At 67.4% G+C, this 57,671-nt stretch carries 44 protein-coding genes and 1 pseudogene (2 of these 45 running past the window's edge); 31 read left to right on the plus strand and 14 right to left on the minus strand.

Going from position 1 to position 57,671, the window contains the following annotated elements; translation table 11 throughout:
* Nucleotides 1-340, plus strand: partial view of a tRNA (adenosine(37)-N6)-threonylcarbamoyltransferase complex dimerization subunit type 1 TsaB gene (gene tsaB, locus AC3A3X_RS02840; RefSeq protein ID WP_487581540.1) — the final stretch only. It extends 383 nt beyond the left edge of the window; 340 of the gene's 723 nt are visible here — the last part of the coding sequence; its start codon lies beyond the left edge, outside the window; the stop codon is at nt 338-340.
* A 68-nt stretch (nt 341-408) separates the two neighbouring features.
* Here the strand turns inward: tsaB and AC3A3X_RS02845 are convergent, their stop codons facing one another.
* Nucleotides 409-1,302, minus strand: a complete 894-nt coding sequence (locus tag AC3A3X_RS02845; RefSeq protein ID WP_487581541.1) for an energy transducer TonB — start codon at nt 1,300-1,302, stop codon at nt 409-411.
* Nucleotides 1,299-2,249: a glutathione synthase gene (gene gshB, locus AC3A3X_RS02850; protein WP_487581542.1), complete on the minus strand. Its 951-nt coding sequence runs from the start codon at nt 2,247-2,249 to the stop codon at nt 1,299-1,301. The genes AC3A3X_RS02845 and gshB overlap by 4 nt, the downstream gene beginning before the upstream one ends.
* A gap of 395 nt (nt 2,250-2,644) precedes the next feature.
* On the opposite strand from gshB, the gene pilG reads away from it, so the two are divergent.
* The 8 genes and pseudogenes from pilG (at nt 2,645) to AC3A3X_RS02890 (ending at nt 15,558) form a co-directional block, all read left to right on the plus strand.
* Nucleotides 2,645-3,043, plus strand: coding sequence for a twitching motility response regulator PilG (gene pilG, locus AC3A3X_RS02855; RefSeq protein ID WP_115843698.1), 399 nt, complete (start codon nt 2,645-2,647; stop codon nt 3,041-3,043).
* A 19-nt stretch (nt 3,044-3,062) separates the two neighbouring features.
* On the plus strand, nt 3,063-3,428 hold the full coding sequence (locus tag AC3A3X_RS02860) for a response regulator transcription factor (protein ID WP_487581543.1): 366 nt from the start codon (nt 3,063-3,065) through the stop codon (nt 3,426-3,428).
* Nucleotides 3,429-3,436: 8 nt separating this feature from the next.
* Nucleotides 3,437-3,997: pseudogene (locus AC3A3X_RS02865) on the plus strand (chemotaxis protein CheW); the annotation flags it as partial.
* Between the two features lie 68 nt (nt 3,998-4,065).
* Nucleotides 4,066-6,090 (plus strand): methyl-accepting chemotaxis protein, encoded by a 2,025-nt coding sequence (locus AC3A3X_RS02870; protein ID WP_487581544.1) that lies wholly within the window; start codon nt 4,066-4,068, stop codon nt 6,088-6,090.
* Between the two features lie 118 nt (nt 6,091-6,208).
* Nucleotides 6,209-12,358, plus strand: coding sequence for an Hpt domain-containing protein (locus AC3A3X_RS02875; RefSeq protein WP_487581545.1), 6,150 nt, complete (start codon nt 6,209-6,211; stop codon nt 12,356-12,358).
* Entirely contained in the window at nt 12,351-13,916 is a 1,566-nt protein-coding gene (locus tag AC3A3X_RS02880) for a chemotaxis protein CheB (RefSeq protein ID WP_487581546.1), read from the plus strand. Before AC3A3X_RS02875 ends, AC3A3X_RS02880 begins: the two co-directional genes overlap by 8 nt.
* Before the next feature lie 23 nt (nt 13,917-13,939).
* Nucleotides 13,940-14,461, plus strand: coding sequence for a chemotaxis protein CheW (locus AC3A3X_RS02885; protein ID WP_487581547.1), 522 nt, complete (start codon nt 13,940-13,942; stop codon nt 14,459-14,461).
* 17 nt (nt 14,462-14,478) lie between these two features.
* Nucleotides 14,479-15,558, plus strand: a complete 1,080-nt coding sequence (locus tag AC3A3X_RS02890) for an acyltransferase family protein (RefSeq protein ID WP_487581625.1) — start codon at nt 14,479-14,481, stop codon at nt 15,556-15,558.
* Between the two features lie 123 nt (nt 15,559-15,681).
* On the opposite strand, the gene AC3A3X_RS02895 is transcribed toward AC3A3X_RS02890, so the two are convergent.
* Nucleotides 15,682-15,945 carry a hypothetical protein gene (locus AC3A3X_RS02895; protein WP_487581548.1) on the minus strand — a complete coding sequence of 88 codons (264 nt, stop codon included), beginning with the start codon at nt 15,943-15,945 and terminating at the stop codon, nt 15,682-15,684.
* Nucleotides 15,946-16,233: 288 nt separating this feature from the next.
* Between AC3A3X_RS02895 and AC3A3X_RS02900 the strand changes: the two genes are divergently transcribed.
* The 4 genes from AC3A3X_RS02900 to AC3A3X_RS02915 all read left to right on the plus strand — a co-directional run bounded on the left by AC3A3X_RS02900 (nt 16,234) and on the right by AC3A3X_RS02915 (nt 30,862).
* Entirely contained in the window at nt 16,234-17,955 is a 1,722-nt protein-coding gene (locus AC3A3X_RS02900; RefSeq protein WP_487581626.1) for a ShlB/FhaC/HecB family hemolysin secretion/activation protein, read from the plus strand.
* Nucleotides 17,956-18,049: 94 nt separating this feature from the next.
* The gene (locus AC3A3X_RS02905; RefSeq protein ID WP_487581549.1) at nt 18,050-29,701 is read left to right on the plus strand and encodes a two-partner secretion domain-containing protein; all 11,652 of its coding nucleotides are present in this window, start codon (nt 18,050-18,052) and stop codon (nt 29,699-29,701) included.
* Entirely contained in the window at nt 29,701-29,979 is a 279-nt protein-coding gene (locus AC3A3X_RS02910) for a hypothetical protein (RefSeq protein ID WP_487581550.1), read from the plus strand. Before AC3A3X_RS02905 ends, AC3A3X_RS02910 begins: the two co-directional genes overlap by 1 nt.
* Nucleotides 29,980-30,205: 226 nt before the next feature.
* Entirely contained in the window at nt 30,206-30,862 is a 657-nt protein-coding gene (locus AC3A3X_RS02915; protein WP_487581551.1) for a hypothetical protein, read from the plus strand.
* Between the two features lie 297 nt (nt 30,863-31,159).
* Here AC3A3X_RS02915 and AC3A3X_RS02920 read toward each other — a convergent pair whose 3' ends face one another.
* On the minus strand, nt 31,160-31,897 hold the full coding sequence (locus AC3A3X_RS02920; protein WP_487581552.1) for a 16S rRNA (uracil(1498)-N(3))-methyltransferase: 738 nt from the start codon (nt 31,895-31,897) through the stop codon (nt 31,160-31,162).
* Nucleotides 31,888-33,318, minus strand: coding sequence for an adenosylmethionine--8-amino-7-oxononanoate transaminase (gene bioA / locus AC3A3X_RS02925; RefSeq protein ID WP_487581553.1), 1,431 nt, complete (start codon nt 33,316-33,318; stop codon nt 31,888-31,890). Before bioA ends, AC3A3X_RS02920 begins: the two co-directional genes overlap by 10 nt.
* 68 nt (nt 33,319-33,386) lie before the next feature.
* On the opposite strand from bioA, the gene nudE reads away from it, so the two are divergent.
* From nudE to AC3A3X_RS02945, 4 genes are all read left to right on the plus strand, one after another.
* On the plus strand, nt 33,387-33,938 hold the full coding sequence (gene nudE, locus AC3A3X_RS02930) for an ADP compounds hydrolase NudE (protein WP_487581554.1): 552 nt from the start codon (nt 33,387-33,389) through the stop codon (nt 33,936-33,938).
* Nucleotides 33,935-34,732, plus strand: coding sequence for a 3'(2'),5'-bisphosphate nucleotidase CysQ (gene cysQ / locus AC3A3X_RS02935; RefSeq protein ID WP_487581555.1), 798 nt, complete (start codon nt 33,935-33,937; stop codon nt 34,730-34,732). The genes nudE and cysQ overlap by 4 nt, the downstream gene beginning before the upstream one ends.
* A gap of 5 nt (nt 34,733-34,737) precedes the next feature.
* Entirely contained in the window at nt 34,738-35,565 is an 828-nt protein-coding gene (gene mazG, locus AC3A3X_RS02940) for a nucleoside triphosphate pyrophosphohydrolase (protein ID WP_487581556.1), read from the plus strand.
* A 170-nt stretch (nt 35,566-35,735) separates the two neighbouring features.
* Nucleotides 35,736-36,038, plus strand: a complete 303-nt coding sequence (locus tag AC3A3X_RS02945; protein WP_487581557.1) for an Mpo1-like protein — start codon at nt 35,736-35,738, stop codon at nt 36,036-36,038.
* 31 nt (nt 36,039-36,069) lie between these two features.
* On the opposite strand, the gene AC3A3X_RS02950 is transcribed toward AC3A3X_RS02945, so the two are convergent.
* Complete coding sequence (locus AC3A3X_RS02950) at nt 36,070-36,411, minus strand: DMT family protein (RefSeq protein WP_487581558.1); 342 nt, start codon at nt 36,409-36,411, stop codon at nt 36,070-36,072.
* Between the two features lie 108 nt (nt 36,412-36,519).
* On the opposite strand from AC3A3X_RS02950, the gene AC3A3X_RS02955 reads away from it, so the two are divergent.
* From AC3A3X_RS02955 to AC3A3X_RS02980, 6 genes are all read left to right on the plus strand, one after another.
* The gene (locus AC3A3X_RS02955) at nt 36,520-37,236 is read left to right on the plus strand and encodes a response regulator transcription factor (protein WP_158733290.1); all 717 of its coding nucleotides are present in this window, start codon (nt 36,520-36,522) and stop codon (nt 37,234-37,236) included.
* A 12-nt stretch (nt 37,237-37,248) separates the two neighbouring features.
* The gene (locus tag AC3A3X_RS02960; protein ID WP_487581559.1) at nt 37,249-38,520 is read left to right on the plus strand and encodes a sensor histidine kinase; all 1,272 of its coding nucleotides are present in this window, start codon (nt 37,249-37,251) and stop codon (nt 38,518-38,520) included.
* Nucleotides 38,521-38,659: 139 nt separating this feature from the next.
* Nucleotides 38,660-40,243 carry an efflux RND transporter periplasmic adaptor subunit gene (locus AC3A3X_RS02965; protein WP_487581560.1) on the plus strand — a complete coding sequence of 528 codons (1,584 nt, stop codon included), beginning with the start codon at nt 38,660-38,662 and terminating at the stop codon, nt 40,241-40,243.
* Nucleotides 40,240-40,950: an ABC transporter ATP-binding protein gene (locus AC3A3X_RS02970; RefSeq protein WP_487581561.1), complete on the plus strand. Its 711-nt coding sequence runs from the start codon at nt 40,240-40,242 to the stop codon at nt 40,948-40,950. The genes AC3A3X_RS02965 and AC3A3X_RS02970 overlap by 4 nt, the downstream gene beginning before the upstream one ends.
* The gene (locus AC3A3X_RS02975) at nt 40,947-42,188 is read left to right on the plus strand and encodes an ABC transporter permease (RefSeq protein WP_487581562.1); all 1,242 of its coding nucleotides are present in this window, start codon (nt 40,947-40,949) and stop codon (nt 42,186-42,188) included. Before AC3A3X_RS02970 ends, AC3A3X_RS02975 begins: the two co-directional genes overlap by 4 nt.
* Nucleotides 42,189-42,637: 449 nt before the next feature.
* Nucleotides 42,638-43,636, plus strand: coding sequence for an isoaspartyl peptidase/L-asparaginase family protein (locus tag AC3A3X_RS02980; RefSeq protein ID WP_487581627.1), 999 nt, complete (start codon nt 42,638-42,640; stop codon nt 43,634-43,636).
* Nucleotides 43,637-43,693: 57 nt separating this feature from the next.
* On the opposite strand, the gene AC3A3X_RS02985 is transcribed toward AC3A3X_RS02980, so the two are convergent.
* Nucleotides 43,694-44,161, minus strand: coding sequence for a VOC family protein (locus AC3A3X_RS02985; RefSeq protein WP_487581563.1), 468 nt, complete (start codon nt 44,159-44,161; stop codon nt 43,694-43,696).
* A gap of 34 nt (nt 44,162-44,195) precedes the next feature.
* Nucleotides 44,196-44,498 carry an antibiotic biosynthesis monooxygenase gene (locus AC3A3X_RS02990; protein ID WP_158733285.1) on the minus strand — a complete coding sequence of 101 codons (303 nt, stop codon included), beginning with the start codon at nt 44,496-44,498 and terminating at the stop codon, nt 44,196-44,198.
* A gap of 321 nt (nt 44,499-44,819) precedes the next feature.
* On the opposite strand from AC3A3X_RS02990, the gene AC3A3X_RS02995 reads away from it, so the two are divergent.
* The 8 genes from AC3A3X_RS02995 to AC3A3X_RS03030 all read left to right on the plus strand — a co-directional run bounded on the left by AC3A3X_RS02995 (nt 44,820) and on the right by AC3A3X_RS03030 (nt 50,843).
* Nucleotides 44,820-45,200, plus strand: coding sequence for a diacylglycerol kinase (locus AC3A3X_RS02995; RefSeq protein WP_200606617.1), 381 nt, complete (start codon nt 44,820-44,822; stop codon nt 45,198-45,200).
* Nucleotides 45,201-45,275: 75 nt separating this feature from the next.
* The gene (locus AC3A3X_RS03000) at nt 45,276-46,013 is read left to right on the plus strand and encodes a TerC family protein (RefSeq protein ID WP_487581564.1); all 738 of its coding nucleotides are present in this window, start codon (nt 45,276-45,278) and stop codon (nt 46,011-46,013) included.
* Between the two features lie 452 nt (nt 46,014-46,465).
* Entirely contained in the window at nt 46,466-47,128 is a 663-nt protein-coding gene (locus AC3A3X_RS03005) for a LemA family protein (RefSeq protein ID WP_487581565.1), read from the plus strand.
* 45 nt (nt 47,129-47,173) lie between these two features.
* Complete coding sequence (locus AC3A3X_RS03010; protein WP_487581628.1) at nt 47,174-48,064, plus strand: TPM domain-containing protein; 891 nt, start codon at nt 47,174-47,176, stop codon at nt 48,062-48,064.
* 1 nt (nt 48,065) lies between these two features.
* Nucleotides 48,066-48,554 carry a TPM domain-containing protein gene (locus AC3A3X_RS03015; protein WP_487581566.1) on the plus strand — a complete coding sequence of 163 codons (489 nt, stop codon included), beginning with the start codon at nt 48,066-48,068 and terminating at the stop codon, nt 48,552-48,554.
* An 86-nt stretch (nt 48,555-48,640) separates the two neighbouring features.
* Nucleotides 48,641-49,519, plus strand: a complete 879-nt coding sequence (gene lgt, locus AC3A3X_RS03020; protein ID WP_487581567.1) for a prolipoprotein diacylglyceryl transferase — start codon at nt 48,641-48,643, stop codon at nt 49,517-49,519.
* 20 nt (nt 49,520-49,539) lie between these two features.
* Entirely contained in the window at nt 49,540-50,334 is a 795-nt protein-coding gene (locus AC3A3X_RS03025) for a thymidylate synthase (RefSeq protein ID WP_487581568.1), read from the plus strand.
* A 14-nt stretch (nt 50,335-50,348) separates the two neighbouring features.
* Nucleotides 50,349-50,843, plus strand: coding sequence for a dihydrofolate reductase (locus AC3A3X_RS03030; RefSeq protein ID WP_487581629.1), 495 nt, complete (start codon nt 50,349-50,351; stop codon nt 50,841-50,843).
* Between the two features lie 113 nt (nt 50,844-50,956).
* Here the strand turns inward: AC3A3X_RS03030 and AC3A3X_RS03035 are convergent, their stop codons facing one another.
* The 6 genes from AC3A3X_RS03035 to lptD form a co-directional block, all read right to left on the minus strand.
* The gene (locus AC3A3X_RS03035) at nt 50,957-51,982 is read right to left on the minus strand and encodes a symmetrical bis(5'-nucleosyl)-tetraphosphatase (RefSeq protein WP_487581569.1); all 1,026 of its coding nucleotides are present in this window, start codon (nt 51,980-51,982) and stop codon (nt 50,957-50,959) included.
* Nucleotides 51,983-51,998: 16 nt separating this feature from the next.
* The gene (gene apaG / locus AC3A3X_RS03040) at nt 51,999-52,382 is read right to left on the minus strand and encodes a Co2+/Mg2+ efflux protein ApaG (protein ID WP_158734096.1); all 384 of its coding nucleotides are present in this window, start codon (nt 52,380-52,382) and stop codon (nt 51,999-52,001) included.
* A 133-nt stretch (nt 52,383-52,515) separates the two neighbouring features.
* Nucleotides 52,516-53,340, minus strand: a complete 825-nt coding sequence (rsmA, locus tag AC3A3X_RS03045; RefSeq protein WP_487581570.1) for a 16S rRNA (adenine(1518)-N(6)/adenine(1519)-N(6))-dimethyltransferase RsmA — start codon at nt 53,338-53,340, stop codon at nt 52,516-52,518.
* Nucleotides 53,337-54,362 carry a 4-hydroxythreonine-4-phosphate dehydrogenase PdxA gene (gene pdxA / locus AC3A3X_RS03050; protein ID WP_487581571.1) on the minus strand — a complete coding sequence of 342 codons (1,026 nt, stop codon included), beginning with the start codon at nt 54,360-54,362 and terminating at the stop codon, nt 53,337-53,339. The genes rsmA and pdxA overlap by 4 nt, the downstream gene beginning before the upstream one ends.
* 11 nt (nt 54,363-54,373) lie before the next feature.
* Nucleotides 54,374-55,735: a peptidylprolyl isomerase gene (locus tag AC3A3X_RS03055; RefSeq protein WP_487581572.1), complete on the minus strand. Its 1,362-nt coding sequence runs from the start codon at nt 55,733-55,735 to the stop codon at nt 54,374-54,376.
* Nucleotides 55,732-57,671 carry the 3' portion of an LPS assembly protein LptD gene (gene lptD / locus AC3A3X_RS03060; RefSeq protein WP_487581573.1) on the minus strand. It continues 532 nt past the right edge of the window, so the window shows 1,940 of its 2,472 coding nt (coding positions 533-2,472); the start codon falls outside the window, past its right edge; the stop codon is at nt 55,732-55,734. Before lptD ends, AC3A3X_RS03055 begins: the two co-directional genes overlap by 4 nt.

The raw sequence follows: 57,671 nt of genomic DNA on the forward strand, positions 1-57,671 counted from the left end.
TTCGGCCGCGTTCGAGCTTCGTGACGGCGACGCGCATGCGCTGTCGGCAGAATCCGTGCGCGCGCCTGATCAGGTCGAACTGCCTGATGCGCCCGCTGGCTGGCTGGGTGTGGGCACCGGTTTCGCCGCGGCCGATGGCGCCCTGGTGCAGCGACTGGGCGATCGCATTGTCGCCTTCGATGCCACGCAGTTGCCGCACGCGGCCGATGTGGCGCGACTGGCCGCGCATGCGTTCGCGCGTGGCGAAGCGGTTGCGCCGGAGCGTGTCGAACCGGCCTACCTGCGCAACAACGTGGCGTTGACGATCCGCGAGCAGCAGGCTCTACGCGATTCGCGCTGAGCAGCGGGTAGGAGCGAGCTTGCTCGCGAAAGCCGCAACGTCAACCCGCATCGCGAGCAAGCTCGCTCCTATTCGTCGACCAGCGTGCCGCCGGGGAGGAAGTTCCACGTCCGCGTCACGTGCAGGATGTCCGGGTTTTCCTCGGTCCTGGGCAGCGGCGGGTAGGGCTCGGCCAGCCTGGCGATGCGCAGTGCCGAACCATCGAGCAGCGGTACGCCGCTGGACTTGACGATGTCGGCGCGCTCGATCGAGCCGTCGCGCCGGATTGCCACGCTGATCACGACCTGGCCGGCCAGGTGACGGCGACGGGCTTCATCGGGGTAATTGAGGTTGCCGACGCGTTCGACGCGGTCGACCCATTCGCGCAGGTAGCCGGCCCAGGTGTATTCCTGCGTGCTGGCCGAGACGAACTTGCGCGTCGGACGCTTGGCGTAACGCTCCGAACGCATGTGGATCTCGGCGGCCAGCCGCGCCATCGCGATGTCGTGTTCGATCTTTTCCTGGCCGTGCGGCAGAGTCCGCTCGCTCGGCGTGGGTGTCGTCCGCGCGGTTGCAGTGGTGGTTTCGCCGCGGCTGCTGGTGACCACGCGCGCCTGCGGCGCCGGCTGCGGCGCCGGCGACTGCGCGCGCAGCTCACGCGGTGCCAGGCCGGTGCTGGCCTGCGGCAGCGGGCCGGACTGCGCCTCGCGCGGGCGCGTGCTCTTGTCGTGCTCGCCGCCGCCCTGGTTGCTGGCCTGGGCAAGGAAGTCGGCCTGCTTCGGCGTCAGCGCCGAGGTGGTCTGGGTCAGGATCACGTCCAGCGTCGGCATCACCGGCGCGGCGTTCTCCAGCGTCCAGCCAAGGCCGAGCAGGAGGATGCCGTGGACCAGCAGCGACAGGACGAAAGTGGCGCTGACGCGGCCGTTGTCGGCATCGACGTAACCCTGCTGTGGAGCCGTGTGCGGAGCGACGACAGCGCTCATGCGGCCAGGCGGGCTTCGATCGCGTCGAACATCAGTCCGGCGATGTTGAGGCCGTACTGCGCGTCGAGCTCGCGGATGCAGGTCGGGCTGGTGACGTTGACCTCGGTGAGGTAGTCGCCGATCACGTCCAGGCCGACGAACAGCATGCCGCGCCGCTTCATCTCCGGCCCGACTTCGGCCGCGATCCAGCGGTCGCGGTCGCTCAGCGGACGGCCTTCGCCACGGCCGCCGGCGGCGAGGTTGCCGCGGAATTCGTCGCCCTGCGGAATGCGCGCCAGGCAGTAGTCCACCGGCACGCCGTCGACCAGCAGGATGCGCTTGTCGCCTTCGCTGATCTGCGGCAGGTAACGCTGCGCCATGGCCAGGCTGTGGCCGCCCTGGGTCAGCGTTTCCAGGATCACGTTGAGGTTGGCCTCGCCGGCGCGCGCGCGGAAGATCGAGCGCCCGCCCATGCCGTCGAGCGGCTTGAGCACGGCCTCGCCGTGCTCGCCGACGAAGGCCTTGAGCGCGGCGTTGTCGCGGCTCACCAGCGTCGGCGGACAGCACTGCGGGAACAGCAGCGCGGCCAGTTTCTCGTTGTAGTCGCGCAGGCCCTGCGGGTCGTTGACCACCATCGCACCGGCCTGCTGGGCCAGGCCGAGCACTTGGGTGTCGTGGATGTATTCGTTGTCGACCGGCGGGTCCTTGCGCATCAGCACGACCTGGCCCGGGCCGAAGGCGAGGGTGCTCCAGTCGCCCAGTTCGAACCAGCCGGCGGTGTCGTCGCGCACCCGCAACGGCGCCACCTTCGCCAGCGCCGTACCGTCGCGCACGGACAGTCCGCCGGGTTGCACGTAGTGCAGGCGATGGCCGCGGCGCTGCGCTTCCAGCAGCATGGCGAAGGTCGAGTCCTTGGCGATCTTGATCGACCCGATGGGGTCCATCACGACGACGATGTCGAGCGGCATGGCAGCACTGCGAGGAAGAATGCGGCAGATGGTAGCAGGCACAGCACGCACGTCCGGGGCCTCCGGCCAGCCTGGCCGCCGGCGCGTGCCACGGAGTTGGCCCGGGTGCCCGACCGCCCATCCGGACTGGTACGGGCGTCGCGGCTCGGCAGTCCGGTCGTCGGCAGCGGCGGGGAATTGGGGTATACGCATCGGGCGTGCCCGAAAGTCGCCCTGCCGGCCGGTCCCCCGACCCCCTGCTGATCGATCTGGAAGCGGTTCCCGGCCTGGCCGGGCCCGTGGCGCGTTCAGCATGCCCGCCGAAAAGTTTGCTTGACAGCTTCGGCGCGGCTTGGAATAAAGACAGCTGGCGAAGTGCCCGCAGACGCGCGGCATTCGCACGGGGGAAATCGAAAATGCTAGACGAGGTCCGCAACGGCAGCCTCGGCGGTCTGAAGGTCATGGTGATCGACGATTCCAAGACCATCCGCCGAACCGCCGAAACGCTGCTGAAACGAGAAGGCTGTGAGGTGGTCACCGCCACCGACGGCTTCGAGGCGTTGGCGAAGATCGCCGACCAGCAGCCGCAAATCATCTTCGTGGACATCATGATGCCGCGCCTGGACGGCTATCAGACCTGCGCCCTGATCAAGAACAACCATCTGTTCAAGGGCACGCCGGTCATCATGCTGTCATCGAAGGACGGGCTGTTCGACAAGGCGCGCGGGCGCATCGTCGGCTCCGAGCAGTACCTCACCAAACCATTCACCCGCGAAGAACTGCTCGACGCGATCCGCACGCACGTAAACGCCTGACCGGGGGGTAAGGCAACAAATGGCACGTATTCTTCTGATCGAGGACTCGCCGACCGACACGGCGGTCCTTACCCAGCTTCTTGAGCGCAATGGCCACCAGGTGCTGGCCTCGGGCAATGCCGAAGACGGCATTGAAACCTGCAAGCGCGAGAAGCCCGACCTGGTGATGATGGACGTCGTGCTTCCGGGCATGAACGGCTTCCAGGCCACCCGCGCGCTGTCGCGCGACGCCGCCACCAGCGCCATCCCGGTGCTCATCGTCAGCACCAAGGGCATGGACACCGACAAGGCCTGGGGCATGCGCCAGGGGGCCCGCGACTACATCGTCAAGCCGCCGCGCGAAGACGAGCTGATCGCCCGTATCAACGCATTGCTGGGTGCCTGACGCAGATGTTGCATTCGCCGTTCGATGTGCTGGTCGATTACGAGCGCCGCAGCCTGGCGCACGTGGTCGGTCTGCCCGAGCAGCTCGACGCGCCGGGCCTGTGGCGCGGCGTCGGTTACCGCATTGGTGACCGACGCCTGGCCTCCGGCTTCGGCGAGGTGCTGGAAATCCTTCCGCTGCCGCAGGTCACCCCGGTGCCCGGCGCGCAGCCGTGGCTGCTGGGCCTGGCCAACGTCCGCGGCAGCCTGCTGCCGATCGTCGACCTCAAGCAGTTCCTGGAAGGCCAGCGCACGGTGCTGCACGAAAGCCAGCGCATCCTGCTGGTGCGCCAGCCCGGCGGCGACGTCGCCGTGCTGATCGACGAGCTCTACGGCCAGCGCAGCTTCCTGGAGCAGCAACTGGTCGAGGTCGAGGTCGAGCCGGAGGCCGAAGAGGGTTCCGACGCAGCACTCGCCACCGGCCGCTACAGCCATTTCATCGAGCGCGCCTACCGCCTCGACAACCACACGTGGGGCATCTTCAGCCTGGACAGGCTGGCCCGCACGCCCGAGTTCCGCCAAGCGGCCTCTGAAATGCCGCGCACTGACATGTCGCGGTCCGAGCACCGCTCCAGCAGCAACAATACCGAGGTCGAATCATGAGTGTCACTGCGATTGATAGCGCTGCCGGCAAGGGCCGTAGCCTTGGCGTCAACACCTGGCTGGTCGTGCTGGGCATATCGGTGCTCATCTTCGGCCTCAACACCGGTTATGCGACGTGGAAGGCGGCCCGACTCGGTGGCGCCAGCTCCTCGGCCTCGGACCTGCAGGTGAACTCGCAGAAGCTGGCCGTGCAGGGCTCGGAGGCGGTCAGCGGTGACGCCGCGGCCTTCACTGCGTTCAAGGAAACCCGCGCCCAGATCGTCCAGGACGTGGAGCAGCTCAACACCAACTTCGGCGAAACCGCCGGCGTTGCCGGTCCGATCAAGACCGTCGGCGACACCTGGGGCCCGCTCGGCAAGAGCGCCGACCAGGTGATCTCGAGCGAAACCGCGGTGCTGGCCCTGGCCGGCAACGCCGACAGCTTCACCAGCCGCGTGCCGCAGCTGCAGGCGCGCCTGGACGAACTGGTGCGCGCGATGTCGGCATCGGGTTCGCCGTCCTCGCAGGTCTACATCGCCCTGCGCCAGGTGGTGCTGTCGGGCAAGATGAACGAACGCATCACCCAGATCCGCGCTGGCGGCAGTGGCGCTGCGCTGGCGGGTGAGGCCCTGGGCCGCGACGCCGCCGTGTTCGGCAACGTCCTGACCGGCCTGCGCAAGGGCGACGCCGCCTTCGGCGTGACCCCGCTGGGCAACCAGAACGCACTGGCCGCGCTGGCCCAGGCCGAGACGCTGTGGCTGGAAATGAAGAAGGACCTGGACGCGATCCTGTCCAGCTCGCAGAACCTGTTCCGCGCGCAGTCGGCAGCCGAAGCGATCACCGGCGGCTCCAACAAGCTGCTGGCCGACAGCCAGAACCTGTTCCGCGCCTTCACCGCGTTCGGTTCGCTCAAGGACACCAGCATCGCCGGCAACCTGTGGATCTCGATCCTGTCCGGTGCCGGCGCCCTGCTCGCCATCGTCTTCCTGGTGTTCTCGCTCAACAGCCAGCAGAAGAAGCGCTACCTGACCACCAAGGAACTCAACGACCGCAACCAGGAGGCGATCATGCGCCTGCTGGACGAAATGGGTTCGCTCGCAGAAGGCGATCTGACCGTAAAGGCCACCGTCACCGAGGACATGACCGGCGCGATCGCCGACTCGATCAACTTCGCCGTCGAGCAGCTGCGCAGCCTGGTGCAGACGATTACCGACACCTCGGTGCAGGTCGCCGCCAGCGCCCAGGAAACGCAGGCCACCGCCATGCACCTGGCCGAGGCCGCCGAGCACCAGGCGCAGGAAATCAACTCCGCTTCCAGCCGTATCAGTGAAATCGCGGCCTCGATCAACCAGGTGTCGCGCAACTCGGCCGAATCGGCGGACGTGGCGCAGCGCTCGGTGCAGATCGCGACCAAGGGTGCGGGCGTGGTGCGCCAGACGATCGCCGGCATGGACTCGATCCGCGACCAGATCCAGGAAACCTCGAAGCGAATCAAGCGACTGGGTGAAAGCTCGCAGGAAATCGGCTCGATCGTGGAACTGATCAACGACATCTCCGAGCAGACCAACATCCTGGCGCTGAACGCGGCCATCCAGGCGGCTTCGGCCGGTGAAGCGGGCCGCGGCTTCGCGGTCGTGGCCGACGAAGTGCAGCGACTGGCAGAACGCGCATCGAACGCGACCAAGCGAATCGAAACGCTGGTGCAGACCATTCAGTCCGACACCAACGAAGCGGTCAGCTCGATGGAGCAGACGACCTCGGAAGTGGTCGCCGGTGCACGACTGGCCGAGGACGCGGGTACCGCGCTGGGCGAGATCGAAAAGGTGTCGTCGGACCTGTCCAACCTCATTCAGGGCATCTCGACCGCCGCGCAGCAGCAGTCCAGCGCGGCATCGAACATCACCGCGACGATGAACACCATCCAGTCGATTACCGCGCAGACCTCGCAGGGTGCGAACCAGACGGCGGCGTCGATTGGAAACCTCGCGCAACTGGCAGCCGACCTGCGTCGCTCCGTTGCCGACTTCAAGCTGCCGGCCTGACAAGGACGAGGTCGATGAACAGGTTCAAATGTGGCCACCGGAGCGTGCTCGGTAAGGGCATGCCCGTCCAGGACATGGGCCACGGTACGCGCCGGTTCACCGCTGCGTGGGGTGAACGATGACGGTGATGCGCGAAGCAATCGACACGACCACGCTGGGCTGGATCAAGCCGGAGCTGGACGAGACCCTGCGCCTGGCGCAGCAGGAAATCGAGGCCTATGCCGAGAATCCTGCCGACACCAGCCGCATGCGCTACTGCGCCGACCAACTGCACCAGGTGCACGGCACCTTGCGCATGGTCGAGCTGTACGCGCCGGCGATGGTCGCCGAGGAAATGGAACGGCTGGCACTGGCGTTGCAGCAGGGCAAGGTCGCCGATCGCGACGAGGCCTGCGCGGCGCTGATGCGCGGCGTGGTGCTGTTGCCCGACTACCTGGAGCGCCTGCAGGGCGGCCACCGCGATATCCCGATCGTGCTGCTGCCGCTGCTCAACGAACTGCGCGCCACGCGCGGCGAAGCCGGCCTCAACGAGAGCGTGCTGTTCGCGCCCGACCTGGACCGTCCGCTGCCGGCGAACCTGGCCGGCGCGCCGACCCAGCGCAGCGCGCCTTCGCACAGCTCGGCCGGTCACCTGGCCGCGCTGCGCGATGCCCTGGCGACCTGGCCGGAAGACGGCAACCCCGCCCATCCGGACAAGCTCGCCGGTGCGGTCGACGGGCTGCTGTCGGAAGTCGTGCTGGAACCGGTGCGGCGCATGCTGTGGGTGGCCTCCTCGGTCGCCGGCGCCCTGCGTGACGGCGCCCTGCCGGCCACGCGCGCGCTGCGCCAGGCCTTCGGCGGCGTCGAGCGCGAAGCGCGCCTGATGCTGGCCGACGACGGTTTCGCCGCGCCGCGCTCCGAGCCCGCCGCCGAGCCGACCCGCCAGCTGCTTTACCACGTCGCCCACAGCGACGGCCGCCATCCGGCGCTGGACGACCTGCGCCACACCTTCGAACTCGCATCGCACCTGCCCAGCGAGTCGGAACTCGAACATGCCCGCGGCAGCCTCAGCGGCCGCAACCGCGCGCTGCTCGATACCGTGGCCGCGGCGATCAAGGAAGACCTGCTGCGGGTCAAGGACGCCCTCGACCTGCACCTGCGCACCGGCCAGACCGATGTCGCCAGCCTGCATCCGCAGGTGGAAGCACTGACCCGCGTCAGCGACACGCTCGGCATGATGGGCCTGGGCGTTGCCCGCACGGTCGTGCTGCAGCAGCGCGATGCGATGCACGAAATCGTCAGCGGACGCCGTCCGGCCGACGAGGGCGCACTGCTCGACGTCGCCGGCGCACTGCTTTACGTCGATGCCTCGCTCGACGACCAGGTCTCGCGCCTGGGCCTGCCGGACGAGCAGGCCGACGACGACCTGCTTGCCGGTGAAGCCCGCAAGGTCCTCGACGTGGTCGTGCGCGAGGCCATCGCCAACTTCGGCGACGCCCGCCAGGCCTTCGTGGCCTTCGTCGAAACCAACTGGGACCACGCCGAACTGGCCGAAGTCCCGCGCGTGCTGGACGAAGTCGGCGGCGCGCTGCGCATGCTCGAACTGGTGCAGCCGGCCGACTACCTGACCGGCGTCAAGCGCTACACCGAGGTCGAGCTGATCGGCCGCAAGCGCGTGCCCAACGGCCAGCAGCTCGACACCCTGGCCGACGCCCTGGCGAGCCTGGAGTACTACCTGGAGGCACTGCGCGAGCAGCGCCCGAACCGCAACAACATCCTCGACATCACCCGCCAGAGCCTGGAATCGCTGCGCTACTGGCCGCTGCCGGAATTCGACATCGCCGCGACGATGGCGCCGTCCTCGCCGATCACGCGCGAGGAACTGGCCAACGTCCCGGACTTCGAACTGTCCGACACGATCACGCTGGGCACGGTGACGATGCCGGCATCGGCGGAACAGGCCGCAGCGGCCGCGTCGGCCACCGGGGCTGCCGCACCGGTCGTTGCTGCGCCGGCACCCGCGCCGGCACCGGTGGCGACGACGGCGCAGGCCATCGCCGCCGGTGGCTTCGAGCACAGCGACGACATCGACGACGAGATCCGCGAGGTGTTCCTCGAGGAGCTCGACGAGGAGATCCGTCATCTGGGCGACCTGCTGCCGGTCTGGCACGAATCGCCGGACGACAGCGAACGCCTGCGCCCGATCCGTCGCGTGTTCCACACGCTCAAGGGCAGCGGCCGCCTGGTCGGCGCCAAGACCCTGGGCGAATTCAGCTGGAAGATCGAGAACCTGCTCAACCGCGTGCTCGACGGCACCCGTCCCGCCAGCCCGGCGGTGATGGGCCTGGTCGGCCACGCCTACACCGCGCTGCCGCAGCTGCATGCCGCACTGCGCAACGAAGGCGTCATCTCCGCCGACCTGGCCGGGATGGAAGCGCATGCCGACCGCCTCGCCGAAGGCAACGAGACGCTGTACACGCCGGCCGCAGCCACTGCGGTCGCCGCCGTCGCGGTCGATGAGCCGGTGGTGGCCGAAGAACTCGCGCTGGAAGCGGTCAACCTCGACATGCTGGTGGCGGACGAGGAAGCAGAGCCCGTCTTCGCCATCGAAGAGACGATCGAGGCACCGGCAGTCGCAGTCGAGATCGAGCCGGGCACGCCCGCCTCGGTCGACGCGGTGCTGCTGGAGATCCTCGACACCGAGGTCAGCGGCCACCTGGTCACGATCGAACAGTGGCTGGCCGCGGCCAACCACGGCCCGCGCCTGGTCGATGACGGCCTGCAGCGTTCGTTCCACACGCTCAACGGCGCCTTCGCGATGACCGAAGTGCCGGTGATCACCGAGATCACCGGGCCGACCGAGATCTACGTCAAGCGCCTGCTTGCTTCCGGCCAGCCGGCCAGCAGCGATGGCGTTGCGGCGATGGCCGAGGTGGCCAATGCGATCCGTCGCACCCTGGCCACGCTGAAGACCCCGTATCCGCGCGTGCCCGCGTTCGAAGGACTCGCCGCGCGCATGCGTGCGCTGCGCGACGGTCTGCCGGACGCGCGCCAGTCGATGCCGGCCAGCATCGAGCCGACGGATACCGCCATCGCCATGGACGACGGCGACGAGGCCCTGCTGACGGCGTTCGACCTGAGCGAGTTCACCGATCTGGCCGGCGACGCCGGTCCGGATTTCCTCGCCGGGGCTTCGCAGACCGAACGCGTGGAAGCCGAACTGGCTGAAGCGCGCCGCATCGAAGCCGAGCGCCTGGCGATCGAACAGGCCAACGCCCAGCGCATCGAGATCGAGAGCGTGCAGGCTGAGCGCTTCGCCATGGAGCAGACCGAGGCCGAACGCCTTGCCCAGCTCCAGCGCGAGCAGGACGCGCGCCTGGAAGCCGAGCGTGCGGAGATTGCGCGCCTGGAAGCGGAGCGTCTGGAAACGGCGTTGCTCGAAAGCTCGCGTCTGGAGAACGAGCGGCTCGAGGCAGAGCGCCTCGAAGCAGAACGCATCGAAGCCGAGCGTGCCGAGGCCGAGCGCCTTGAAGCAGAGCGCGCCGAAGCCGAGCGCGCCGAAGCCGAGCGTCTCGAAATCGAGCGTCTGGCCGCAGAGCGCGCCGAAGCGGAACGCCTCGAAGCCGAGCGTCTCGAGGCCGAGCGCCTTGCCGAGGAAGAGCGCGAGTACAAGCGCCTCGAATCCGAGTACGCCGAGGCCGAGCGTGTCGCCCGCGAACAGCAGGCCGCCGCAATCGAAGCCACTGCCTCGGTGGGCCTGGCCGCGTTCGCCGATGCCGGCGCCCCGGGCGCCAACGAGTCGGACAACGATCAGCCCGAGCACGAGCCGGTCGCGCACGAGCCACGCGTCGTCGATGCCCAGGAACCGGCCGTCGCCGCGCTGATCGCGCACGCGCTGGCCGCCAGCGACGATCCGGACGAAGCGCTCGACCTGAGCGGGCTGGACCCGGAACTGGTCGACATCTTCGTCGAGGAAGCCAGCGACCTGCTCGACCACTCCGACGGCCTGCTCGCGCAGCTGCGCCAGGCGCCGGGTGACCGCGAGCCGGTGGTCGGCCTGCAGCGCGACCTGCACACCATCAAGGGTGGCGCGCGCATGGCCGGCATCATGGCCGTGGGCGAACTCGGCCACGCCATGGAATCGTTGCTGGAAGCCGTGGCGGAACAGCGCTGCGAGCTCGGCCGCGATGGCGTGCCGCTGCTCGAGCACGGCTTCGACCGCCTCCACGCCATGGTCACCCGTGTCGGCGAGCGCCGCGCGATTGCCATGCCGGAAGCGCTGATCGCGCAGTTCGACGCGCGTGCCCACGGTCAGGCCTACGTGCCCGCCGCGCAGGACGAGGCCGTCAAGGCGGCCCCGGTCGTGGTGGAAGCACCGCAGCACGTCGAACTCAAGCCGCTGTCGGCGCCGATCAGCGATGCTCCGGCCACCGACGAAGACGACATCGGCGTGCGCGCTCCGCAGGAGCAGGTGCGCATCCGCGCCGACCTGCTCGATCGCCTCGTCAACTACGCCGGTGAGGTCGCGATCTACCGCGCCCGACTGGAGCAGCAGCTCGGTGCGTTCCGCGGCGCCATCGCGGAAATGGCAGCAACCAACACGCGTATGCGTGACCAGCTGCGTCGCCTGGAAATCGAAACCGAAGCGCAGATCGTCGCCCGCTACCAGCGCGAAGGCGACCTGGCCGAGCAGGCGTTCGATCCGCTCGAGCTCGACCGCTTCTCCAACCTGCAGCAGCTGTCGCGTGCGCTGGCCGAGTCGGCCGCCGACCAGACCAGCCTGCAGACCACGCTGGACGATCTGACCCGTCAGTACGAAACCCTGCTGCTGCAGCAGTCGCGCGTGAGCTCGGAACTGCAGGAAGGCCTCATGCGCACGCGCATGGTGCCGTTCGACGGCCTGCTGCCGCGCCTGCGCCGCGTGGTCCGCCAGGCCTCGGGCGAACTGGGCAAGAACGTCCAGCTCAAACTCGACGGCACCCAGGGCGAACTCGACCGCAACGTCCTCGAGCGCATGACCGCGCCGCTGGAACACTTGCTGCGCAACGCGGTCGCGCACGGCCTGGAAACGCCGGACAAGCGCCGCAAGGCGCACAAGCCGGAAGAGGGCACGATCCGCATCGCGGTCCGCCGCGAAGGTTCGGAAGTGGTGCTGGAAGTCGGCGACGACGGTGCCGGCCTCGACCGCGCCGCGATCCGCCGCCGTGGCGAAGAGCGTGGCCTGGTCCGCGCCGACGCGGTGCTGTCCGATGCCGCCCTCGACGCGCTGATCCTGGAACCGGGCTTCTCCACCGCCGATGCCGTCAGCCGCCTGTCCGGCCGCGGCGTCGGCATGGACGTGGTCGCCAGCGAAGTGCGCCAGCTCGGCGGCACGCTCGACATCCATTCGGTCCCGGGCAAAGGCGTCAAATTCACCCTGCGCCTGCCGCAGACGCTTGCAGTCACCCAGGCCGTGTTCGTCCGCATCGGCGAGACCACCTTCGCCGTGCCGATCGCCTCGGTCCGCGGCGTCGGCCGCATCGCCCGCGACCGCCTCGACATGGCCGACGCGACCTACCGCTACGGCGGCGAGGACTACACCGTCCACGATCTGGGCGCGCTGGTCGGCCACGGCACCGCCAAGGCCGAAGGCCATCTGCAGATGCCGCTGCTGCTGATCCGCTCCGGCGACCTGCGCGCGGCGGTCTGCGTCGACCAGGTCGTGGGCAACCGCGAAATCGTGGTGAAGGCCGTCGGTCCGCAGGTCGCTTCGGTGCCGGGCATCTTCGGCGCGACCATCATGGGTGACGGCCGCGTGGTCGTGATCCTCGACGTCGCCCCGCTGGTGCGCCGCCAGATGCTGCTGCCGCGCGATCACGTGCCGGTGGTCGCCGCGCCGGTCGAACAGCGTCACGTGCCGCTGGTGATGGTGGTCGACGATTCGGTGACGATGCGCAAGGTCACCGGCCGCGTGCTGGAACGCCACAACTTCGAGGTCCTGACCGCGAAGGACGGCATCGACGCCCTGGAGCGCATGGTCGACCGCGTGCCGGACCTGATGCTGCTCGACATCGAAATGCCGCGCATGGACGGCTACGAGCTGGCCACTGCGATGAAGGGCGATTCGCGCCTGCGCGGTGTGCCGATCGTGATGATCACCTCGCGTACCGGCGACAAGCATCGCCAGCGCGCGTTCGAGATCGGCGTGGAGCGTTACCTCGGCAAGCCGTACCAGGAGCCGGAACTGATCCGCAACGTGTACGAACTGCTCGGCATCAATCCGCAGGGGGCATCGCGCGGCCATGAGTGAGTCATCGCGTCGCGCGGTACTGCTGGCGCGACCGGGCGCGGCGTGTGAACGCCTGCGTTCGGCGCTCTCCGATGCCGGCGCGCAGCTGGTGCTGGAAGCCGATCCGACCACGCTCGATCCGTCCGCGCTCGGACTGGCGGCGCCGCAGGTGATCGTCGTCGCGCTCGACGCGGTCACCGAGGACGCCATCGAGCGGTTCGACCCCGTGCTGGCCGATCCCGCGGTGGAAGTGATCTACGAAGAGGCGGCGCTGGCCGCCACGCGCGAGGGCTGGGACCTGGCGCGCTGGAGCCGACATCTGTCGGCCAAGCTGCAGGGGCATGGCGATGTGCTCCCGCCCGGACATGAGCCTGAAGGCGAAGGCGAGGGTGTCGGAGATGCCTTCGTGGCGCCGGCTCCTGCAGCCGTTGCAGCACCGGTTGCGGTCGCGGCAAAACCCGAATCCGTTCCGCCGCCGGTAGTGGTGGCTGTACCGGCACCGGCACCGGCACCGGTCGAGACGATGGTCCTGAGCCCGTTCGACCCGGTGGCCGCGGAGCTCGACTACGCGCCGCCGATCGCCGTGGCGGGCACGCCATCGCTGATGGCGGCACAGACCCTCGATGTCATCGAGATGCCGTTGCTGGACGAGCCAGGCATGGTTTCGACCGACGACGATGCGCTGGTGATCGAGCCGTTCGAATCCAGTTTTGACTACGAGATCGCTCCGGCGGCCGAACCCATCGTGGTCGAACTGCTCGACGACGGCGTGCTCGAGCTGCCGAGCGCGGCGCCGACGCAACGGGCCGGTGCGGCGGAGCCAGTCCTGCTGTTCGAGGCCAGTCGCTCGCTCGACATCGCCAGTGACGACATCGCGCCGGTCGCCCCGACTACTGCCGCGGCTGCGCCGCTGGCTCCTGACTGGTCGTTTGCCGACGAGAACGCCGGCGCTGTCGCCAGCGCCGACACGCGCGCGTCCAACAACCTCTTCCAGCGCGACCTGGGCGACCTGGAAACCCGCATCTCCGCGCTGGAACTGGTCGAAGACCGGCCCACCGTGCACAACAACGGCGCAGTGCTGGTTCTGGCCGGCATTGGCGGACCCGATGCGGTGCGCCAGCTTCTCGGCGCGCTGCCCGATTCCTTCCCGCGCCCGGTCATGGTGCAGCAGCGTCTCGATGGCGGCCGTTATGACCGGCTTGTCGCGCAGATGCAGCGCGCCACGCCGTTGCAGGTAAGGCTCGCCGAGCCGGGCCTGCTGGCGATGGCCGGAACGATCTACATCCTGCCGGCGGAGATCGGCATTGCGGTCAACGAGTCCGGCATTCGTTTCACCGAAGGCGAGGGCGACGTCATCTCCGCGCTGCCGTCGGCCGACTCGGCGGTGCTGCTGCTCAGCGGCAGCGACCCGGCCCGTGTGGATGTCGTGATGAACCACTCCTGGGCGGGCGCGCTGGTGGCCGGACAGGCGCCAGACGGCTGCTACGACGCTGCGGCCTCGACCGCACTGATCGCACGCGGTGGCGTCGCCGGGCAACCGGTCGAACTGGCCGAGCGCCTGATCGCGCGTTGGCGTTGAACGGGCAGTCCAGGAACCTACAGATGCCGAATCGAAACCACTCCAATAGTTCTGCCGGCAAGCATGCGGCGACGGTGCCCGCTGTCGAAAACGACATCCGCGGCGTGCTGATCCAGGTCGCTGGTGGCCGCTTGCTGTTGCCCAACGCGACGATCGCCGAAGTGCTGTCGTACGCGGAACCCGAGCCGCTGGCCGATGTGCCGGACTGGTTGCTGGGCCGCATGCGCTGGCGCGGCTGGCAGCTGCCGCTGGTGGCGTTCGCGCGACTGGCCGGTCTGGCCGATGAACGCGGCGGACTGGGCAGCAAGGTCGTGGTGTTGCGCGCACTGGGCGGCAATCCGCGCGCGCCTTACTTCGCCATGCTGACGCAGGGCTTCCCGCGCCTGGTGACCGTGTCGCGCGACACCCTGGTGGTCGTCGACGACACCAACGCGCTGCCCAACGGCGTGCAGGCGCGCGTGCTGCTCAACGAAGACGCCGCCTTCCTGCCCGACCTGGAATCGATCGAGGCGCAGGTCAGCGCGGTGCTGGTGCAGGCGGCTTGAGCGCAACACCGGCGGCGATGCCGGCGCGGTTCGCGTCGGTCGATGCACTTCGCGGGATCACGGTCGCCGCGATGCTGCTGGTCAACAACCCGGGCGACTGGAGCCACGTCTACGCGCCGCTGCTGCACGCGCACTGGCATGGCTGCACGCCGACCGACCTGATCTTCCCGATGTTCCTGTTCATCGTCGGCGTGTCGATCACGCTGGCGCTGGTGCCGCGCCTGGAACGTGGCGATGCACCTGCCGCGCTGACGCGGACGGTGCTGATCCGTGCCGCGCGCATCGTCGGCCTCGGCCTGTTGTTGCACCTGTGCGCGCTGTGGGCGTTCGACCTGGCGCACTACCGGGTGATGGGAGTCCTGCAGCGGATCGGCCTGTGCTTCGCCGCCGCGGGCCTGCTGGCGCTGCATGCGCGGCCACGCACGCAATGGCTGATGCTCGCGGCGCTGCTGGTCGGCTATGGCGCACTGCTCGCCGCCGGCGGCAGCTACGAACCCTTTGTGAATCTCGCCAGCCGCATCGATCATGCGCTGCTGGGCGTCCACGTCTACGTGCTCGATTCGGCTGGGCTCGATCCGGCCAGCGGCCGCGGCCACGATCCCGAAGGTGTGGTCAGCACGATGGGCGCGCTGGCGACGACGGTGCTCGGCATGCGCGCCGGTGACTGGCTGCGGCGTGGCGATTCGCGTGCGCTGTGGCTGGCCGGCGCGATCGTGATGGCGCTGGGCCTGGCCTGGTCGTGGTGGCAGCCGTTCAACAAGAACCTGTGGACGCCGTCGCACGTGCTGTGGACCGGCGGCATCGCGTGCTGGGTGCTGGCGGTCGTGCACTGGCTGGTCGATCGCAAAGGGCTGCCGGCGCTGGGGCGTGCATTCGGGGTAAACGCGATCGCAGCCTATGCGGGCTCGGCGTTCATGCTTTATGCGCTGGTCGCGGGCGGTTGGCTGGAGCCGTTGTATCGGGTCGGCTTCGCGGACTGGATGACGCCGCGGTTTGGTCCGTACGTGCCGTCGCTGGCGTTTGCGATTGCATTCGTGGCGGTGTGGTGGGTAGTGGTGCGCGTGCTCGATGCGCGACGGATCTACTTCAAGATCTGATCGGTACCTCGTCGGCCCCCTCACCGTCATCCCGGCGAACGCCGGGATCCAGGCCCGCACCCCATCAGCATCGTCACCCGGCGAACGCCGGAACCCATTTTGACTTTGCCGTTGCTCTTGGCCTTACGCGAAGCAACAACAACAGCTTCCGCCACTGAGGTGGCGATCCGCCGCCGGCTGGGAGTAGTGCCGACGCACGCGCAAGTGCCACTTCGTACGCATGAGAAAGAACGCCCCCTCGCAGTGGAAGCGGTACAGGCGCTCGTCGAGGTAGGCACGATCCATCACATAGATCGCCCCTGGCTCGGGCGCCGGTTCGTCGAGCATATGCACATCGTGCTGGCGCAACTCGGAAAAGCTGATCACCGTGGGGATGGCGCCCCGCATGTCCAGTAGCGTATGCAGCTTTGGACCGCCACGACCAGAATGCATGGTAGGCGCCCACGGGAATACTGACAGGCAGGCAGTAAGTCCTAGCTGTGGTTGCTTACATGATGTCTCAATGTTCTTTTCGGATTTACCTCATAGAGGTTCTTCTCCTCGTCGCCTAGCATGTCCCGTGGACAAGTTCGCGCCGGTGGTGTGATTCCCGTCGTTGGGGCTATAGCTTTTCCCCGGGTAGGGTGTTTTCGCCTGTTCGGTGTTGTGATTTGGATTGAATGGAACAGGGATGCTATGGAAGTGGGCAGTCGGGGTGCGCGGCACAGTTGCGGCGGTCAACGCTGGATCGGAGTGCTGTTAGCGCTTGCGCCGCTGTCTCTGGCAATGGCGCAGGTGGTAGACAACGCTGACGAAGAGCGTCGACAGCAGGAACGCGAGCGCGTACTACGCGAGCAGCAGGAGCAGCGTCCGGACGTGCGGCTGGAAGGGCCGGCCGTGGCCGCCTTTGAGATGCTGCCGGCCGAAGAGTCTCCGTGCTTTCGTATCGACAGCATCCGTCTCGACGGCGATGGCGCCAGGATGTTTCGCTGGGCGTTGAAGGCGGCGGATCCGAAGCGCGACCCTGCCACTGGCCGATGCCTGGGCACGCAGGGCATCAATATCGTGATGAAGCGCGTGCAGAACGCCATCATCGCGCGTGGTTACGTCACCACGCGGGTGCTGGCCGCTCCGCAGGACCTGAAAAATAGCAGCACCCTTACCCTTACAGTGGTGCCAGGGCGTGTTCGTGCGATCCGTTTCGCCGATGGCACAGACCCGCGGGCCGTGTATCGCAATGCCGTTCCGGCCAGGCCGGGGGACCTGTTGAATCTTCGCGACGTGGAGCAGGCGCTTGAGAATTTTCAGCGCATTCCGACGGTTGCCGCGGACATCCAGATCGTGCCGGCCGAGGAGGAGGGAGCGGCCGCCGGCGAAAGCGATCTGGTGATTGCTTGGCAGCAACGCGCCGTGCAACGTGTCGGCCTGACCCTTGATGACGCGGGGTCGGATGCCACGGGCAAACTGCAGGCCGGCATGACGGTATCGCTGGACAACCTGACCAGTGGCAACGACCTGTTCTACGTGAACTACGGCCACGACGTGTTTAACATCGCCGGCCTGGGTTCGGAATCGTGGACGGCTCATTGGGACGCACCATGGGCCTATTGGTTGCTGGGAGCGACTGCCAGCGGCTACGACTACCACCAGACCGTGGCCGGTGCGTTTACCAACGTCGAGTTTAGCGGCACGAGCAACAACGTCGACATGCGCCTGTCGCGCATGCTCTTCCGCAACGCCACCACCAAGTTCAGTGGCTTCGCGCGTGCCTGGATGCGCGACTCGAAGAACTACGTCGACGGCACCGAAGCGGAGGTGCAGCGCCGCCGTACCGGTGGTTGGGAGGCCGGCCTCACTTACCGCCAGTTCGTGGGGAATCTGACCCTCGATGGCAGCGTGGCCTACCGACGGGGCACCGGTGCGTTCGACGCGCAGCACGCGCCGGAAGAGCTGTTCGACGAGGGCACCTCGCGGATGAAGGTGATCACCGCCGATGCACAGCTGGCGGTGCCGTTCCAACTGGGCAACCAGCGTCTGCGTTACACCGGCAGCTGGCGTGTGCAGTGGAACCGCACGCCGCTGGTGCCACAGGACCGCTTCGCGATTGGTGGCCGCTACACGGTGCGTGGGTATGACGGCGTCGTGTCGCTGACCGGCGATCGTGGCTGGCTGGCGCGCAACGACCTGGGACTCACCCTTGGCGGTGGTCAAGAGCTGTACGTCGGTGCCGATTACGGCCACGTTGGCGGACGGACCGAGCGGGAATTGAGCGATCACCTGGCCGGCGCGGTCATCGGCCTGCGCGGCGGCTGGAAGGGCGGCTACTGGGATCTGTTTGTCGGTGCGCCGATCGACAAGCCCGATGGCTATCCGACCGCCTACGCCACCACCGGTTTCAGTCTGGGCTGGTCGTTCTGACATTGCCCGACGCAAGGTAGTACTCGTGTGAGGCGTGATACGACGCCGCACAGATCAACAAGCAGGAAGAACGAACAAGAAGGGAAGGCACGCCGTGAATCGCATCTACCGTCTGGTGTTCAATCGCGAGCTGGGAGTGGTCCAGGTCGCTTCGGAACTCACTTCGTCTTCGCAGAACGGCGCAGGCAGCGCAGAGGGCGTGCGCACGGCGCTGCTGCCGGCTTTGCGGTTTGCGGTGTATGTGGCTCTTGGGTTCGTGACGACGCTGCCGGCATTCGCACAGGCGGCACAGGGCGAAGGCCGCATCGTGTCGGATCCCTCAGCCGGAGCGAATCGGCCGACAGTACTCGATGCGGGCAATGGCGTGCCGGTCATCAACATCGCCACGCCTTCGGCGCAAGGGGTTTCTCGCAATATTTATGGTCAGTTCGATGTGGGCAGCCAGGGCGCGATCCTCAATAACGCCCGCAGCGGGGCCGATTCGCAACTGGCGGGCGCCGTGGCCGGCAATCCGTATCTGGCGCGCGGCGAAGCACGCGTCATCCTGAACGAGGTCAACGGACCTGCCAGCCAGCTCAACGGCTACGTCGAAGTGGCCGGCCGGCGAGCGGAAGTCATCATCGCCAACCCGGCCGGCATCACCTGCGCGGGCTGTGGCTTCATCAACGCCAGCACGGCGACGTTGACGACCGGAAAACCGGTGTTCAACGGCGGTGCACTCGACCACTACCGCGTCGAAGGCGGCACGGTGCGAATCGAAGGTGCGGGCCTGGACGCCGCGACCACCGACTACACCCGCATCCTGGCGCGGGCGATGGAAGTCAACGGTGGGCTCTGGGCGAATGATCTGGACGTGCGACTCGGCGCGAGCACGGTCAATGCCACCAACCCGGGCCAGACGACGCCAATCGCCGGGCAGGGCGTGGCGCCGCAGTTCGCGCTGGACGTCGGCTCGCTGGGCGGCATGTACGCCAACAAGATCTTCCTGGTTTCGAATGAACGCGGCTTGGGTGTTCGAAATGCCGGCACGCTGGGTGCGCAGGCGGGCGACCTGATCGTCACGGTAGACGGTCGCCTGGAGAACGCCAGTGTTGGCGCCTTGCAGTCGAAGCAGAATGCTCAGGTTACCGTCAGCGGCGGCGTGGCCAACGCGGGCACGATCGCGGCGGCGCGTGAACTCGTGGTCACCACGCCCGCGGACGTCGACAACAACGGCGGACAGATCAATGCGCGCCGGGTCGAGGTCAATGCGCAGTCGCTGAGCAATCGCGGCGGCGCGATCGAGCAGGCGGGCCTGCAGGCGTTGGCGTTGAACGCCAGCACGCTGACGAACCGCGACAGCGGTCGTATTGGTGTGGCGAATCCTGTCGCGGGCGGCGGCGAAAATGGCGGCTCCACTGGCGGCGGTAGCGGCGGCGATGGCGGATCGACGGGCGGTGGCGAGGCTGGATCCGATGGCGGCACGTTGCCCGACCTGACTCCACTGGCCGACGGTGCCCTCAACATCGCCGGCCACCTGTCCAATGACGGGGGCAAGATCAATGCTGGCGGAGGGGTTGCCCTGAGCACTGGCAATGGCCTGGACAACAGCGGAGGCCACCTCGGCTTGCGCTCGTTGACGATGACGCAGGGCGACCTGGCTAACGCGGGCGGTACGCTCGACATCACCGGGGCCGCCACGCTACACACAACCTCCATCGACAACACCGCCGGTGCCTTGAATGTCGGCGGTGCGCTGGACGTGCACACGCTGGCGTTCCACAACGTGGGCGGCACGCTCAACCACAGCGGCTCCACCGCCACCGTGCAGGTGGACGGGACGCTCGACAATGCCACGGGCACCATTGCCAGCAATGCCTCGGCGCTGAGCCTGGCCGCAGGCGTGCTGGTCAACGAAGACGGCCTGATCGAGCACACCGGTGCGGATGGTCTGCACCTGCAGGCCGGTACGGTGTCCGGTGCCGGCGGCACGATCACGACCGCCGGGGCAGCGACGCTGCGTGCCGGCCAGGTCGACCATCGTGGCGCCTTGCTGGGCGCGGCGCAGTTGGCGCTGGCGGCCGATGGCTTCGACAACCGCGGTGGCACGATTGTGACCACCGGCGCGGGTGCGAACACGTTGAGCGTGCGCGGCACGTTCGACAATGGCGACGACGGCATCATCGAAAGCAAGGGTGACCTGACGATCAACGCCGACACCTTTGGCAATGCCGGCGGTGCGGTGCGACAGGCCGACACCGGCACGCTGGCCATCGCCGCGACCACGTTGAACGGCAGCGGTGGCAGCCTGGCCAGTAACGGCGCGCTGACGATCGCGGGCACGACCACCGATCTGCGCGGTGGCACTACCTCCGCGCAGCACGTGGTGGTCGACACGGGCACGCTGATCACGGCCGGCGGCGAATTGACCGCGACAGGTGCCGATGCCTTGTCGCTGAGGGCCCGCGACAGCCTCGACAACAGCGCAGGCCGCATAGCCACCAATGGCGTGCTGGCCATCGCCGCCGGCGCTCTCGTCAACGTCGACGGCACGATCAGTGCCGCGGGCACGCAGGCCTCGACGGTCGCTGTCGTCGGCACGCTCGACGATACCCGCGGGGTGCTGACGACGGCCGGTGCTCTGGACGTGCAGGCCGGCACGCTGATCAACCGTGACACCGCCGACATCGACGGTGGCGGCATTCAGGCCCAGGTGCTGACCGTCCAGGCCGATCGCGTCGACAACACCGCCGGGCGCCTCAGTGCCAATGACGCCGTCACGGCGGCAGCCGCGACGCTGGACAATGCCGCCGGCTCGATCACCGCTGCCAACGCACTGACCGTCGATGCGGCCCGCTTGAACGGCGCGGGCGGCACACTGGGCACCAATGGCGCGTTGACGCTGACCGGCGAGGCCACGGACCTGCGCGGTGGCACCACATTCGCGGACAGCATGCGCATCGACACCGGTACGCTGACCACGGCCGGCGGCGCGCTGATCGCCACCGGCACCGGTCCGCTGGCGATCGCCGCCCGCGACGCCGTGGACAACACGGCCGGCACCATCACCAGCAACGGCAGTCTGCAGTTGCAGGCCGGTACGCTGCTCAACGCCGACGGGACGCTGACGGCAGTCGGCGCGGACGCCTCGACGCTTGCCGTGGCAGACACATTGGATAACACGCGCGGTACCCTTTCCAGCAACGGCGCGCTGGATCTGGCGGCGGGTACGCTGATCAACCGCGACACCGGCAACATCGACGGGGCTGGCTTGCGCGCCCAGGCGCTCACGGTCCGCGCCGATCGCATCGACAACGCCAGCGGGCAGATCGGCGCCAACAACACCGTTGCGATCACGACCGCCGCGCTCGACAACACGGCCGGCTCGATCACCGCCGCCAATGAGCTGACCATTGATGCGGCGACCTTGAACGGCGCCGGCGGCACTCTGGGTTCCAACGGCGCGCTGTCGGTGAAGGGCGATGTCACCAGCCTGCGCGGAGGCAACACATTCGGCGAGACCGTGCGCATCGGCACCGGTACGTTGATCACGGCCGGCGGCTCGCTGCTCGCCACCGGCACTGCTCCGCTGGTGATCACCGCACGCGATCGTCTGGACAACACGGCCGGAACCGTCGCCAGCAACGGCACCTTGGACATCGAGGCCGGTGCCCTGGTCAACGCCGACGGCACGATCAGCGCTTCCGGCGCGGGCGACTCGAAGCTCGACGTGGCCGGGACGCTGAACAACAGCGCCGGTCTGATCGCCACGACCGGCGCGCTGTCCCTGGCGGCCGATCAATTGATCAATGGCGACACGAAGGCCGCCAACGGCGCCGCGCCGAAGGGCGTGTGGGCGCAGCGTCTGGAAGTCCAGGCGGCGCGCGTGGACAACTCGAATGGTGCGCTGGGTGCCAACGACACCGCGGTGGTGACGGCTGACACGCTCGACAACACCGGCGGTGCCATCACGGCCACCAATGCACTGACTGTCGATGCGGTGACGTTGAACGGTGCCGGCGGCACGCTGGGCAGCAACGGCACGCTGATGCTCGCCGGCGAGACCACCGACCTGCGCGGCGGCGGCACCTCGGCGCAGCACATCACAATCGACACCGGCGATCTGACCACCGCCGGCGGCACGCTGACCGCCTCCGGCACCGACCCACTGTCCGTCACCGCGCGCGACATCTGGGACAACACCGGCGGCACCGTCGCGAGTAACGGCGCGCTGCAGGCCGACGTAGGCAAGTTGACCAGCACAGACGGTGTGCTGCAAGCGGCAGGTACCGGTGCCACCGACGTGCGCGTGGCCGGCACGTTCGACAACACCCGCGGCGCCCTGATTGCGGCTGGCGCCACCACCGTGCATGCGGACGAGGTCCTCAACGTCGGCGGCGCCGTGCAGTCGGCCAGTGAACAGACCCTCACCGTCACCGCCGACGGCCGCCTGTCCAACGACGGCGGCACCCTTGCCGGCAATGGCGCCATCGACCTGTCCGCGCAGTCGATGAGCAACGCCGACGGTGTCGTGCAGACGCAGCGGTCGATCACCGCCAATGTGGCCGACACGCTGGACAACCATGGCGGCACCTTCGCCTCCGGCGACGTGCTCACGGTGACGACAAACACGCTGATCAACCGCGACACGTTCGATCCGGCGGTCACCGATCCAGCGCAGCAGAAGGGTCTGCTCGGTCGCCAGATCGCAGTGGATGTGGGCGCGCTCGACAACACCCGGGGCCAGATCCAGTCCAACGCCGCGTTCACACTGACCGGCACGGATCTGATCAATGTGGGGGGCTCCATTGCCGGCGGCGAAGTGGTCACGGTGAGCGGCACGACGCTCGACAACACGCGCGGGACCCTGATCCAGCGCGGGGAGGCCGGTGCGCTGACCGTCACGATCGCGCAGGGTTTGAACAACACCGGCGACGGCCTGATCGGCGCCGAAGGCACGGCCGATGTGCAGGCCGGAACGCGTCTGGACAACAGCGGCGGCACCGTGTTCGCCCGGCACGGCCTGGCGGTCGGCAGCGACGGCGACGTGCTCAACCGCGATGGCGGTTTGCTGCAGAGCAACGGTGACCTCACGGTCGGCGCCGGCGGCTCCTTCGACAACACCGACGGCATCGTCGATGCAACCGGACGCGGTTCCCTGTCCGCGGCCCACATCGACAATACCCGTGGTCAGGTGTTGGCCGGTGGAGACACTGCTGTGCCGGCGCTGTCCGTGGGCACCTCCACCCTGATCAACCAGGGCGGCACGCTAGGCAGCCGCACCGGCGATGTCGTGGTCGCGGCCGACACGATCGACAACCGCGCCAATGGCTTGCTGGTCGCCAAGCGCGACCTCACGCTCCACACGGCGTCGGTGAACAATGCCGCCGGCACCGTATATGCCGTCAACGATCTGCGCTACGAGAACGCCGGCGGAACGCTCGACAACACCGGCGGCAAGTTCGGCTCGGGTGCTACGACTTGGTTGAACCTGGCCGGCCTGGTCAATGCCGGCAACGGCAAGATCGACGCCGGCACGCTGTGGTTGACACTGCCGGTGCTGGACACCACCGGCGGCGAGATCAGCGCCGATGTACTGAACACGAACATCGGTGCGCTGACCGGCTCGGGCCGCCTGTTCGGCCGGCAAGGCCTGAGCCTGGCGTTCAACGGCGACTTTACCTACGCCAACGGCCTGCGCCTGGAGAGCGACGGCACGTTGAGCCTGACGGTCGCGGGCACGTTCACCAACCAGGGCACGTGGCAGACCACGAGCATGCTGGTCATCAACGCCGGCAACGTGATCAATGAAGGCGCGCTCAACGCCAGCAATGCATCCGGCACGGGCGAGACGCACGTCACCGCCAGCGGCACGATCGACAACCGCACCGGCGCGACCATCGAAGGCGACTCGGTCGCGCTGATCGCCGCGAACGTCACCAACACCGGCGACATCGTCGGTGACCGCATCACCATCGACGCCGACACCCTGACCAATGGCCGCGACTTGGGCACGGGCCAGCCGGCGCGCGCATACGGCGAGGGTTTCATCGGTGCCTCCGAAACGCTGGACCTGCGCATAGGCCAGAGTCTGCGTAACCTCGATGGCGAGATCTTCAGCCTGGGTGATCTGAGCATCACCGGCCGCGGTGGCGTTGGCACGCGTGTTGGAACGGTGGAAAACCTGTCCGGCCGCATCCAGGCCGAAGGCGATCTGCTGGTCGTGGCTAACGTTCTGCGCAATGAGCGCCGCGTGCTGGACTTCGTGCAGCGTCCGCTGACCCCGGCCGAGCAAGCCGCCCTGACGTTGGAGACCTTCGGCGAGGACGCACTGACCTACGATGAAGGCTGGAGCGAGCTGAAGGAGCGCTACTGCGCCGAAACCCCGAGTCAGCGCTGCGTGCACTTCCGCGTGGACGACTACGCCGAACGCGTTACGCCCACGGAGGGCTTGTTCGTCAACACGGCCACGGCCACGCCGGTAGCACAGTTGCTATCGGGTGGCGGCATGACACTGGAGGCGAACTCGGTCCGCAACCGGTTTGCGACCATTGCTTCGCGCCAGAATCTGACGATCAACGGCCAGGCTCAAGCCGGAAGCAGCGGCGAGGGTGCAGCGGGCGTCAGCAACGAAAGCGTGTCGGGTCAGCAGACGTACACGGCGACCGCCGAATACAACGTGGGTTATCAGACTTGCCCGCGCCGCGCCGAGGTCGATTGCCAGTACGAAGACTACGGCGGCCGGGGCACGCTCAACTTCGGCACCGTAACGCGCACCTATTCGCCGGAAGAAGGCCGCGCGACGATCAGCGCCGGCCAGGGCCTGACGATCACCACCGGCGGCGACGTCAACAACACGGTGGTCAGCGCGGCCGATCCGCGGTCGGGCCTCACCGTGGGCGAACAGGGTGGGCCCGGCAGCACCGGTCTAGGCGGTGCCACGGGTGTCAGCCAGAGCGGCGTGGGCGGCGTAGACGCGACATCCGGCACGCAGTTCGCGGGTGCCAGCGGCCCCGGTGCCCGCAACGGCACCCGCGTGAAAACCAGCGGTGCGCTGCAGCTGGCGCTGACCGACTACGTCAACGGATCCGACAACCCGGCCAATGCCGCCGCGCAGGTGATCGGCACGCCGGAGCGTCCGTTGCCGGGACTGGTGCCGCCGGACAACGGAATGTACGACACGAGCCGTGACCCAAACGCGCCGTTCCTGGTGACCACGGCGCCGCGCTTCGCGTCGAAGGGCAACTGGACGAGCTCGAACTACCTGCTCGGTCTGTTGGGCGCGCAGGACACGCACAAGCGCCTGGGCGACGGCTACTACGAGCAGATGCTGGTCATGGACCAGATCCTGCAGCTGACCGGCCGGCGCAACCTGGGCGGTGGTCTGGACGGCCTGGCGCAGTACCAGCGCCTGATGGACGGCGCCGCCGCCGAGGCCGCGCGCTTGGGTCTGGGCCTGGGCGCGCCGCTGACCAGCACGCAGATCGCCTCGCTGTCCCAGGACATCGTCTGGCTGGTCGAGATGGAGGTCGATGGCCAGCGCGTGCTGGTGCCGGTGGTGTACCTGTCGAGTGCGACCGCTGAGCGCCTGCGCAACGACGGCGCCCTGATGGCGGGCGACACGGTCGATATCCAGACCCCGACCAGGATCACCAACGACGGCACCATCGTCGGCAACCGCGGCACCTGGCTGAGCGCGGACAGCCTGATCAACAACGGCGCGATCCGGGCGGACAACGGTCGCCTCGACATCCTGACCCGCGGCGACACCACCAACTATGGCCGCATGGCCGGCCACAGCGTGGTCATCGATGCCGGCGGCAGTGTGCTGAACCAGCCCACGTTCGACGGGCTGGCTTGGCGCGGCGGCGCGATCGAGGCCGGCCCGGGCGGGCTGCAGGTCGTGGCCGCGCTGGACGTGACCAACCGCGGCAAGATCGCCAGTGTGGGCAATGCCGGCATCAGCGCCGGTCGGGATGTGATCCAAGCTGCCCAGCTGAGCAGCGACGGCAATATGGTGGTGAGCGCCGGCCGCGACGCCCGCTTTGCCGGCAAGAGCACGACCAGCGCCGGAGGCTACCTGTTCATCGACGCCGACCGCAACGTTGTCGGCGAGACCGCGACCGATACCCTGGCGGGTACGTCCACTGTCAGTGTCCGCGGCGGCACGAGTCGCGTCACGGTCCGCGACGAAACCGTCACCGGTGCCACGTTCACGGCCGGCGACCAGCTGGCCATGGTGTCCCGTACGGGCAACATCGACCTGACCGCCGCGAACGTGCGCAGCGAGAACGGCGGCGTAGCGCTCGCGGCCGAGCAGGGCGACGTGAACCTGCGCGCCGCCGAGGAAGAGCACCACCTGGTCGAGGACACCTACCGCAAGAAGAAGGGCACGTTCAGCAGCACCACGACCCGTACGCACCTGGAGGTGCACGACACCGTGTCGGTGGGCACCACGGTCAGCGGCAAGACCGTCGACGTGCTGGGCAACAACGTCCTGGTCCACGGCAGCACGGTCGTGTCGGATCAAGGCACGTCGCTGGTCGGTCGTAACAATGTGTCCGTTGTTGCGGCGCAGAACACCCACGAGGAAAGCTACAGCAGCAGCAAGAAGAAGAGCGGCATGTTCAGCGACGGCGGTGTCGGCTTCACTGTCGGCACCTCGAAGATGCAGCAGACCGCCGATGTACGTGAGGTTACCCACACCGGCAGCGTCATTGGCGCGGTCGATGGCGAGGTGAGCATCTACGCCGGCAACCGCTACCAGCAGACCGGTAGCGATGTCATCGGCATGGACGGGGTGTCGATCAGCGGAAAGACCGTCACCATCGAGCATGCGGTGGACACGCTTGACGTGCATGAGACGCAGAAGGCCAAGTCCGGCGGCTTGCACGTCAGTATCAAGGGTGGTGCGGCCGATGCGGCGGCGCAGGCTTACGGCAGCGTGAAGCGGGCCGGTGAGGTCGAGGATGACCGCTTGCAGGGCCTGTACGCCGCGAAGGCCGCACAATCGTTGTTCGGCACCCAAGGGCAGGAAGCCTTCGGAGATGCCGCCGACATGATGAAGAAAGGCGGCCCGAGCAAGGACAACAACGGCGGCATGAGCCTGCGCATCGGCATCGGTGCCAGTTCCAGCAAGGCCGAGAGCGACCAACACTCGACAACGGCTCACGGCAGCACGGTCAGCAGCCGCGGAAACACCACCATCGTCGCGCGCGAAGGGGATATGGCGATTGTCGGCAGTGCCGTCGAGGGTGTGAATACCACGGTCGCGGCGGCCAGGAACCTGTACCTGCTCAGTGCCGAGGAAGGCAACGCGCTGAGGGAGAAGAGCAAGGCGTCCAGCGGCGAAATCGGCGTCACCATCGGCAGCGAAGCCGGCATCGGCGTCTATGTCAGTGCCTCAGCATCGAAGAGCAAGGGTCAGGGCGACGGTACCACTCACGCCGAGACGATCATCCGCGGCAGCGACACCACCCGCTTCGCCAGCGGCGGCGACACCATCGGCAAGGGCGCGCAGATCATCGGGGATACCGTCATCGGCCGCGTCGGCGGCGACATGCTCCTGCAGAGCCAGCAGGACACCAACGACTACAAGCGCAAGGACCAGTCCGCGGGTGTGGATGCTGCGGTAGGTATTGGCGGCGGCAGCGTCAATGTGAGCTACAGCCAAAGCAAGCTGGACTCCAACTACACCAGCGTCGAGAAGCAGGCCGGCATCCAGGCCGGCAAGGGTGGCGTGGACCTGTATGTCGAAGGCCACCTGCAGCTCGATGCCGCCGCTATCGCCAGCACGGCCGATCCGTCGAAGAACCGTATTGACGTCGGCAGCCTGGGCTGGAGCGATCTGCAGAACGAAGCAGACTACAAGGCACAGAGCATCAGCGTGAGCGGTGGCGGCGGTACGAGTGGCGGCAGCTTCAGCGGCGGCTACGCCAATACCAGCGACAAGAGCAGCAGTACGACCAAGGCCGGTATCGCCGACGGTGCTCTTACCGTGCGTGACGGCAGCGGTGGCGACATCGCCCGCGGCGCAACCGAGCTGCAGCAGGATGGCCTGAAGCCGATCTTCGATGCGCAGAAGGTGGCCGAAACGCTCGAAACCCAGCAGGTAGCCGGTGAGGTCGGCTTCACCGCGGTGGGCGACTTCTCAAAGTCTCAGCAGAAGAAGGCCGCCGCCGACCGAGAAGTGGCGCGACAGAACGGCGATCAGGCCGCAATGGACGAGGCACAGGCGCGCCTCGATAGCTGGAGCGATGGAGGTGCCAACAAGACGCTGCTGCACGGCATGGCCGGCGCAGCGGTGGCGGCGCTAGGCGGCGGCGATATCCTCGGTGGCGCGTTGGGCGCCGCTGCAGCTGAGAAAGCCAAGGGGGCCATGAGCGATTACTTGATCGCCAACGGCGTGGAACGCGGCAGCACCGCGTACGAGACCCTGATGGGCCTCGGAAGCACTGCGTTGGGTGGAGCGGTCGGCGGCAAGACCGGTGCGAGCACGGCGTTGGCGGGCGACGTGTTCAACAGACAACTTCACCAGGACGAGATTGATCGCGTCCGCGACCTGGCCAACGGTGATCCGCAGCGGGAAGTGCAACTGCTGGCCGCGGCTTGCGCGCTCGTCCAATGTTCGGCCGGAATTCCGCGCGATGATCCCACCTATGCGACTTGGGCGGCACTGGAAGCCGAGGGTAACAAGCCGGCCTACCAAGAGGACCGGGATTGGTTGAATGCACAGGCGGTGGTGACCCAGCGTAGCTACATGGGGCAAACGAATTGGCTGGAAACCAATCAGTTGTTCCAGTACAACGACGACCCGCTGTACGTGTTCAATGACGCCAATGCCGATTGGGCTTCGCGCAATCGCCTAGGCACTCGAAGCCTGGGTGGCCTGCAGATGTTCGGCGGTGCAGTGGAAGCAGCCGGTGGCCTGTTCGTTGGCACGACGTGCGCGACCGGCCTGGGCTGTGCGGCGGCGGGATACCTCGTGTTTGCCGGCGCCGACAATGCTTCCACGGGCTGGCAGACCATGGTGAGCGGTCACCCTTCGTCTACGCTGGGTGCGCAAGCGCTGGAGGCAACGTTGGGCTTGTCGCCACAGGCGGCCGAGCTGGTTTACAGCTTGACCCAGGTGACCCCAGCGGCCGCGGAAGCTTACGCTGCAAATCGCATTGTGAACGCAGAAATTGCAGCAAACCAGCTTTCAAGGCTGTCCTACACACCAATCGATGAGTTCGGTGCGCAAGGCGTACAGATTACGCCTGAGGTGATGAAGAGTCCGCAAGCCCAGAGCGTGGTCAATGAGTACTTGGCGGCCGGAGCATCGCCGAGAGACGCAAGCGCCTATGCCGCTAACCTGATTCAGACCGGCAAGGGCCTCCCAGAAGCCATGGCAACTGCGCCGGACACCGAGCTTATCAAGCTTGTGCCCAAGACAGCATCGGGCGGAGATAAGGTCACTCCCTACTCCCCATTCTTTGTTACCAAAGAAGAGTTCAATCGCCTCTCGGGAATGTCGTCGACTCAGATTGTGGACTACCTTGGCTTACCTGCTGAGCAGGGCGTTCGAGGATCCCAGCTTGGTTTCGATGTCTATTCAATGACGCCGAAGCCTGGTCAGAACCCCGTTGTATTCACCAGCGAAGTCGCCCCAGTTCGGCAGGGCGCATACACGGCGTCTGGTGGGGGAAGGCAGGTTGTTGTGCCTAACCGATCCCAGTGGACAGATCCAAATGCAAACAAGATCGGTGAGATCAAGGGAGGGATGTGATGGATGTCGTTAACCTCAGAAAGTATGCAGTATTGCTTGAGGAGTCCCTCCGACTGGAAGTTGGCAATGGAAAGGATGTGGACTTTCTGACCACTTATCGTCCATTGCTGAAGGCTATCGACGACGCGAAAGAAGGGGCGATAGATGCCCCTCGCGAGCTGGGCGGCCTCTCATATTGGCTGCTTGATTCAAACATTAGGGATTATCCGACGCTATCGGATCGGCTTTCAGGATTCATGCTTTTACTCCGTGGATTGGAGTTGCCCGAGGGTAGCTAGGCGAAGGCCAAATTGCATGAATAAAAGAGATTGGAATAGTTTCGTTGCTGCAGTTGAATCGCCCAAGGTTTTGTAGACATCTCGAGACCATGAAAAATGGCCAGATTGGAGGTGTCCAGTTGGCCTTCATGAAGTTGGTGCCTTGCGCTCCGTGGGTGATACCTAACCTCGGCGGATTCAACTTTGAATTTTTTAATTAGTGACTCCTCGTGGAGTGAGAGACAACATGCTCAATGCAAAGCAGGCTTTGTTCCTGGTCTCACTGCTGTGCGCTGCCACAGCGGTACTAGCCAAGGACGTGATAAGTACCAAGATCCCAGCCGATACGAAGATCAACCCATTGGTGATCGTGGCAGATTCCAATCTCGGCGCATGTGAGCGTCCGGAGCCCGGCAAGAGGGACCGCCGCTACCCAAACGACCCGCTCTACCAACGCTGCATGGCATTTCCGACCGTTCTGGCTGAGCAGCTAATGGAGCGCGGCTTCGATGTGAAGCTCGAATTCTTCAATCCTACCGAGCCAATGAGCCGCTCGGGCTATTTCACCGCTTACCAGAACTGGCGCGCAGAGGCGACCAAGCAGTATCCCGACCGCTATGTCCTTTACTACTACGGCATGTTCGAGGATCGAAGCAGCTCGTTCGTGTTGCTGAGTGTCGACGGCCCGGGTGCTGACAAGCGCGAGAGCTTGGGGACGATAAGCCTGGATCAGAGGTACTTGATCAGCACGAACTCCATGAAGTACGCGACCGTTGTCAACAAGCGCCCGCTTCCTGAAACGACGGCCATTGTTGCCAATACGCTGGAAGCGCGTTGTCCGACAATGGGTTTCTTGAAAGGTTGTTCGGATCGTGTGCCGCTGACTGAACGCGAGAGCAAGTGACGACGGCAACGACGGGGATGGCTGTGGCCGGTATCCGGCGAGCGCGTGCTGGTGCCGGTGGTGTACCTGTTGAAGAGCCCCACCTGTGGCATCTTGGATCGCACCAAGAACCCAAGACTCCGCCGCAAGTACGAGAAGGCAACGTCTCGCCACTGACGACGGCTTGAATGCAATGACCCAGCGACGTTGCATCTGCTCGTCGTCCCGGCAAACGCCGGGACCCTGGCCCTCATCCCTTCAGCTCCACCGTCATCCCCGCGAAGGCGGGATCCATGGACGTCGCCTTCGCCCGGCGCCCTACTGCAAATCCCCAAACCGCGCCTGCAGCGCCGCAATCGCCGCCAGCCCCGCGCTTTCCGTGCGAAGAATGCGCGGCCCCAGCCGCAACCCCTGGAACCGCGCGGCGCGCAACTGCTCGCGATCCAACGGGGACCAACCACCTTCCGGGCCGATCGCCAGGTACAACGGTTCGCCGCTATCCGGCGACAGGCTCGAGAACGCCAACTCGCCCTCCGGATCGAGGATCAGGCGCAGGCCGCCGGCGGGCAGGGCCGCCAGCGTCGCAGCCAGCGTCACCGGCGCGGACACCGCCGGAACCACCGCGCGGCCACTTTGCTCGCAGGCCGAGGACACCACGCTGCGCCAATGCGCCAGCCGTTTCTCCGCGCGCGCTTCGTCCAGCTTCACTTCGCTGCGCTGCGACCACAGCGGATGAAACGCGGCGGCGCCCAGTTCGGTCGCCTTCTGCAGGATCAGGTCCATCTTCTCGCCGCGTGCCACGCCCTGCAGCAGCACCAACTGCAGCGGCGATTCGCGCAGCACCGGGCTGGAGGCATCGATCGCCACCTTCAGTTCACGTTTGCCCAAGGCCACGATCCGCGCTGCGTAGTCATGGCCATCGCCATTGAACAGCACGCAGCCATCGCCCACGCCCAGGCGCAGCACGCGCCCCAGGTGGGCTGCCGCACTCTCGGGCAGGACGACTTCGCTGCCGGCAGCCAGTGGCTGGTCGACGTGGACGCGGGTCAGGCGCATGCGGTGGCCTCGTCTATGGCTGCGCGGGTGGTGTCGGCGAGCAGCTGCAAGGCTCCTTCGTCGACGCAGTAGGGCGGCATCCAGTACAGCACGTCGCCCAGCGGACGCAGCAGTACGCCGCGCTCCAGTGCCGCGCGGTAGGCACGCAGGCCGATACGCATCGCAGGATCGAAGCTGGCGCGACGGTCGCCGCCCGGGGTCAGCTCGAAGGCGACGATCATGCCGGCCTGGCGGACATCGGCGACGTGACGGTGCTCGGCCAGCGGCGCCGCCAGCGCGGCCATGCGCGCGGCGGTGCCGCGGTTGCGGTTGAGGATGTCGTCGCTGTCGAAAATGTCGAGGCTGGCCAGCGCCGCCGCGCACGCCAGCGGATTGCCGGTGTAGCTGTGCGAATGCAGGAACGCCTTCTCGCGCGAGTCGTCGAGGAAGCCGTCGTAGATGGACTGCGTCGCCAGTACCGCCGCCAGCGGCAGCGCGCCCCCGGTCAGGCCCTTGGACAGGCACAGCAGGTCCGGTTGCACGCCGCTGCGCTCGCTGGCGAACAGCGTGCCGGTGCGACCAAAGCCGACGGCGATCTCGTCGCAGATCAGGAACACGCCGTGCGCATCGCACAATTCGCGTGCCAGCTTCAGGTACACCGGGTCGTGCATGCGCATGCCGCCGGCGCACTGCACGCGTGGCTCCAGGATCAGCGCGCAGACTTCGTTGCCGTGGCGCTCAAGCAGTTCGCGCAGCCCGTCGGCGGCGCGGCGCGCATGCTCGGCCGGCGTCTCGCCGGCTTCGCACAGGTAGGCATCGGGCGACGGTGCGAACAGGGCTTGCGCCAGCAACGGTGCATACACGCGGCGATACAGCGGGATATCGCCGACCGCGAGCGCGCCCAGGGTCTCGCCGTGGTAACCGTTGTCGAGTGCGATGAACTTGGTCCGGCCCTCGATGCCGCGATTGCGGAACCAGTGGAAGGCCATCTTCAGGGCGACCTCGACGCCGGCCGAACCGTTGTCGGCGTAGAAGACCTTGCCGAGCGGTTCGCGGCCGACTTCGCGCGGCGCGATGGCGAGCAACCGCTCGGCCAGCTCGACCGCGGGCGCATGCGAGCAGCCGGCCAGGATCACGTGCTCGAGCGTCATCGCCTGTTGCGCGATGGCGGCGGCGATGCGCGGTTCGGCGTGGCCGAACAGGTTGGTCCACCAGCTGCTGATGGCGTCGAGATAGCGGCGGCCGTCGCGGCCCACCAGCCAGGCACCTTCGCCACGCGCGATCGGCAGCAGCGGGAGGGTGTGGGGATGCTCGCGCATCTGCGTGCACGGGTGCCACAGCACCGCCAGGTCGCGGGCGCGCCAGCGGTCGGCTTCGCCTTCGCCACCTGCCGGGACACCGGCCTCTGCTAGCATCGCCTCATCGTGAGTGTTCTTCTGCATCCCACCATTATCCCGCCTGGCGGCGCGCGGTGCAGCGCAGCCGCCGGGGCCTGCCATGGAACCTGGCCATGAGCCGCCGGCTGCCCACCATCCACAGCATCACCGAGCATGACGCCGGCCCGTACCGGCTCGAACGACTCGATCTGGAGTTCGCCAACGGCGAGCGCCGCCACTATGAGCGCCTGCACGGACGCGGCCACGGCGCGGTGGTGGTGGTGCCCCTGCTCGATGACGACACCGTGCTGCTGGTGCGCGAATACGCCGCCGGCATGCACCGCTACGAGCTGGGGCTGGTCAAGGGCCGGATCGACGCCGGCGAGACGCCGGTGCAGGCGGCCGACCGCGAGCTCAAGGAGGAAGCCGGCTACGGCGCACGCTCGCTCAACGTGCTGCGCTCGCTGACGCTGGCCCCGACCTACATGAGCCACGAGGCGCACCTGGTGCTGGCGCGCGACCTGTACCCGGAACGCCTGCCCGGTGACGAGCCCGAGGAGCTCGAAGTGGTGCCGTGGAAGCTCGACGACCTCCACCAGCTGATCCTGCGCGAGGACTTTTCCGAAGGCCGCAGCATCGCCGCCCTTTTCATCGCCCGCGAATGGCTGAGGACGCACCAGACATGATCTCTCCCGAGTTGCGCGAAGGCGTGATCGCCCTGGCACACGATGCCGCCGCCGCGATCCTGGGCATCTACGACAGCGATTTCGCCGTGCAGCACAAGGACGACGATTCGCCGCTGACCGCCGCCGACCTGGCCGCGCACCGTTGCATCGTCGACGGCCTGGCTCGGCTGACGCCGGACATCCCGGTGCTGTCGGAGGAATCCGCGCACGAGGTTCCGACTGCACAACGACGGCAGTGGCAGCGGTCGTGGATGGTCGACCCGCTCGATGGCACCCGTGAGTTCGTCAAGCGCAATGGCGAGTTCACCGTCAACATCGCGCTGATCGAAGACGGCGTGGCCGTGTTCGGCGTGGTGCAGGCACCGGTAACCGGCGTGCTCTGGCACGGCGGGGCCACGCTCGGCGCCTTCCGTCGCGAAGGCAGTCGCGACGAGGCGGTGCGCGTGCGTGCGCCGGCCACATCGCCACTGCGCGTGGCGGCCAGCCGTTCGCACCGTGACACCCGTACCGAGGCGTTCATCGCGCGCATGGGCCAGGTGGAGCCGATCGGGCTGGGGTCCTCGCTGAAGTTCTGCACCCTCGCCGACGGCCGGCTGGATGTGTATCCGCGCTTCGGTCCCACCAGCGAGTGGGATACCGCAGCTGGCCAGTGCGTGCTCGAAGGCGCCGGCGGCGTGGTACTCGATCCGCAGGGACGTCCGTTCCGTTACAACCAGCGAGAGACCATCCTCAACGGCGACTTCATCGCCCTGGGCGATCCCGCGCTGCCGTGGCGGCAATGGCTGGGCGACTGACCGCCATGTCCGACATCGACCGCCTCCTTGCCATCATGGCGCGCCTGCGCGATCCGCAAAGCGGTTGCCCGTGGGACGTGCAGCAGGATTTCGCCAGCATCGCGCCCTACACGATCGAGGAAGCCTACGAAGTGGCCGACGCGATCGATCGCGGCGACCTTGACGACCTGAAGGACGAACTGGGCGACCTGCTGCTGCAGGTGGTGTTCCATGCGCGTATGGCGCAGGAGCAGGGCGCGTTCGAATTCGCCGACGTGGTCGCCGCGATCAGCGACAAGATGGTGCGCAGGCATCCGCATGTGTTTGCCGATGCGGCAGTGGAAGGAGTCGAAGCACAGACTGCCGCCTGGGAAGAACACAAGCGCCGCGAGCGTGAGGACCGTGCCCACCAGGACCGCTCCGCGCTCGCCGGCATCGCCCGCGGCCTGCCCGAGTGGCAGCGTGCGGTGAAGCTGCAGAAGCGTGCCGCGCGGGTCGGTTTCGACTGGCCCGACGTGACGCCGGTGATCGCCAAGCTGCACGAAGAGATTGATGAGGTGCGCGCCGAATTTGCCGCGCTCGATGCCTGCTCCGACGATGCCGGCCCCGACGATGCCGCCGCGCGCGACCGGCTCGAGGACGAGATCGGCGACGTGCTGTTCGTCTGCGCCAACCTGGCGCGCCACGCCAAGGTCGACGTCGGCGCTGCGTTGCGCCGTGCCAACCTGAAGTTCGAACGCCGCTTCCGCGCGATGGAAACCCTGGCAGAAGCAGACGGCGAGCAACTGGCCGGGCAGTCGCTGGACGCCCAGGACCGCTACTGGGACCGGGCCAAGGCGGCGGAAAAGTCGTAGGCAACGGGCACACGGACGGGCGGCAAGTCCCGGTCCGGCGACGTATTTGTCCCAGAACGGCGCCTGCTTGCCCCATCGCCGGCACCGGTGCACGATCACCTCCGGACCGGCGGCAGCGTCGCCGCGGCGCAGGGCGCAGCGGTCCATCCGGGGACATTGGGAGGAACACCGTGCCGCGCTTTGCCAGCTTCCGCGAGTTCTACCCGTACTACCTGGGCGAGCACAGCCATCGCACCAGCCGGCGCCTGCATTTCATCGGCAGTTGCGGGGTCCTGGCGCTGCTCGTGCTGGCCATCGTCGAGCGCAACGGCTGGTGGCTGCTGGCGGCGCTGGTATGCGGTTACGGCTTCGCCTGGGTCGGCCACTTCTTCTTCGAGAAGAATCGCCCGGCCACCTTCCGCCATCCGTTCTATTCCTTCGCCGGCGACTGGGTGATGTTCAAGGACATCCTCAGCGGCAAGATCCGCTTCTGAGAAGATCCGTTTCTGAGCCGGCCGACCGCGCTCAGTCGAGGAAGATCAGCCAGGCCGCCACGGCGATCAGGGCAAAACCGGCCCAGTGGTTCCACTTCAGCGGTTCGCCCAGGTACCAGGCGGAAAAGCCGGCAAAGACCAGCAGGGTGATCACCTCCTGCATGCCTTTTAGCTGGGGTGCCGAGTAGACCGCGCTGCCCAGGCGGTTGGCCGGCACCATCAGGCAGTACTCGAAGAAGGCGATGCCCCAGCTGACCATGATCGCCATGACCAGGGGGGTGGACTTGTACTTGAGATGCCCGTACCAGGCGAACGTCATGAACAGGTTGGACCCGAGCAGCAGGGCGATCGGGTAGAGGCGTTCAACAGGCATGGGAATTTTCGCCGTAGGGAATCTGTTCAGCTTAAGCACAGCACCTTCACGAAACATCCACACTCGCAAAGGCAGCCTTCACAAAGCTGAAGGGTCGGAGGGGTTTGCATGCAGGGTACCGGCACAAGGGACGGCGGTCTGGTCCTGATCGTGGAGGACAACCGCAACATCTCGGAGATGGTCGGCGAATACCTGGAGGGCCGTGGCTTCGAGGTGGACTATGCCAGCGACGGCCTCGACGGCTACCGCCTGGCGACCGAGAACAATTATGACGTGGTCGTACTGGATCTGATGCTGCCGCGCATGGACGGCGTGGAGTTGTGCAAGAAGCTGCGCGAGGAGGCGCGCAAGTCGACGCCGGTGCTGATGCTGACCGCGCGCGACACGCTCGACGAGAAGCTCACCGGGCTGGGGGCCGGCGCCGACGATTACCTGACCAAGCCGTTCGCGATCCAGGAACTGGAGGCGCGCCTGCGCGCGTTGATCCGGCGCGAGCGTCGCCAGGTCGGCGGTGAGGTGCTCAAGGTCGCCGACCTGGTGCTCGATCCGGCCAGCCTGCGCGTGACCCGGGGCGGCAGCGAGCTGCAGCTTTCGCCGATTGGCTTGCGCCTGCTGACCATCCTGATGCGCGAATCGCCGCGGGTGGTCAGTCGCCAGGAAATCGAGCGCGAGATCTGGGGCAACGGCCTGCCCGATTCGGACACCTTGCGCAGCCATCTGTACAACCTGCGCAAGACCATCGACAAGCCGTTCGACAAGCAACTGCTGCACACCGTGCAAAGTGCCGGCTATCGCGTCGCCGACATCTCGCAGCCGCCCGAGTAAGACGGCAGCGCCATGCGGCACGGACTTCCGCGCAGGATCAAGCTTGCGTTCCTGACGCAGGCCTTGATCGGCAGCATCGTGATCACGGTGGGCATCCTGCTCGCCGGCGTGATCGTGCGCCAGGAGGTCATCGAGCAGCGCGTGCGCCAGGAAGCGCAGGCGTTCTGGAAGGCGTACGCCGTCGATCCGGACCATCGGCTGCCCAGCAGTTCGACGATGTCCGGCTATGTCGTGATTCCGGGCCAAGCCAATCCGAAACTGCCGGCCGAACTGCAGGGACTGGGTCCAGGCGTGCAGCGGTTGCCCGACAGCCGCAGCCTCGTCTACGTCGACCGTCGCCCGCAGGGAACCCTGTACCTGGTGTTCTCGGCCTGGATGGCCGACCAGTCGGTGCTGATGACCGGACTGGTCTCGCTGTTGCTGTCGCTGGTCACCAGCGGCGTGCTGATCTGGCTGACCTATCGGACCTCCAAGCGACTGGTCACGCCGGTGAGCTGGCTGGCCAACCAGGTCGCGCATTGGGATCCGCGCGACCCCGATGCCAGTGCGATCGCGCCGGCGCGACTGCCCGCCGATGCCAGTGACGAGGTCCGCAAGCTGTCGAAGGCGCTGACCGGACTGTCCGAGCGCGTCAGCGATTTCGTCCGCCGCGAGCGCAACTTCACCCGCGATGCCAGCCACGAGCTGCGCACGCCGCTGACCGTCATCCGCGTGGCCAGCGACCTGATGCTGGCCGATCCGGAAACCAGCCCGCGCGCACAGCGCTCGCTGGCGCGCGTGCAGCAGGCCGGGCGCGACATGGAGTCGGTGATCGAGGCCTTCCTGATCCTGGCCCGCGAAGCCGACGTGGCGCCGCAGAGCGAGGAGTTCGAGGTGCGCGACATCGTCGCCGGCGAAGTCGAACGGATCCGGCCGATGCTGGCCGGGCGACCGGTGGAGGTGATGTTCCATGACGAAGGTGGCCCGCGCCTGGTCGCGCCGCCGCACGTGCTGCGGGTCATGGTCGGCAACCTGCTGAGCAATGCGGTGCGCTTCACCGGCAGCGGACAGATCGAGGTGCGGGTGATGCCCGATCGCGTGGTGATCCGCGACAGCGGCATCGGCATGTCGCCGGAGGTGCTGGCCAAGGCCTTCGATCCGTTCTTCCGCGCCGAGTTTGCCGAAAGCGACGGCAAGGGCATGGGCCTGTCGATCGTGCGCAGGCTGGGTGAACGCTTCGGTTGGCCGGTGAGCCTGGCCAGCGAGCCGGGGCAGGGCACGACGGCGGTGATCCGGTTCCAGTAGCCCCGCCGCAACGACAAGTGCTGCGACGAGGCGGAACGGCCGGCCAGAGGTGACAATGCGCTGAACCAATCGGCACCGGCGCTGTCAACGCAACGCCACTCCAGGCGTTGGTGCCGGCATAACCCATGAATCGAGCCAAATGAGCGCAGCCCGCAAGTCCGTCCAGTCGTCGAGCCCCCGCAAGTCCAACGTGCGGACAAATCAGATATGGATCCGTCGCGGCATCGCCGCTGCCGTCGTGCTCGCGCTCGCGGGCGGTGGCCTGTGGTACTACCGGCAGCGCGACGCCGAGGCCGCCACCGGCGCCTACCGCACCGCGCCGGTCGAGCGCGGCGACATCCGCGTTGCCATTTCCTCGACCGGCACGCTCAGCGCGATCTCGACCGTCACCGTCGGCAGCCAGATTTCCGGCCAGGTCACCGACGTCCTGGTCGACTTCAACGACCCGGTCAAACGCGGCCAGGTCATCGCCCGCATCGACCCGAAGACGTACCAGGCGCAGATCGCCCAGGGCAATGCGCAGATCGCCAATGCCCGTGCCGCGCTGTCGCAGGCGCAGGCGGCGCTGGTCAATGCGCAGCTCGACTACCGTCGCAAGGCCGACCTCGGCGCGCGCCAGCTGGTCGCGCGCAGCGACGTCGACCTCGCCCGCGCCGCACTCGACCAGGCGCGCGCGCAGGTCAATGCCGCGCAGGCGTCGATCCAGCAGCAGGCCGCGTCCACCGAAACCACCCAGGTCAACCTCGACCGCACCGTGATCCGCTCGCCGGTCGACGGCGTCGTGCTCACCCGCAGCATCGAGCCGGGCCAGACCGTGGCCGCCAGCCTGCAGGCGCCTGAACTGTTCAAGATCGCCGAGGACCTGGCGAAGATGAAGATCGAACTGGCGGTGGACGAGGCCGACATCGGCCAGGTCCGCACCGGCCAGGGCGTGTCGTTCACCGTCGACGCGTTCCCCGACCGCCAGTTCCGCGGCACGGTCGAGCAGGTGCGCTTGTCGGCGACGACGACCAATAACGTAGTGACCTATCCGGTGGTGGTGACCGTCGACAACAGCGACGGCACGCTGCTGCCGGGCCTTACGGTCAACGCCGAGATCGAAGTCAGCCGCCGCGACGATGTGCTCAAGGTGTCCAATGCGGCGCTGCGCTTCAAGCCGGCCGACGACGCCGGCAATGCCGGCGCCACGACGGCCGCACCGCAGCCGAACCGACAGGGCGGCAGCGGCGTGATCGACGACCTCACGCGCACCGCCGCCACGCTCAAGCTCAACGCTTCGCAACGCACGGCATTCGATGCCGCGGTCGCCGCGGTGCGCGAGCGCCAGGCCGCGCGCCAGGCACAGGCGGCACAGTCCGGTGGTGGCAACCGCCTGTTCGGTGGCGGTGGCGGTGGCGGTGGTGGTCGTGGCGTGGTCGCGACCGGTGGCGGCAGTGGCGCGGGCAACATGCAGGCGCAGATGCGCCAGCGCATGGCCGACCGTTTCCGCGAGGATTTCGCCCCGTTCCGCAACAGCCTCGACGACGCGCAGAAGGCGACGTGGGACGGCGCCCTGGCCGGGTTGCTCAACGCCAAGCGCGCACCGCTGTACCGCCTGGTCGGCGGCAAGCCGGAGATGCTGATGGTGCGCATCGGCGCCAGCGACGGCAGCAACACCGAAGTGTCCGGCGGCGGACTCAAGCAGGGCGACCTGGTGGTGACCGGCGAGCGGGCGCAGCAATGAGTGCCGACGCTGCGACATCGCCGGCGGTGATCCTCACGCGCGGGCTGTGCAAGACCTATTCGGCGCATACCGAGGCCGAAGTGCTGGCGCTGCGCGACGTCGACCTGCGCATCGATCGCGGCGAGTTCGTCGCGATCATGGGGCCGTCGGGTTCGGGCAAGTCGACGCTGATGAACCTGATCGGCTGCCTCGACACGCCCAGCGCCGGGTCGTACGAATGCGACGGCGTCGACGTCTCCACGCTCGACGCCGAGGAGCTGGCGGTCCTGCGCCGCGACAAGATCGGTTTCGTCTTCCAGGGCTTCAACCTGTTGCCGCGGATGAGCGCGCTGGAGAACGTGGCCATGCCGCTGGGCTACGCACAGGTGCCACCGCACGAACGGCTCGAGCGCGCCCGCGCCGCGCTGGTCGCGGTCGGCCTGGGCGAGCGCGTCGGTCATCGACCCAGCGAGCTCTCCGGTGGCCAGCAGCAGCGCGTCGCGATCGCGCGCGCGCTGATCAACCAGCCGCCGATCCTGCTGGCCGACGAACCCACCGGCGCGCTCGACAGCAAGACCGGCGAGGAGATCCTGGCGCTGTTCAAGCGCCTGCGCGACGACCAGCACACCGTGGTGCTGATCACCCACGACGCCGAGGTCGCCGCGCACGCCGACCGCATCTACGTGATGCGCGACGGCGAGCTGCATGCGCAGGAGGACGCGGCATGAACTTCTCCGACATCCTGCGCACGGCCATCTACGCCCTGCGCGGCAACTGGATGCGCAGTGCGCTGACCTCGCTGGGCGTGATCATCGGCATTGCCGCCGTGATCGTGATGGTATCGGTGGGGCAGGGCACCCAGGCCGAGATCGACAAGATGGTCTCGGGCCTGGGCTCGCAGCGCCTGGACATCAGCTCCGGCGCCGGTCGCGGCCCCGGCGGCGGTGGCGCACGCATGAGTGCGTCGAGTTTCTTCACCCTCAACGAGGGCGACGTCGAGGCGATCCGCAGCGAGATCCCGGAAGTGCAGTACGTCGCCGGCGCACTGCGCGGCAGCACCCAGGTCGTGTACGCGGAAAACAATGCTTCGACCAGTTGGCAGGGCGTGCAGCCGGACTTCTTCGACATCAACGGCTGGGCCATTGCCAGCGGCGACGGCTTCGACGCGCAGGACTACACCAGCGCCGGCAAGGAGGTGATCCTGGGTGAGACGGTGCGGCGGACGCTGTTCGGCGACGAACCCGGCGTAGGCCAGACCATCCGCCTCGGGCGGGTGCCGTTCACCGTGGTCGCCACGCTCAAGCCCAAGGGCCAGGGCGGCTTCGGCCAGGACCAGGACGACGTGGTGATGGTGCCGCTGCAGACCGCGCGCCGGCGCCTGATGGGCGCGATGGGGCTGCCGGCCGGTGCGGTGACGCAGATCGCGCTGACGGTGGCCGATGCCAAGGACCTCGGCTACGCCCAGGGCGAGGTGGAGGCACTGCTGCGCCAGCGCCACCGCATCAAGCCTGGCGAGGACGACGACTTCAACGTGCGCAACATCTCCGAGATCGTCGCCACGCGCACGGCGACGACGCGATTGATGTCGCTGTTGCTGGGTGCGGTGGCGACGATTTCGCTGATCGTCGGCGGCATCGGCATCATGAACATCATGCTGGTGTCGGTGACCGAGCGCATCCGCGAGATCGGCCTGCGCATGGCGGTCGGCGCCGGCCCGTCGGACGTGCGCCGGCAGTTCCTTGCCGAGGCAATGCTGATCTCGCTGATCGGCGGCGCGCTGGGCATTGCGATCGGAGTGGTCGGGGCATTGCTGGTGGGCAAGTTCAGCGATTTGCCGGTGGCGTTGAACGGGCAGGTGATCGCGCTGGCGGCGAGCTTCTCGATCATGACCGGGCTGTTCTTCGGCTATTACCCGGCACGCAAGGCCTCGCAACTGGACCCGATCGAGGCATTGCGGCAGCAGTAAGTTGCCGCATAGCCCCTCAATAGTCCCCACCGTCATCCCGGTGAACGCCGGGATCCTGGGGCAGCGGCGTCAACTTCGAGTCGCTGGGTTCCCGCCTGCGCGGGAATGACGGGCAACCTCCTCCATCACGGGAGTGACGTGTCTCCCTCACCGTCATCCCGGCGAACGCCGGGATCCAGGCCGTCTCGCATCCAGCCATTCCACCGTCATCCCGGCGAACGCCGGGATCCATTTTTGCTGTTGCCGTTGTTGTTGCAGCGGCAAGTGCAACGTCCCTGGATCCCCGCCTTCGCGGGGATGACGATCAAGGTGGGTCCCGGCGTTCGCCGGGACGACAGCAGATGCGGGATGACGGCGAGCGTTCGGCGCTATGCTCTGCCCTCTTCGCCGGACTCCGACCCATGCGCCTGCCGATCCTGTTCTCGCTCCCGCTGCTCGCACTGTCTGCCATGACCGTCAACGCCCACGCCGCCGATCAGCCCGCCGCGCCGGGCACCGCGCCGAAGACCGCGCTGGTGATCCATGGCGGTGCCGGCTTCGTGCCGAAGGATTCGATCAGCGAGGAGGAGCGTCGCGCCTACCATGCCGCGCTCAACCGCGCGCTCGATGCCGGCAATGCCGTGCTCAAGCGTGGCGGCAGTGCGCTCGACGCGGTCACCGCGGTGGTGGTCGTGCTCGAGGACGCGCCGCAGTTCAACGCCGGCAAGGGCGCGGTGTTCAATGCCAAGGGTGGCCATGAGCTCGATGCCGCGATCATGGAAGGCCACACCCGTCGCGCCGGCTCGGTTGCCGGTGTCACCACGATCAAGAATCCGATCAAGCTCGCACGCACGGTCATGGAACACAGCGCGCACGTGATGCTCGCCGGCGCCGGTGCCGAAGCGTTCGCCGACACGCGTCCGGAAATCGAACGCGTTCCCAACAACTGGTTCGACACCGACAAGCGTCGCCAGCAACTGCAGAAGGCGCAGCGGGAAGAGGCGGCCAAGGGCAAGCGCGAGGCCAGCCGCTCGCTCGACGATGCGCCGACCTATTTCGGCACCGTCGGTGCGGTCGCGCTCGATGCGCAGGGCCATATCGCCGCTGCCACCAGCACCGGCGGCATGACCAACAAGAAGTGGGGCCGCGTCGGCGATGCGCCGATCATCGGTGCCGGCACCTGGGCCGACGAGGGCTGCGGTGTTTCCGGCACGGGCTGGGGCGAGTACTACATCCGCAACGCTGTCGCGCACGACATCTGCGCGCGCGTGGCCTACCGCGGCGATTCGCTGCAGGCCGCTGCGGAGGAAGTGGTGAACCGCATCGTTCCCGCCGCCGGCGGCGACGGTGGTGCGATCGCCATGGATCGCCAAGGCAACATCGCCATGCCGTTCAACAGCGGCAGCATGTTCCGCGGCTGGATCAGGACGGACGGTAGCCGTGGCACCGCGATCCACGAAGAGGAGTGAGACCCCTCTCCCTGGCCGCCGGAGGAGGGACAGGCGCGCAGCGCCAGGGAGAGGGAGCTAGCCCGCCTGCTGCCGCGACCACTCGTCCATGCGCTTCTGCATCTCTTCCGGCGGCACGTCCTCGACATGCGTGCCGAAGCTCCACTTGTGCCCAAACGGATCGATCACCGATCCCATGCGGTCGCCCCAGAACTGGTTCTCCACCGGCTTGTCGACTTTCGCGCCGGCCTTGACCGCGCGATCGAAGGCCTGGTCGGCGTCGGGGACGTAGATCATGAAGGTCGCCGTGGCGCCGCCGCGTGCTTTCGGCCCCAGCGCGTCCATGTCGGGCCATTCGTCCGACAGCATGATCTGCGAGTCGCCGACGCGGATCTCGGCATGGCCGATCTTGTCGCCCATCGGCAGACGGTAAAGCTCTTCGGCGCCCAGGGCGTCGCGGTAGAACTCCAATGCCGCCCTGGCATCGTCGACGATGATGTAGGGGGTGACGCTGTGGTAGCCCTCGGGGATGCTCTGTGTGCTCATGGACCGGCCTCCGCTGGTCAGGGGTGGGGGTGACTCAGTGCGGCAGCTTGCTCGCCAGCAGGTCGACCCGGTCGATCTGCGGCGGCTGCGACAGCAGTTCGTCGGCGCGCTCCATCAGCGCGGCCGCGATCGGTCCGTCCAGGTGCGCCTGGCGTCCGGCTTCGCTGTCGAACGTGTCGTAGATGCCGAAGCTGCTGGGGCCGAACCGGAGGGCGAACCAGGTGCGGGTCCCCGGTTCGGCTTCGGCCAGGGGCAGGGCGCTGCGAAGGAACTGTTCGAGCTGGTCTTCCTTGCCGGGTTTGGCCTCAAGCCTTGCCAGCAGAGCGCAGCGGGACATGGCGGTCCTCCGGTAGCCAACGAGTCCATCAGGTTAGGTTCGGCGCCGCTAAAGACACGCGAAAAACGCGCTACGCCGGCATGACAGGGCGCCGTTCATGCGTCTGCGGGGCAGGGGCACGGGGCTTGTGGCAAAATCGGCCCCCTGCCGCGGCTCCGGGGCCGCGCTTCGAACCCCTTACAGACCTCATCCATGTCGAACTTCGAGCAGTCCCAGCACTTGTGCGAGTCGCCGGAGTCCCCTCAGGGTGGCGCAGGCAAACCAGTCGATCGCAGGCTGTCCAAACCTGTTTTTTCCCGACCTGCGGACTGAGCGACCGACATGGCTGATGAGTTTGGGCACATGCCGCGCGGCCCGGCGCGCATCCTGAAGGCTGCCAGGTGGTCGATGCAGGGGCTGCGCGCGGCCTGGCTGCACGAGTCCTCGTTCCGGCTGGAGGTGTACCTGTTCGTCGTCCTGGCGCCGCTGGGCTGGTGGCTGGGGCAGACCGCGGTGGAGCGCGTGCTGCTGGTCGGTTCGATGCTGCTGGTGCTGAGCATCGAGTTGCTCAATTCGGCGGTGGAGGCGGTGATCGAGCGGTACGGTCCCGAGTTCCACGAGCTGGCGGGCCGCGCCAAGGACATGGGCTCGGCCGCGGTGTTCGTGCTGATGATGAATGTATTGCTGACCTGGGGTGCGATCGTCGTACCCCGCCTGTGGTGAACGCGTCCGTAAAGGGCACCTTCGTCACAGGCATCCCGACCAGATTCCCAAAAGCCAAAGTGCAGGAAACCGCAAGTGATTGTTGAGATGCTGACCGATCCGCAGGTATGGATCACCCTCGTTACCTTGAGCGCCATCGAGATCGTGCTCGGTATCGACAACCTCGTTTTCATTTCGATCGCGGTCAGCAAGCTGCCCTACACGCAGCGCGAGAAGGCACGCAAGTTCGGCATTGCCGTGGCCTGCATCACGCGCATCGCGCTGTTGCTGACGCTGGCCTGGCTGGCCGGCCTGACCCACGATCTGTTCACCATCCTCGGCCAGGGCATCTCGGTGCGCGACCTGGTGCTGATCCTCGGCGGCGCGTTCCTGCTGGTGAAGGGGTCGATGGAGATCAAGGATCTGGTCGTCGGCGAGGGCGAGGCCGAAGACATCCACACCAAGCCGGTCGCTTCGTTTATGGGCGTGATCGCGCAGATCGCGGTGATCGACATCGTGTTCTCGCTCGACTCGGTCATCGCCGCGGTCGGCATGGCCAACCACACGCCGGTGATGGTCGCGGCGATCCTGCTCGCGGTCGCGGTGATGCTGCTGGCGTCCAAGCCGCTGGGCAACTTCATCGACCACAATCCGACGATCAAGATGCTGGCGCTGGCCTTCATCGTGCTGGTCGGTGTGTACCTGATCGCCGATGGCTTCGAGATGCATATTCCGAAGGGTTACATCTACGGTGCGATGGGCTTCTCGGCGCTGGTCGAGTGCCTGAACCTGTGGTCGAAGCGGCGCGCGCAGCGTCGCCTGCAGCCGGAGTAACTCGGCTGCCGGGCTGCCGGGCTGCCGGGCGCGGGCGCGGGTGCGGGTGCCGGCTTCGGTAGGGCGTCGTCCGCCGGGCCGGGGATTGCTCCGCCCCTTAGTCGGACATCCTGTCCGAATGCGGGGCGCGGGACATCCATGTCCCGCTGCGGATCAATCCCCGGCCCGGCGGACGACGCTCTGGTGTTTCGTTGCCCGGTCTTCGGCGGCCCTCACCCCAACCCCTCTCCCGTAAACGGGAGAGGGGCTCCCACTGGAAGACCGTCATCCCCGCGAAGGCGGGGACCCAGCGTCGTTGCTCTGATGCTCGTCATTCCCGCGAAGGCGGGGATCCAAGGACGTTGCTCCGGGCGTCGTCTGGTTACGCGTTCGTTATTCCGCCGTCGTTTGTTTGCATGCCGCCCCCGTAGATGCTGCAATGCCGGCCATCGTCACGGAAGGAGTCGCGCGTCATGACCCGGTTTATCCAAACGCTTGTCCTGGTCCTCATGGCCGCCACGCTCAGCGGCTGCGGATACAACACCATCCAGCAGAAGGACGAGGCCGTGACGGCGGCCTGGTCGCAGGTGCTCAACGTCTACAAGCGTCGTGCCGACCTGGTGCCCAATCTCGTCGCGACCGTGAAGGGCTATGCCAGCCACGAGCAGCAGGTGCTGACCCAGGTCACCGAGGCGCGTTCGAAGGTCGGCAGCATCAACGTCAATGCCAACGATCCAGCGTCGCTGGCGCAGTTCCAGCAGGCGCAGGGTGAGCTGCAGAGCGCGATCGGTCGCCTGCTGGTCGTCAGCGAGAACTACCCGCAGCTCAAGGCCGACCAGAACTTCCTGCAACTGCAGGCGCAGCTGGAAGGCACCGAGAACCGCATCACCGTCGAGCGCCAGCGTTACATCGGCACGGTGCAGGACTACAACACCTACATCCGCCAGTTCCCGACCAACCTCACCGCGATGATGTTCGGCTACAAGCCCAAGCCGAATTTCACGGTCGAGAACGAGGCGCAGATCCAGGAAGCACCCAAGGTCGACTTCGGCCAGCCGGCGCAGCCGCCGCAACAGCAGCAGCCGCCGCCGCAACAGCAGCCGCCGCAACAGCAGCCGGCACCGGCCAACGGCTGAGTCGGGCGTGAGGAGTAGCGGAGCATTGCCGTGAACTGGCGGCGTATGCGAGTGCCGGTCGCGACGGTCGTGACCTGGTTGCTGCTCGCCCTCGCCTCCGTGCAGGCGCAGCAGCTGGCGGCGATCCCGGCGATGACATCGCCGGTGGTCGACACCACCGGCACGATCGACGCGACCACCCGCCAGCAGCTCGAGGCGCAGGCGCTCGCATTGCAGCAGCGCAAGGGCAGCCAGCTGCAGGTGCTGGTGGTGCCGACCACGATGCCCGAGGACATCGCCCAGTACGCAGTGCGTGCATTCGACCAGTGGAAGGTGGGACGCAAGGGCGTGGACGATGGCGTCCTGCTGGTCGTTGCCAAGGACGACCGCCGCGTGCGCATCGAGGTCGGCTACGGCCTGGAAGGCGCGATCCCCGATGCCACCTCCGCACGCGTGATCCAGGAATACCTGGTGCCGAAATTCCGCGCCGGCGACTACGCCGGCGGCATCACCGATGCCAGTGGCGCCCTGGTCAAGCTGATCGACGGCGAGCCGTTGCCGGCGCCGATGGCCGAGCACCGTTCCGGGCGCGGCAACGGCGGCAGCGGTTGGCTGTTCGCGTTGTTCGTCGCCTTCATCGTCGCCCAGGTTGCGCGCGGCATCTTCGGCCGCGCGCCGTCGCTGCTGCGCGGCGTGATCGGCGCCGGCGCGGCCGGCGGCATCGCCTGGTTGATCTCGTCGATGTTGCTGGTCGGCGGCATCGGTGCGGCGATCGGTTTCTTCATGGGGCTGGCCAGCCTGCCGTCGGGGCGCTACGCACGGGACCGCGGCTATGGCGGCTTCGGTGGTTGGGGCGGTGGCGGCGGGTTTGGCGGAGGTGGGGGCTTCGGCGGCGGTGGCGGCTGGGGCGGTGGTGGTGGCATGAGCGGAGGCGGTGGCGCCTCCGGGAGCTGGTGACATGCGGCTGTTCAAACACCTGTTCCCGCCGTCCGCCAAGCGCCTGTTCCCGGGCGAGAGCCTGCAGCGCATCGCCAAGGCCATTGCCGACAGTGAGCTGGGCCACACCGGCGAAATCTGTTTCGCGGTCGACCCGAGCCTGCATCCGCGCCAGGTGATGTCGGGCGTGGAGGCGCGCGAGCAGGCCGCCGAAGTATTCGCCCGGCTGCGCGTGTGGGACACCCACGCCAACAACGGCGTGCTGCTGTACCTGCTGCTGGCCGACCACCGCATCGAAATAGTGGCCGACCGCGGCTTCGAGGGGCGTGTCAGCGCCGAGCAGTGGCGCGGCGTGTGCCAGCTGGTCGAGGAGCGGTTGCGGGCGGGCGAGGCCGAGGCCGGCGTCATGGCCGGCATCGACGCGCTGTCGGCCCTGCTGGTCGAGCATTTCCCGCGCGCTGAAGGACAACACGACCGCAACGAGCTGCCGGACCTGCCGTACATCCTCTAGGGCGACGGAGAGGGCACAATAGTCGCCAAGCTTGAAGCACGCCCTCTCGAAGCACGCCCTCTAGAAGCCCGGAGCCGAACCGCCGCATGATCGTCCTGCACCAGATCGATCCGATCGCCTTCCATCTCGGCCCGCTGCAGGTGCACTGGTACGGAATCATGTACCTGCTGGGCTTCGGCACCGCCTGGTGGCTGGGCCAGCGCCGCGTCCGTGCCGGACGCCTGCCCGGGGTCGGCGAACAGGCCTACGGCGACCTGCTGTTCTACGCGATGCTCGGCGTCGTGCTGGGCGGACGCCTGGGCTACGTCTTCTTCTATTCCTTCCACGACCTGCTGCGCGATCCGTTGATGCTGCTGCGCATCTGGGAAGGCGGCATGAGCTTCCATGGCGGCCTGCTGGGCGTGGTCGCCGCGGCCTGGTGGTGGTCGCGCCGGCATCGCCTGCATCTGTTCGACACCGTCGATTTCATCGCGCCGCTGGTGCCGCCGGGCCTGGGCTTCGGCCGCCTGGGCAACTACATCGGCGGCGAGTTGTGGGGCAAGTTCACCGACGCCGGCTGGGGCGTGGTGTTTCCGCGCGCACCTGAGTTCAGCGACTGGACCAGCGAGCAGATCCACAGCCAGTTCGCCAGCGGCGCACTGGAACGTTTTGCGCGCCATCCCTCGCAGTTGTACCAGGCCATGCTCGAAGGGCTGGTGATGTTCCTGGCGCTGTGGTGGTTCTCCAGCAAGCCGCGTCCGCGCTATGCGGTGTCGGGCCTGTTCGCGCTGCTGTACGGCTGTTTCCGCTTCCTGATCGAGTTCGTGCGCGTGCCCGACCAGCAGATCGGCTACCTCGCCTTCGGCTGGCTGACGATGGGACAGGTGCTGAGCCTGCCGCTGATCGCGCTGGGCCTGTTCTGGCTGTGGTGGTCGCGTCGCCAGCCGACGCTGCAGCCGCTTGCTGTCCCGCCCAGCGCGGGTTGAGTTCCACGGGAACAGATGAAATGAAGCAATACCTCGACCTGCTGCGCCATGTTCTCGACCACGGCAGTGACAAGGCCGACCGCACCGGCACCGGCACGCGCAGCGTGTTCGGCTGGCAGATGCGCTTCGACCTGGCCGAAGGCTTCCCGCTGGTCACCACCAAGAAGCTGCACCTGCGCTCGATCGTGCACGAGCTGCTGTGGTTCCTGCAGGGCGAGACCAACATCGCCTACCTGAAGGACAACAAGGTCAGCATCTGGGACGAGTGGGCCGATGCCGATGGCGAGCTCGGCCCGGTCTACGGCAAGCAGTGGCGACGCTGGGCCGGTGCCGACGGCATCGAGATCGACCAGATCCGCTGGGTGGTCGAGGAGATCAAGCGCAATCCCGATTCGCGCCGCCTGATCGTCTCGGCGTGGAATGTCGCCGACCTGCCGCGCATGGCGTTGATGCCGTGCCACACGATGTTCCAGTTCTACGTCGCCAACGGCAAGCTCAGCTGCCAGCTGTACCAGCGCAGTGGCGACATCTTCCTCGGCGTGCCGTTCAACATCGCCAGCTATGCGTTGCTGACGCACATGGTGGCGCAGGTGTGCGGCCTGGGCGTGGGCGACTTCGTGCACACGCTGGGCGATGCGCACCTGTACTCGAATCACTTCGAGCAGGCGCGCGAACAGCTTTCGCGCACGCCGCGGGCGCTGCCGACGTTGCGGCTCAATCCGGACGTGCGCGACATCTTCGGCTTCCAGTACGACGACATCGCGATCGAGCATTACGACCCACTGCCGGCGATCAAGGCGCCGGTCGCGGTCTGATGTCGCCGGTCCTGATGGAACTGGTCCTCATTGCCGCGCTCGACCGCAACCGCGCCATCGGTCGCGACAACGACCTGCCGTGGCGCCTTCCCGATGACCTCAAGCGCTTCAAGGCGTTGACGCTGGGCAAGCCGGTGCTGATGGGGCGCAAGACCGCGCAGTCGCTCGGGCGCGCGCTGCCTGGCCGGCTCAACCTGGTGCTGACGCGCTCGGGGCAGGTGCCGTTCGAAGGCATGCAGGCGGTGGTGTCGCTGGACGAGGCGATGCGCATCGCGCAGGCCGCCGGTGCGCCGGCGCTCTGCGTGATAGGTGGTGGCGAGGTCTATGCGCAGTGCCTGCCGCAGGCAAACCGGATGCACCTGACCCTGGTCGACACCGTGGTCGAGGGCGCTGATGCATTCTTCCCCGCGGTCGATGAGATGCAGTGGCGCGTCGTGGCGCGCGAGCGGCATGACGCGGATGCCAAGCACGCCTGCGCGTTCGAGTTCGTCGACTACATACGCGCCTGAACCACTGTGTAGGAGCGAGCTTGCTCGCGATCACCGTGTCCGACGCGGAAAGGCCGGATCGCGAGCAAGCTCGCTCCTACGGGCATCGGTGTCCGATCGCGAGCAGGCCCGGGTCAGTCCTGGTCGGTTTCCACCGGTGGCGGGGCGGCTGCGGATTCGTTCTGGCGCGGCCTTCCCTGCCCGCCATTGCCCGGGCCACGCGGTTGCCCCTGGCGCGGTTGGCCGCCCTGCGATTGGCGTTGCTGGCGCTGGCGGTTGCGGTCGTCGGCGTGAGCTTGTCGGAAACCGCTCGGCGGCCGTGGTCGCGGTGGCGTCGCCGGAACATCGCGCCCGGCGACCTGGACCAGGCGCAGCTCATCGGTGTCGAGTTGCAACGCCGTGAGCTTGCCGCCCCATACCGCACCGGTATCGATGGCGTGGACGCCGTGGCCGATGAACAACCCCAGTGTCGACCAGTGGCCGCAGACGATCTTGAGGTCGCGCTCCACGCGCCCGGGCACTTCGTACCAGGGGTACAGCCCGGCCGGCTGGGTGCCGGGGCTGCCCTTGTCCTCGAACGAGATGCGGCCGCGCGGCGTGCAGTAACGCAGGCGCGTGAACACGTTGATGATCGCGCGATGGCGCTCGACGCCTGCCAGCTTGGGATGCCAGGCCGGCTTGTCGCCGTACATGTTCTTGAGCAGCCGGCGGAACTGGTCGCCGTGCAGGCGCTCCTCGATCTCGCGGGCGAAGCGCTCGGCCATCTGCGTCGACCACTGCGGCGCCAGCGCGGCGTGGACCATCATCCAGCCCAGCTTGCGGTCGGCGTGGACCAGCTTCTGCATGCGCAGCCAGGTCAGCAGCTCGTCGCGGTCTTCGGCCAGCACGATACGCTGCAGGTCCTGGTTGACCTTGCGCTGCTCGTCCTCGCGCCGTTCGCCTATCGCCAGCAGCGACAGGTCGTGGTTGCCCAGCACGACCACGCTGTTGGCGCGCAGCGAATGCACCAGGCGCAGGGTTTCCAGCGACTGGCCGCCGCGGTTGACCAGGTCGCCGCAGAACCAGAGCTGGTCGCGCGCGGGATCGAAGGCGATCTTTTCCAGCAGGCGCTGGGTCGCGTCGTAGCAGCCTTGCAGATCGCCGATGGCCCAGGTGGTCATGTGCGCAGGGGCCCGGTCAGTGCAACGTTCGCGGCACGGACAGGCTGAAGGCCGGAATCGGCGCATCGAACTGCGTGCCATCGTCGGCGAGCATGTGGTAGCTGCCTTCCATCATGCCGTGGCTGGTTTCCAGCACGGCACCGGAGGTGTATTCGAAGTCGTCGCCGGGCCGCAGGTACGGCTGTTCGCCGACCACGCCTTCGCCCTCGACTTCCTGGACCTTGCCATTGCTGTCGGTGATCAGCCAGCGCCGGCTCAGCAGGCGCGCGGGCACGCGGCCGGCGTTGCGGATGCTGATCGTGTAGGCGAAGACATAGCGGTCCTGGCCAGGCTCGGACTGGTCGTCGAGGTAACGGGTGGCGACGGAGACGTCGACGGCGTAATCGGTACTGCGTTCCATGCCGACAGTGTAGGGCGAGGCGTCGAAAATTGGTCAACGTTGTGTGCACGAGCCGTGGAAGGCAGGCGCCGGGAGCCGCGCGGCCGAAGTCCAGCCGATGCGCGTTGAGGGGCCGTTCACTGCGTTGCGTCGGCTACGCCTTTGCCAGCGAATTGGCCAGGCGCACGAAATCGGCGACCTCGATCTGTTCGGCGCGCGCGTCCGGGCGCACGCCGGCGGCCTCGATCGCGGCCGCGTCGCACAGCTTCGAAAGCGCGTTGCGCAGGGTCTTGCGACGTTGTCCGAACGCATCGCGAACGACCGCGGTGAACATCGCCGGATCGGCGACGCCAATGGTTTCCGGTGCGCGCGGCACCAGGCGCACCACCGCCGAATCGACCTTCGGCGGCGGCTTGAAAGCGGCCGGCGGGACGTCGAACAGCGGGGTCACGTGGCAATAGGCCTGCAGCATCACGCCCAGGCGTCCATAGACCTTGCTGCCCGGTCCGGCGGCCATGCGGTCGACGACTTCCTTCTGCAGCATGAAAACCATGTCGCGGATGGCCGCGGCATGGTCCAGTGCATGGAACAGGATCGGCGAGGACAGGTTGTAGGGAAGGTTGCCGACCAGGCGGATCTTTCCGTCACCGGTCTGGCCATCGCCGGCGCCGCTGTTGCGCGCGATCACGCTGAAATCGACGCTGAGCACGTCGCGGTGGATCACCTCCAGCGTGCCGTGCGCGCGTGCGGCATCGGTCAGCGGGAAGATCAGGTCGCGGTCGAACTCGATTACCGTCAGCTCGCCATGGCGATCGAGCAACGGGAAAGTGATCGCGCCCTGGCCGGGGCCGATCTCGACCAAGCGATCGCCCGGCCTGGGGTCGACTGCCTGCACGATCATGTCGATGATCCGGCGATCGTGCAGGAAATGCTGGCCGAGGTGCTTCTTTGCCGGCTCGGTGAAGTGGCGGGTGCTCATGCGGTCGCGCTCGTTGAGGATGTGCCCATGACCGGAGCGCTGCGCCGGAAGCGGGCAATGCGGGCACAGGTGTCTGCGGCGGCGAACAGGCTCGAAGGGTCGGCCACGCCCTGGCCCGCCAGTTCCAGCGCCGTGCCGTGGTCGACTGCCACGCGCGGGTAGGGCAGGCCGAGGGTGAGGTTCACCGCGTGCTCGAAGCCGCTGTACTTCAGCACCGGCAGGCCCTGGTCGTGGTACATCGCCACCACCGCGTCGAAGCCGAGCAGCTTGGCCGGCAGGAAGGCCGTGTCGGCGGGCAACGGGCCGACCAGGCGCAGGCCCTGCGCGCGCAGCGCGGCGATGGCGGGTTCGATGATGTCCAGCTCCTCGCGGCCGAGGTGGCCGGCTTCGCCGGCATGCGGGTTCAGGCCCAGCACTGCGATCACCGGCTCGGCGATGCCGAAGTCGTTGCGCAGTGCCGCGTGGGTGGTCAGCAGGGTGTGGGTCAATGCCTGCGCGGTGATGGCATCGGCGACCGCGCGCAGCGGCAGGTGGGTGGTCACCAGTGCGACACGGACGATGTCGTTGGCCAGCATCATCACCACCTCGCGCCCGGCCTGCTGCGCGAGCAGTTCGGTGGTGCCGGTGTAGGCGATGCCGCCTTCGTTGATCACCGCCTTGTGCACCGGGCCGGTGACCACGCCGTCGTATGAGCCATCGAGACAGCCCTGCGCGGCCTGCAGCAGGGCACTGATCACCGCCTGCGCATTGCGCGGGTCGGGATGGCCGAACGCCGGTGCAACAGCATTGGCAACCTCGACCAGGGCCAGCTCGCCGGGCCCGATCGCCGGCTGCCCGGGTGTCAGCAATTGCAGCGGCAGGCCGAGCGTCGCCGCGGCGGCCTGCAGGCTGCGTGCGTCGGCGAAGGCGGTCAGGGAATAGTCGCGCGGGCGCTGGGCCAGCCGCACGCACAACTCAGGGCCCACGCCCGCCGGTTCGCCCGGCACCAGGGCGAGCCGGGCATGGTTGTTCCCGGGGGTCATCCCGGGATCACTCAGCTGCCGCTGGCGGGCGCCGCGGCCGGGGTAGCGGGCTCGGCGGCCTTGCCGACGCGGACGTCGACGAAGGCTTCGCCGCGCATCTCGCGCAGGTAGCGGTTCCACTCGTCCTCGAGCTTGCGACGGCCGATGGTTTCCTGGACCTGGGCGCGACGGTTGCGGTCGCCCACATCGGACTCGCGCGTACCCTCCAGCTTGACCAGGTGCCAGCCAGCCTGCGTGCGGACGGGTGCCGACACCTGGCCCTGCTGCAGCCCGGCGATGGCCGCGCCGAAGTCGGGACCGAATTCGTCGCGCGTGAACCAGCCCAGCTCGCCGCCCTTGCCGCGCGAGCTCGGGTCATCGGAGTTCTCCTGCGCCAGCAGCGCGAAGTCGGCGCCGCCGGCCAGACGGGCCTGCAGGGTCATTGCCTTGGCCTTGGCCTTGGCGTCGTCGGTCTGCTCGTTGACGCGGATCAGGATATGGCGGGCCTGGTACTGGGTGACCATCGCCGGAGCGGCCTGCGAGGCGTCGCGGGTCTCGACCAGCTTGACCAGCTGGAAGCCGCTGGGGCCGCGGATCGGCGCCGTGACCTCACCGACGCTCATGCTGCGCATCAGCGTCGCGAAGGCCTGCGGGATCTCGTCGACGCTGCGCCAGCCCAGGTCGCCGCCTTCCAGCGCGTTGGGGCTGTCGGAGTAACGCACCGCGGCCGCAGAGAAGTCCATCTCGCCCTTGTCGATCAGGGCCTTCACGCCCTCGATCTTCTTCTGCGCGACGGCGATCTGCTCGGCAGTGGCGCCTTCGGGCAACTGCACCAGGATGTGGGCCAGGTGGTACTGGCTGCCACTGTTGGCCTGGGCGGCCATGGCGGCGTCGATCTCCGAGTCGCTGACCGTGACGCGGCTCTGCGCAAAGCGCTGGCGCAGGCGCTGGATCAGCAGTTCGTCGCGGATCGAGCTGCGAAAATCGGTGTAGGAGGTGCCCTCGCGCGCCAGCTGCTGGCGCAACTGCTCGGGGCTGACCCGGTTCTGCTGGGCGATGCCGGCGATGGCCTGGTCGACTTCCTGGTCGGTGACCCGCACGCCGGTGCTCGCTGCGCGGGCAACCTGCAGCTTGACCAGGACCAGGCGCTCGAGCACCTGGCGCTCAAGTACGTCGCGCGGCGGCAGCTGGTTCTCGCGGCCGGTGTACTGGCCGAGGATGTTGGTGACGGCGCGATCGACCTCGGTCTTGAGGATCACGTCCTCGTCGACCACGGCAGCGATGCCGTCGATGGGCTGGACCGAGCCGGCAGGCTCCTGGGCCGTGGCGGTCGCCAGCGGCAGGGTGCCGGAGAGCACCGCGACGGCAAGGGCGGACGCGAGTAGTTTCTTCATAGGGTCGGGTCGGGAGTTGATTCGACTTGGCCGCCGCCGTTGTTCAGGCGCTCCGCGGAGCTGGGCGGCACGAGATAGAGGTCATCGCGGTTGTAACCGAGGATACCACGGCGCAGGGCGCGCTCTACGTTCTGCCCGGCCGAGCCCAGGCCTTTGAGTTCAAACTCGAACATGATCCGGGTATCCAGTTCACCATCACGATTGCGCAGGTAGCGGCGGCCCACCAGACGGGCGGCAAGGCAGCAGCTCTCCCATTGGACACCGGCGATCGCCTCAAGTTGCTTCTTGTCGAGGATCGAGTAGTAGTAGCGGCCGACCACGCTCCAGGTGCGGTTGATCGGGTACAGGAACGAAAAATCGGCCTGTTCGAGCAGGTCCTGGCTCTCGGGCGGGTCGATCCCCGGGCGGAAGCCGGCGTTGCGCCGGTAGCGGTAGCCGAAGTTGACCACGCCGTTGTTGTCGAAGATATAGCGGGCGCGGAAGCTGGTCATGTCCTCGGCGCGGTACTTCGGGTTCCACATGTAGGTGCCTGACAGCGTCCAGCGGTCGCTCGGGCTGACGCTGGCGTCGGCGATCCAGGCCGACTTGCCCTGCTCGATCGGCGCCTCGTTGGGCAGGGCGACCCGGCTGTCGTCGAAGTAGAAGATCTGGCCCAGGCTCGCCGCCAGCCGTTCCTGGCCGGTTTCCTCGCTGATCAGGCGCGTGGTGAGGGCGGCGGTGAGCTGGTTTGCGTCGGCCTGGCGGTCGGCGCCGGTATAGCGGTTGTCGCGGAACAGCTGCCCCCAGCTGAACGTGGTCGCGCCGGTGTCGTAGATCGACAGGCCGGACTGGTCGCGGTAGGGCACGTTCAGGTAGTAGATCCGCGGCTCCAGCGTGTTGAGGTAGCTGTCGCCACGGATGGTGGTGTTGCGGTCGAAGTACAGGCCGGCATCGACCGAGGTGATCGGTACGCTGCGGGTCTGGTTGCTGTCACTGAGGTCGGGGGCGGTCCCGCCGTAGCGCCTGACGAATTCGGCGGCGCGTTCGTCGCCGGTTCCGTCCATCTGGTAGGCGGTATAGCGCCAGGCCAGTTTGGGCCGGATAAACCAGCTGGCGCCTTCCAGCGGCATGACGATGTAGGGCTTTACGTCGAAGCGCGAGCCGCCGAGGAACTCGGTGTGGTCGAAGCGCACCAGTTCGGTGTCCACGCCCGCCTGCAGCCAGTTTCCGACAACCGGCTGCGCCCAATGCGCATAGGCGCGCGGCAGGCGGTCGAACGCCAGGCTGGCATCGGTAAGGGTGTAGTCGGCCAGCTGGTAGTGGTCGGCCATCAGCTGCGCATTCCAGTAGCGGCCGCGTCCGTACAGGCCCGCGTTGCTGCGGATCGAATAGTTCGAGATTCCGTACAGGCTGCTGCTGAAATCCTCGAAGTAATGCGTGTCGCTGACCCAGCCCAGGTTGGTGTTGGCGTACCAGGTCCGGTTGAGGTTGTGGGTAGCAGTCAACGCGAACTGGCCGCGATTGTCTTCCGGCAGCGTGGCGCCCTGGATTGCCCTGCCGCTAAGGTCGTTGAGGTAGCGCTCGGGTTCGTTGCCGGGCAGGTCGTCGTGCGGCATCCAGGTGCCGTAGACCTCGCCCCTGCCGTTGGGGTACAGCCAGCGGAACTCGGTGCCCAACAGGCTGCCGCGGTCGCTCATGTAGCGCGGATAGAGCGTGGCGTCGTAGTTTGGGGCAAGGTTGAGGTAGATCGGCTGTTTCCAGTCGAAACCATTGCGTCCAGACAGCGAAAGCTGCGGATACAGCAGGCCGGTGCGTCGGCGCTCGTCGACCGGGAACATGAACCACGGCACGTACATCACCGGCACCTTGCCGATGCGGATCGTCGCGTTGCGGGCAACGCCCACGCCTTCGGCAGTGTCGATGTCGATCCGGTGCGCGCGAAGTTCCCAGGCGCGCT

It is taken from the genome of Lysobacter sp. Soil_N_23 (assembly GCF_057656135.1).

What these genes read in the sequence shown, in the direction of transcription:
- AC3A3X_RS02900 (WP_487581626.1), top strand. Translation starts at nt 16,234, where the DNA reads ATGGAAGTGGGCAGTCGGGGTGCGCGGCACAGTTGCGGCGGTCAACGC.
- AC3A3X_RS03030 (WP_487581629.1), top strand. Translation starts at nt 50,349, where the DNA reads ATGGAACTGGTCCTCATTGCCGCGCTCGACCGCAACCGCGCCATCGGT.
- pilG (WP_115843698.1), top strand. Translation starts at nt 2,645, where the DNA reads ATGCTAGACGAGGTCCGCAACGGCAGCCTCGGCGGTCTGAAGGTCATG.
- AC3A3X_RS02860 (WP_487581543.1), top strand. Translation starts at nt 3,063, where the DNA reads ATGGCACGTATTCTTCTGATCGAGGACTCGCCGACCGACACGGCGGTC.
- lgt (WP_487581567.1), top strand. Translation starts at nt 48,641, where the DNA reads ATGATCGTCCTGCACCAGATCGATCCGATCGCCTTCCATCTCGGCCCG.
- cysQ (WP_487581555.1), top strand. Translation starts at nt 33,935, where the DNA reads ATGATCTCTCCCGAGTTGCGCGAAGGCGTGATCGCCCTGGCACACGAT.
- AC3A3X_RS02975 (WP_487581562.1), top strand. Translation starts at nt 40,947, where the DNA reads ATGAACTTCTCCGACATCCTGCGCACGGCCATCTACGCCCTGCGCGGC.
- gshB (WP_487581542.1), bottom strand. Translation starts at nt 2,249, where the DNA reads ATGCCGCTCGACATCGTCGTCGTGATGGACCCCATCGGGTCGATCAAG.
- rsmA (WP_487581570.1), bottom strand. Translation starts at nt 53,340, where the DNA reads ATGAGCACCCGCCACTTCACCGAGCCGGCAAAGAAGCACCTCGGCCAG.
- AC3A3X_RS02910 (WP_487581550.1), top strand. Translation starts at nt 29,701, where the DNA reads ATGGATGTCGTTAACCTCAGAAAGTATGCAGTATTGCTTGAGGAGTCC.
- AC3A3X_RS03005 (WP_487581565.1), top strand. Translation starts at nt 46,466, where the DNA reads ATGACCCGGTTTATCCAAACGCTTGTCCTGGTCCTCATGGCCGCCACG.
- AC3A3X_RS02880 (WP_487581546.1), top strand. Translation starts at nt 12,351, where the DNA reads ATGAGTGAGTCATCGCGTCGCGCGGTACTGCTGGCGCGACCGGGCGCG.
- AC3A3X_RS03010 (WP_487581628.1), top strand. Translation starts at nt 47,174, where the DNA reads ATGCGAGTGCCGGTCGCGACGGTCGTGACCTGGTTGCTGCTCGCCCTC.
- AC3A3X_RS02950 (WP_487581558.1), bottom strand. Translation starts at nt 36,411, where the DNA reads ATGCCTGTTGAACGCCTCTACCCGATCGCCCTGCTGCTCGGGTCCAAC.
- AC3A3X_RS02885 (WP_487581547.1), top strand. Translation starts at nt 13,940, where the DNA reads ATGCCGAATCGAAACCACTCCAATAGTTCTGCCGGCAAGCATGCGGCG.
- AC3A3X_RS02990 (WP_158733285.1), bottom strand. Translation starts at nt 44,498, where the DNA reads ATGTCCCGCTGCGCTCTGCTGGCAAGGCTTGAGGCCAAACCCGGCAAG.
- pdxA (WP_487581571.1), bottom strand. Translation starts at nt 54,362, where the DNA reads ATGACCCCCGGGAACAACCATGCCCGGCTCGCCCTGGTGCCGGGCGAA.
- AC3A3X_RS02995 (WP_200606617.1), top strand. Translation starts at nt 44,820, where the DNA reads ATGGCTGATGAGTTTGGGCACATGCCGCGCGGCCCGGCGCGCATCCTG.
- AC3A3X_RS02915 (WP_487581551.1), top strand. Translation starts at nt 30,206, where the DNA reads ATGCTCAATGCAAAGCAGGCTTTGTTCCTGGTCTCACTGCTGTGCGCT.
- AC3A3X_RS02875 (WP_487581545.1), top strand. Translation starts at nt 6,209, where the DNA reads ATGACGGTGATGCGCGAAGCAATCGACACGACCACGCTGGGCTGGATC.
- AC3A3X_RS02870 (WP_487581544.1), top strand. Translation starts at nt 4,066, where the DNA reads ATGAGTGTCACTGCGATTGATAGCGCTGCCGGCAAGGGCCGTAGCCTT.
- AC3A3X_RS02970 (WP_487581561.1), top strand. Translation starts at nt 40,240, where the DNA reads ATGAGTGCCGACGCTGCGACATCGCCGGCGGTGATCCTCACGCGCGGG.
- AC3A3X_RS02965 (WP_487581560.1), top strand. Translation starts at nt 38,660, where the DNA reads ATGAGCGCAGCCCGCAAGTCCGTCCAGTCGTCGAGCCCCCGCAAGTCC.
- AC3A3X_RS02920 (WP_487581552.1), bottom strand. Translation starts at nt 31,897, where the DNA reads ATGCGCCTGACCCGCGTCCACGTCGACCAGCCACTGGCTGCCGGCAGC.
- AC3A3X_RS02985 (WP_487581563.1), bottom strand. Translation starts at nt 44,161, where the DNA reads ATGAGCACACAGAGCATCCCCGAGGGCTACCACAGCGTCACCCCCTAC.
- AC3A3X_RS03025 (WP_487581568.1), top strand. Translation starts at nt 49,540, where the DNA reads ATGAAGCAATACCTCGACCTGCTGCGCCATGTTCTCGACCACGGCAGT.
- nudE (WP_487581554.1), top strand. Translation starts at nt 33,387, where the DNA reads ATGAGCCGCCGGCTGCCCACCATCCACAGCATCACCGAGCATGACGCC.
- AC3A3X_RS02845 (WP_487581541.1), bottom strand. Translation starts at nt 1,302, where the DNA reads ATGAGCGCTGTCGTCGCTCCGCACACGGCTCCACAGCAGGGTTACGTC.
- AC3A3X_RS02895 (WP_487581548.1), bottom strand. Translation starts at nt 15,945, where the DNA reads ATGCGGGGCGCCATCCCCACGGTGATCAGCTTTTCCGAGTTGCGCCAG.
- AC3A3X_RS03015 (WP_487581566.1), top strand. Translation starts at nt 48,066, where the DNA reads ATGCGGCTGTTCAAACACCTGTTCCCGCCGTCCGCCAAGCGCCTGTTC.
- mazG (WP_487581556.1), top strand. Translation starts at nt 34,738, where the DNA reads ATGTCCGACATCGACCGCCTCCTTGCCATCATGGCGCGCCTGCGCGAT.
- apaG (WP_158734096.1), bottom strand. Translation starts at nt 52,382, where the DNA reads ATGGAACGCAGTACCGATTACGCCGTCGACGTCTCCGTCGCCACCCGT.
- AC3A3X_RS02955 (WP_158733290.1), top strand. Translation starts at nt 36,520, where the DNA reads ATGCAGGGTACCGGCACAAGGGACGGCGGTCTGGTCCTGATCGTGGAG.
- AC3A3X_RS03035 (WP_487581569.1), bottom strand. Translation starts at nt 51,982, where the DNA reads ATGACCACCTGGGCCATCGGCGATCTGCAAGGCTGCTACGACGCGACC.
- AC3A3X_RS02890 (WP_487581625.1), top strand. Translation starts at nt 14,479, where the DNA reads ATGCCGGCGCGGTTCGCGTCGGTCGATGCACTTCGCGGGATCACGGTC.
- AC3A3X_RS02980 (WP_487581627.1), top strand. Translation starts at nt 42,638, where the DNA reads ATGACCGTCAACGCCCACGCCGCCGATCAGCCCGCCGCGCCGGGCACC.
- bioA (WP_487581553.1), bottom strand. Translation starts at nt 33,318, where the DNA reads ATGCAGAAGAACACTCACGATGAGGCGATGCTAGCAGAGGCCGGTGTC.
- AC3A3X_RS03055 (WP_487581572.1), bottom strand. Translation starts at nt 55,735, where the DNA reads ATGAAGAAACTACTCGCGTCCGCCCTTGCCGTCGCGGTGCTCTCCGGC.
- AC3A3X_RS02960 (WP_487581559.1), top strand. Translation starts at nt 37,249, where the DNA reads ATGCGGCACGGACTTCCGCGCAGGATCAAGCTTGCGTTCCTGACGCAG.